Origin of the sequence: Gordonia sp. SGD-V-85, assembly GCF_001456905.1 — a bacterium.
Taxonomy (GTDB): domain Bacteria; phylum Actinomycetota; class Actinomycetes; order Mycobacteriales; family Mycobacteriaceae; genus Gordonia; species Gordonia hongkongensis.
This window is the reverse complement of record NZ_LNQO01000003.1, coordinates 57,672-115,342: the sequence shown is the minus strand read 5'-3', so window position 1 is coordinate 115,342 and position 57,671 is coordinate 57,672. Positions and strand designations below refer to the sequence as shown.

Annotated in this window: 52 protein-coding genes and 1 riboswitch (2 of these 53 cut by a window edge); of the genes, 17 read left to right on the top strand and 35 right to left on the bottom strand. The window is 68.5% G+C overall.

Annotated elements, in window-relative coordinates; genetic code table 11:
* From AS181_RS04430 to AS181_RS04390, 9 genes are all read right to left on the bottom strand, one after another.
* Positions 1-104, bottom strand: the 5' portion of a protein-coding gene (locus tag AS181_RS04430) for a hypothetical protein (protein ID WP_311277895.1). It extends 421 nt beyond the left edge of the window; the window shows 104 of its 525 coding nt (coding positions 1-104); the start codon lies at positions 102-104; its stop codon lies off the left edge, out of view.
* Between the two features lie 410 nt (positions 105-514).
* Positions 515-1,684, bottom strand: a complete 1,170-nt coding sequence (locus tag AS181_RS04425) for a ferrochelatase (RefSeq protein ID WP_082652860.1) — start codon at positions 1,682-1,684, stop codon at positions 515-517.
* Positions 1,681-2,520, bottom strand: coding sequence for an NADH-dependent enoyl-ACP reductase InhA (gene inhA, locus AS181_RS04420; protein WP_058250395.1), 840 nt, complete (start codon positions 2,518-2,520; stop codon positions 1,681-1,683). Before inhA ends, AS181_RS04425 begins: the two co-directional genes overlap by 4 nt.
* Before the next feature lie 88 nt (positions 2,521-2,608).
* Positions 2,609-3,343: a 3-oxoacyl-ACP reductase FabG1 gene (fabG1, locus tag AS181_RS04415; RefSeq protein WP_058250394.1), complete on the bottom strand. Its 735-nt coding sequence runs from the start codon at positions 3,341-3,343 to the stop codon at positions 2,609-2,611.
* Between the two features lie 87 nt (positions 3,344-3,430).
* Complete coding sequence (locus AS181_RS04410; RefSeq protein WP_058250393.1) at positions 3,431-4,399, bottom strand: VWA domain-containing protein; 969 nt, start codon at positions 4,397-4,399, stop codon at positions 3,431-3,433.
* 4 nt (positions 4,400-4,403) lie between these two features.
* Positions 4,404-5,342: a DUF58 domain-containing protein gene (locus AS181_RS04405; protein WP_058250392.1), complete on the bottom strand. Its 939-nt coding sequence runs from the start codon at positions 5,340-5,342 to the stop codon at positions 4,404-4,406.
* Positions 5,332-6,531: an AAA family ATPase gene (locus tag AS181_RS04400; RefSeq protein WP_058250391.1), complete on the bottom strand. Its 1,200-nt coding sequence runs from the start codon at positions 6,529-6,531 to the stop codon at positions 5,332-5,334. Before AS181_RS04400 ends, AS181_RS04405 begins: the two co-directional genes overlap by 11 nt.
* A 185-nt stretch (positions 6,532-6,716) precedes the next feature.
* Positions 6,717-8,231 carry an NlpC/P60 family protein gene (locus AS181_RS04395; protein WP_058250573.1) on the bottom strand — a complete coding sequence of 505 codons (1,515 nt, stop codon included), beginning with the start codon at positions 8,229-8,231 and terminating at the stop codon, positions 6,717-6,719.
* 372 nt (positions 8,232-8,603) lie between these two features.
* Positions 8,604-9,215 (bottom strand): Rv1476 family membrane protein, encoded by a 612-nt coding sequence (locus AS181_RS04390; protein WP_058250390.1) that lies wholly within the window; start codon positions 9,213-9,215, stop codon positions 8,604-8,606.
* A 382-nt stretch (positions 9,216-9,597) separates the two neighbouring features.
* Here AS181_RS04390 and AS181_RS04385 point away from each other — a divergent pair, with 382 nt between their 5' ends.
* Together AS181_RS04385 and AS181_RS04380 are read left to right on the top strand one after the other, a co-directional pair.
* Positions 9,598-12,399 (top strand): aconitate hydratase, encoded by a 2,802-nt coding sequence (locus AS181_RS04385; protein ID WP_058250389.1) that lies wholly within the window; start codon positions 9,598-9,600, stop codon positions 12,397-12,399.
* Positions 12,400-12,414: 15 nt separating this feature from the next.
* Entirely contained in the window at positions 12,415-12,981 is a 567-nt protein-coding gene (locus AS181_RS04380; RefSeq protein WP_058250388.1) for a TetR/AcrR family transcriptional regulator, read from the top strand.
* 2 nt (positions 12,982-12,983) lie between these two features.
* On the opposite strand, the gene AS181_RS04375 is transcribed toward AS181_RS04380, so the two are convergent.
* Complete coding sequence (locus AS181_RS04375; RefSeq protein ID WP_231742263.1) at positions 12,984-13,772, bottom strand: hypothetical protein; 789 nt, start codon at positions 13,770-13,772, stop codon at positions 12,984-12,986.
* 66 nt (positions 13,773-13,838) lie between these two features.
* Here AS181_RS04375 and AS181_RS04370 point away from each other — a divergent pair, with 66 nt between their 5' ends.
* The 3 genes from AS181_RS04370 (at position 13,839) to AS181_RS04360 (ending at position 17,962) form a co-directional block, all read left to right on the top strand.
* Positions 13,839-15,287 (top strand): GMC oxidoreductase, encoded by a 1,449-nt coding sequence (locus AS181_RS04370; RefSeq protein ID WP_442902774.1) that lies wholly within the window; start codon positions 13,839-13,841, stop codon positions 15,285-15,287.
* Positions 15,288-15,400: 113 nt separating this feature from the next.
* Positions 15,401-16,963 carry an AMP-binding protein gene (locus AS181_RS04365; protein ID WP_058250386.1) on the top strand — a complete coding sequence of 521 codons (1,563 nt, stop codon included), beginning with the start codon at positions 15,401-15,403 and terminating at the stop codon, positions 16,961-16,963.
* Positions 16,964-16,975: 12 nt separating this feature from the next.
* Entirely contained in the window at positions 16,976-17,962 is a 987-nt protein-coding gene (locus tag AS181_RS04360) for a pyridoxal phosphate-dependent aminotransferase (protein WP_082652859.1), read from the top strand.
* On the opposite strand, the gene AS181_RS04355 is transcribed toward AS181_RS04360, so the two are convergent.
* A complete protein-coding gene (locus AS181_RS04355; RefSeq protein WP_058250385.1) occupies positions 17,946-19,574 on the bottom strand; it encodes an ABC-F family ATP-binding cassette domain-containing protein in 1,629 nt (542 codons plus the stop codon). The two genes, AS181_RS04360 and AS181_RS04355, sit on opposite strands and share 17 nt — an antisense overlap.
* Before the next feature lie 100 nt (positions 19,575-19,674).
* Between AS181_RS04355 and AS181_RS04350 the strand changes: the two genes are divergently transcribed.
* Both AS181_RS04350 and AS181_RS04345 read left to right on the top strand, forming a co-directional pair.
* The gene (locus AS181_RS04350; RefSeq protein WP_058250384.1) at positions 19,675-20,487 is read left to right on the top strand and encodes an SDR family oxidoreductase; all 813 of its coding nucleotides are present in this window, start codon (positions 19,675-19,677) and stop codon (positions 20,485-20,487) included.
* A 58-nt stretch (positions 20,488-20,545) separates the two neighbouring features.
* Positions 20,546-21,673 (top strand): lycopene cyclase family protein, encoded by a 1,128-nt coding sequence (locus tag AS181_RS04345; RefSeq protein ID WP_058250572.1) that lies wholly within the window; start codon positions 20,546-20,548, stop codon positions 21,671-21,673.
* Here the strand turns inward: AS181_RS04345 and AS181_RS04340 are convergent, their stop codons facing one another.
* The 8 genes from AS181_RS04340 to AS181_RS04305 form a co-directional block, all read right to left on the bottom strand.
* The gene (locus AS181_RS04340) at positions 21,674-22,066 is read right to left on the bottom strand and encodes a J-domain-containing protein (RefSeq protein WP_058250383.1); all 393 of its coding nucleotides are present in this window, start codon (positions 22,064-22,066) and stop codon (positions 21,674-21,676) included.
* A 101-nt stretch (positions 22,067-22,167) separates the two neighbouring features.
* Entirely contained in the window at positions 22,168-22,572 is a 405-nt protein-coding gene (locus tag AS181_RS04335) for a metal-sulfur cluster assembly factor (protein ID WP_082652858.1), read from the bottom strand.
* The gene (sufU, locus tag AS181_RS04330) at positions 22,569-23,036 is read right to left on the bottom strand and encodes a Fe-S cluster assembly sulfur transfer protein SufU (RefSeq protein ID WP_058250382.1); all 468 of its coding nucleotides are present in this window, start codon (positions 23,034-23,036) and stop codon (positions 22,569-22,571) included. The genes AS181_RS04335 and sufU overlap by 4 nt, the downstream gene beginning before the upstream one ends.
* Before the next feature lie 3 nt (positions 23,037-23,039).
* The gene (locus AS181_RS04325; RefSeq protein WP_058250570.1) at positions 23,040-24,317 is read right to left on the bottom strand and encodes a cysteine desulfurase; all 1,278 of its coding nucleotides are present in this window, start codon (positions 24,315-24,317) and stop codon (positions 23,040-23,042) included.
* Positions 24,318-24,362: 45 nt separating this feature from the next.
* Complete coding sequence (sufC, locus tag AS181_RS04320) at positions 24,363-25,136, bottom strand: Fe-S cluster assembly ATPase SufC (protein WP_058250381.1); 774 nt, start codon at positions 25,134-25,136, stop codon at positions 24,363-24,365.
* 57 nt (positions 25,137-25,193) lie between these two features.
* A complete protein-coding gene (gene sufD, locus AS181_RS04315) occupies positions 25,194-26,381 on the bottom strand; it encodes a Fe-S cluster assembly protein SufD (RefSeq protein WP_058250380.1) in 1,188 nt (395 codons plus the stop codon).
* Positions 26,381-27,829 carry a Fe-S cluster assembly protein SufB gene (gene sufB / locus AS181_RS04310; protein WP_058250379.1) on the bottom strand — a complete coding sequence of 483 codons (1,449 nt, stop codon included), beginning with the start codon at positions 27,827-27,829 and terminating at the stop codon, positions 26,381-26,383. Before sufB ends, sufD begins: the two co-directional genes overlap by 1 nt.
* A complete protein-coding gene (locus AS181_RS04305; protein ID WP_058250378.1) occupies positions 27,826-28,668 on the bottom strand; it encodes a helix-turn-helix transcriptional regulator in 843 nt (280 codons plus the stop codon). Before AS181_RS04305 ends, sufB begins: the two co-directional genes overlap by 4 nt.
* A gap of 133 nt (positions 28,669-28,801) precedes the next feature.
* On the opposite strand from AS181_RS04305, the gene mptB reads away from it, so the two are divergent.
* The 4 genes from mptB to AS181_RS04285 all read left to right on the top strand — a co-directional run bounded on the left by mptB (position 28,802) and on the right by AS181_RS04285 (position 33,584).
* Complete coding sequence (gene mptB, locus AS181_RS04300) at positions 28,802-30,622, top strand: polyprenol phosphomannose-dependent alpha 1,6 mannosyltransferase MptB (protein ID WP_058250377.1); 1,821 nt, start codon at positions 28,802-28,804, stop codon at positions 30,620-30,622.
* Between the two features lie 108 nt (positions 30,623-30,730).
* Complete coding sequence (locus AS181_RS04295) at positions 30,731-31,711, top strand: ABC transporter ATP-binding protein (protein ID WP_442902773.1); 981 nt, start codon at positions 30,731-30,733, stop codon at positions 31,709-31,711.
* Positions 31,708-32,538 (top strand): ABC transporter permease, encoded by an 831-nt coding sequence (locus AS181_RS04290; RefSeq protein WP_058250375.1) that lies wholly within the window; start codon positions 31,708-31,710, stop codon positions 32,536-32,538. The genes AS181_RS04295 and AS181_RS04290 overlap by 4 nt, the downstream gene beginning before the upstream one ends.
* A complete protein-coding gene (locus tag AS181_RS04285) occupies positions 32,535-33,584 on the top strand; it encodes a COX15/CtaA family protein (RefSeq protein ID WP_058250569.1) in 1,050 nt (349 codons plus the stop codon). The genes AS181_RS04290 and AS181_RS04285 overlap by 4 nt, the downstream gene beginning before the upstream one ends.
* 13 nt (positions 33,585-33,597) lie before the next feature.
* On the opposite strand, the gene AS181_RS04280 is transcribed toward AS181_RS04285, so the two are convergent.
* Complete coding sequence (locus tag AS181_RS04280) at positions 33,598-33,984, bottom strand: hypothetical protein (protein ID WP_058250374.1); 387 nt, start codon at positions 33,982-33,984, stop codon at positions 33,598-33,600.
* Between the two features lie 32 nt (positions 33,985-34,016).
* On the opposite strand from AS181_RS04280, the gene AS181_RS04275 reads away from it, so the two are divergent.
* Positions 34,017-34,991, top strand: a complete 975-nt coding sequence (locus tag AS181_RS04275) for a quinone oxidoreductase family protein (protein ID WP_058250373.1) — start codon at positions 34,017-34,019, stop codon at positions 34,989-34,991.
* A gap of 7 nt (positions 34,992-34,998) precedes the next feature.
* Here the strand turns inward: AS181_RS04275 and AS181_RS04270 are convergent, their stop codons facing one another.
* On the bottom strand, positions 34,999-35,994 hold the full coding sequence (locus AS181_RS04270; RefSeq protein ID WP_058250372.1) for a heme o synthase: 996 nt from the start codon (positions 35,992-35,994) through the stop codon (positions 34,999-35,001).
* Between the two features lie 340 nt (positions 35,995-36,334).
* Here AS181_RS04270 and tkt point away from each other — a divergent pair, with 340 nt between their 5' ends.
* From tkt to pgl, 5 genes are read left to right on the top strand one after another with little or no spacing between them, the layout of a single operon-like run.
* Positions 36,335-38,413, top strand: coding sequence for a transketolase (tkt, locus tag AS181_RS04265; RefSeq protein WP_058250568.1), 2,079 nt, complete (start codon positions 36,335-36,337; stop codon positions 38,411-38,413).
* A 29-nt stretch (positions 38,414-38,442) separates the two neighbouring features.
* On the top strand, positions 38,443-39,564 hold the full coding sequence (tal, locus tag AS181_RS04260; RefSeq protein ID WP_058250567.1) for a transaldolase: 1,122 nt from the start codon (positions 38,443-38,445) through the stop codon (positions 39,562-39,564).
* A gap of 6 nt (positions 39,565-39,570) precedes the next feature.
* Positions 39,571-41,124: a glucose-6-phosphate dehydrogenase gene (gene zwf / locus AS181_RS04255; RefSeq protein ID WP_058250371.1), complete on the top strand. Its 1,554-nt coding sequence runs from the start codon at positions 39,571-39,573 to the stop codon at positions 41,122-41,124.
* A 49-nt stretch (positions 41,125-41,173) separates the two neighbouring features.
* The gene (locus AS181_RS04250; RefSeq protein WP_058250370.1) at positions 41,174-42,106 is read left to right on the top strand and encodes a glucose-6-phosphate dehydrogenase assembly protein OpcA; all 933 of its coding nucleotides are present in this window, start codon (positions 41,174-41,176) and stop codon (positions 42,104-42,106) included.
* Positions 42,103-42,840, top strand: coding sequence for a 6-phosphogluconolactonase (pgl, locus tag AS181_RS04245; protein WP_058250369.1), 738 nt, complete (start codon positions 42,103-42,105; stop codon positions 42,838-42,840). The genes AS181_RS04250 and pgl overlap by 4 nt, the downstream gene beginning before the upstream one ends.
* 7 nt (positions 42,841-42,847) lie before the next feature.
* On the opposite strand, the gene ppc is transcribed toward pgl, so the two are convergent.
* The 14 genes from ppc to ribD form a co-directional block, all read right to left on the bottom strand.
* Entirely contained in the window at positions 42,848-45,679 is a 2,832-nt protein-coding gene (gene ppc, locus AS181_RS04240; protein ID WP_058250368.1) for a phosphoenolpyruvate carboxylase, read from the bottom strand.
* A 55-nt stretch (positions 45,680-45,734) separates the two neighbouring features.
* Positions 45,735-45,971, bottom strand: a complete 237-nt coding sequence (gene secG / locus AS181_RS04235; protein WP_010841002.1) for a preprotein translocase subunit SecG — start codon at positions 45,969-45,971, stop codon at positions 45,735-45,737.
* Positions 45,972-46,077: 106 nt separating this feature from the next.
* A complete protein-coding gene (tpiA, locus tag AS181_RS04230; RefSeq protein WP_058250367.1) occupies positions 46,078-46,866 on the bottom strand; it encodes a triose-phosphate isomerase in 789 nt (262 codons plus the stop codon).
* Positions 46,867-46,869: 3 nt separating this feature from the next.
* Positions 46,870-48,081 (bottom strand): phosphoglycerate kinase, encoded by a 1,212-nt coding sequence (locus tag AS181_RS04225; protein WP_058250366.1) that lies wholly within the window; start codon positions 48,079-48,081, stop codon positions 46,870-46,872.
* A 33-nt stretch (positions 48,082-48,114) separates the two neighbouring features.
* Positions 48,115-49,134, bottom strand: a complete 1,020-nt coding sequence (gene gap, locus AS181_RS04220) for a type I glyceraldehyde-3-phosphate dehydrogenase (protein ID WP_058250365.1) — start codon at positions 49,132-49,134, stop codon at positions 48,115-48,117.
* Positions 49,135-49,293: 159 nt separating this feature from the next.
* Complete coding sequence (whiA, locus tag AS181_RS04215) at positions 49,294-50,271, bottom strand: DNA-binding protein WhiA (RefSeq protein ID WP_174316851.1); 978 nt, start codon at positions 50,269-50,271, stop codon at positions 49,294-49,296.
* Positions 50,272-50,344: 73 nt separating this feature from the next.
* Positions 50,345-51,373, bottom strand: a complete 1,029-nt coding sequence (locus AS181_RS04210) for a gluconeogenesis factor YvcK family protein (protein ID WP_058250364.1) — start codon at positions 51,371-51,373, stop codon at positions 50,345-50,347.
* On the bottom strand, positions 51,370-52,302 hold the full coding sequence (gene rapZ / locus AS181_RS04205) for an RNase adapter RapZ (protein WP_058250566.1): 933 nt from the start codon (positions 52,300-52,302) through the stop codon (positions 51,370-51,372). The genes AS181_RS04210 and rapZ overlap by 4 nt, the downstream gene beginning before the upstream one ends.
* Entirely contained in the window at positions 52,295-54,352 is a 2,058-nt protein-coding gene (gene uvrC, locus AS181_RS04200) for an excinuclease ABC subunit UvrC (protein ID WP_058250363.1), read from the bottom strand. The genes rapZ and uvrC overlap by 8 nt, the downstream gene beginning before the upstream one ends.
* Positions 54,353-54,362: 10 nt before the next feature.
* Positions 54,363-54,851: a PH domain-containing protein gene (locus tag AS181_RS04195; RefSeq protein WP_058250362.1), complete on the bottom strand. Its 489-nt coding sequence runs from the start codon at positions 54,849-54,851 to the stop codon at positions 54,363-54,365.
* Entirely contained in the window at positions 54,848-55,360 is a 513-nt protein-coding gene (gene ribH, locus AS181_RS04190) for a 6,7-dimethyl-8-ribityllumazine synthase (protein WP_058250361.1), read from the bottom strand. The genes AS181_RS04195 and ribH overlap by 4 nt, the downstream gene beginning before the upstream one ends.
* Positions 55,357-56,685 carry a bifunctional 3,4-dihydroxy-2-butanone-4-phosphate synthase/GTP cyclohydrolase II gene (locus tag AS181_RS04185; protein WP_058250565.1) on the bottom strand — a complete coding sequence of 443 codons (1,329 nt, stop codon included), beginning with the start codon at positions 56,683-56,685 and terminating at the stop codon, positions 55,357-55,359. The genes ribH and AS181_RS04185 overlap by 4 nt, the downstream gene beginning before the upstream one ends.
* Positions 56,686-56,705: 20 nt before the next feature.
* Complete coding sequence (locus AS181_RS04180; protein ID WP_058250564.1) at positions 56,706-57,344, bottom strand: riboflavin synthase; 639 nt, start codon at positions 57,342-57,344, stop codon at positions 56,706-56,708.
* Positions 57,345-57,388: 44 nt separating this feature from the next.
* Positions 57,389-57,545, bottom strand: a riboswitch (FMN riboswitch).
* 82 nt (positions 57,546-57,627) lie between these two features.
* On the bottom strand, positions 57,628-57,671 hold the final stretch of the coding sequence (gene ribD / locus AS181_RS04175) for a bifunctional diaminohydroxyphosphoribosylaminopyrimidine deaminase/5-amino-6-(5-phosphoribosylamino)uracil reductase RibD (protein ID WP_058250360.1). The gene runs 982 nt beyond the window's last position; the window shows 44 of its 1,026 coding nt (coding positions 983-1,026); its start codon lies beyond the right edge, outside the window; the stop codon is at positions 57,628-57,630.

Sequence of the window (57,671 nt, the reverse complement as noted above, 5' to 3'; positions counted from 1 at the left end):
TTCTGGAAGGAACCCAATACGCAGCCGGCTTTGAGATAAGGCCGCACCAAGATCTCGGCCAACCATTCCCGCAGCGTGAGATCCGGGAGGTGGTCACCCAACACCCATCGATACAACGGAATGTCCTCGACCGCTCGTGCGAGTAGCTGCGTAGCAGGTCGGAGATCAACTGGGATGAGTAGTCGTTCCGCGGTCAACACTGTTGATACACGCGCACAAAGGAGAGATCACGCCGCTGTGGGCTACGTCGTCAACGCAGCCCACAGCGGAAACGGATCTCAGTTGACGGGCTCGCTGCTACCGTCCGCGGAGCCGGTGGAAAGTGTCTCCAGAATCGGTCCGAGGAAATCGATCTCGAGCCTCAGTGGTCCTTCTGCCATGGAAATTCCTCTCTCACGTTCGCACCCCGATTCAGATGCGCGTACCACGAGAGTTTCATTTCGATTGAGGCGCAGATCACATTATGGACCGTTCCTATATCAAATCGTTATGAAGGCAAACAAAGCCAGTGAATCTACGCGCGGTCAGATGGCCTCGCCGCAGATCTAGGCCGCGCCGCGGGCACACAGCACCGGTCTCGACAGGTGCTGCCGTTGTCTCCGCATCCCATCGCCGACAGGTCGCCCAAGCCCCCGGCGTAGGCCTCCACGAATTCGCCGATCATCGAGATGAACCGCGGATCGGGACCCACGGTGTCGGCGCGGACGTAGTCCAGGCCGAGGCGCTCGGCGACCTCCGCGGCCTCGTTGTCGAGATCCCAGATCACCTCGAGATGGTCGGAGATGAACCCGACCGGGTAGACGACCACCCGTCGAACACCCTCCGCGGCAAGGCTCTCCAGATGGTCACAGATGTCCGGCTCCAGCCACGGGATCTGCGGTGGACCCGACCGTGACTGCCAGACCTGATCGAAGTCGGCGACGCCGAGCTCGTCGGCGACCGCCTGCGACGCCGCCAGCACCTGGCGCGAGTACAGCTTCCCGCCGTCGGCCGCCGGACCCGACGCCTCATCGGCCGAGGTCGGGACCGAATGGGCGGTGAACACCAGCCGTGGCGGCTCCTCGCCGGGCCCGAGTGCGTCCAGAGCGCGGCGCACCGCGTCGGCCCCGGCAGCGACGAACGCCGGATGCGACCAGTACTGCGGGAGCTTGCGGAGCACCACCGCACCGTCGGGTTCGCGGCTCGTCGGTTCACGGTCGGCAAGCGCCGTCACCGCCCGGTCGATGTCCTCGTGATACTGCCGGCACCCCGAGTAGCCGCCCCACGCCGAGGTCGGGAACACGAGGATCCGGCGATGACCGGCGCGGTACATCTCGGCCAGGGTGTCCTCGACCATCGGGTGCCAGTTGCGGTTGCCGAAATACACCGGGAGGTCGACACCACGTCGGTCGAGCTCGGCGCGCAGGGCATCGATCATCTCGAGGTTGAGCCGGTTGATCGGTGAGACGCCGCCGAAGTGCAGGTAGTGCTCGGCCACCGACTCGAGCCGTTCGCGCGGGATTCCCCGGCCGCGAGTGACGTTCTCCAGGAATGGCATCACGTCCTCGGGCCCGTCCGGTCCGCCGAACGACAGGAACAGGACGGCATCGAACGGAGCGGGATCGAACGGAGCGGGATCGAACGGAGCGGGATCGAACGGAGCGGGATCGACGGGCGCGGTGTCCCCCGGTGCTGGCGAACTCATGAGCCGGTGGTCATGCCCTCCGGGAACCAGGTGTTGTGGCTGGCGCCACCGTCGACGTAGACGATGGAACCGGTGGTCGCCGGCAGCCAGTCGCTGAGGAGCGCACACACCGACTTCGCGACGACGGTGGGGTCGTCGACGTCCCAGCCGATCGGGGACGCGCCGTCCCAGTACTCGTTGAGCATGTTGAGCTGCTTGGCGTCATCGGTCGCGGTACCCGCGATCGCCTTCGCGGCCAGGGTCTTGATCGGGCCGGCGGCCACCAGGTTCGACCGGATGTTCTTCGCGTTGCCCACTTCGCGCGCCACGTACCGGTTCACCGACTCGAGCGCGGCCTTCGCCACACCCATCCAGTTGTAGTACGGCATCGCGGTGCGGGGATCGAAGTCCATGCCCACGATGGAGCCGCCCTCGTTCATGGCGGGGAGCACGGCGCGGGCGAGCGAGGCGTAGCTCCACGCCGAGATCTCGAAGGCCTTGGCGGCGTCGGGGCCCGGCCCCTCCAGGAACGGCTTGGCCTCGGGACCCATCAAGGTGCGCGGCGCGAAGGCGATCGAGTGCATGACGCCGTCGATGCCCTGCGGCGCCAGCTCGGCGAGCTTCCCGGCGAGCGCGCCGAGATCGTCCTCGTTGGTGACGTCGAGCCCGACGGCCGGCGGCACCTCCTTCGGCAACCGCTTGGCGATCCGGTCGATCAACCGGAGCCGTTCCGGGATGCCGGTGATGAGGACCGTGGCGCCCTGCTCCTGCGCCATGGCGGCGGCGTGGAAGGCGATCGACGCATCGGTGATGATGCCCGTGATGAGGACGGTCTTCCCGTCCAGGATTCCGCTCACGAAGATGTGCTCCTGAGTTCGACGTTGATTGACGTGCCTTACGACCGCGCTGTGCGGGTCAGTAGCCGTGCGACCGCGCTCGGCGGTTTCAGTGCCCCATGCCCATTCCGCCGTCGACGGGCAGGACCGCACCGGAGATGTAACCGCCCTCGTCGGAGGCGAGGAAGCTGATGGCCGCCGCGACGTCCTCGGGCTTGCCGGTTCGGCCGAGCGGGATCGCCTGCTTGGCCATGTCGATGTAGCGGTCCTCCATCGACGCGGTCATGTCCGTCTCGATGAACCCGGGCGCCACGACGTTCGCGGTGATGTTGCGCGAGCCGATCTCACGCGCGATTGAGCGCGCCATCCCGATCAGGCCCGCCTTCGAGGCCGCGTAGTTCACCTGGCCCGGGATGCCGGACATCGCGACCACCGAGCCGAGGAAGATCATCCGGCCCCACTTGGCGCGCTGCATCCCCTTGGTGGCGCGCTTGGCGCACCGGAACGCGCCGGTGAGGTTCGCGTCGAGGACCTTCTCGAAGGATTCCTCGGACAGTCGCATGAGGAGCATGTTCTCGGTGATCCCCGCGTTGGCGACGAGGATCTCCACGGGACCCTGATGCGCCTCGACCTCGGCGAAGGCGCGGTCGACCGACTCCGAGTCGGTGACATCGCACTTGACGCCGAACAGTCCGTCCGGGGCTCCGGAACCGCGGTGCGTCACCGCCACCCGGTGACCGTCGGCTGCCAGTCGCTGGGCCACGGCCAGGCCGATTCCGCGGTTGCCGCCGGTCACCAGGACCGAGCGGGAGGGATTCTGCGCTTCGTTGCTAGCTGCCGTCATGGGTGTTCAACTTATCCGTTCTCGTTGCGGGGGTGACACGCGGTCGGCGGGCGGGGCGCACGGCGGCACACCCCGGACACGTCCGCATCAGGGCAGCCGGCGGTTGATGGCCAGCGCGGCGAACGCCGACACCAGCGCGAACAACGTACCGGCGACCAGCCACGGCTTCGAATTGTCCCCTCGACGGGTTTCGTAACCGATCTCGTCCTGGAGCTGCTCGTAGACCTTGTTCAACTCGTCGAGGCTGGCCGCGGTGAAGAAGTCGCCACCGGACAGGTTGGCGATCTTGCGCAGCGAGTCGTCGTCGACCGGCACCGGCACCCGGTCGCCCTCGAGTTCGACGGTGCCGGTCCGGGTACCGAAGGAGATCGTGGAGACCGGGATCTTCTCCTCCTTGGCCTTCCGGGCCGCGGTGAAGGCACCACGCGGGTCGTCGGGGTCGTCCGGGACGGTCTCCTTACCGTCGGAGAGCAGCACGATCCGCGCGGGTGGTGCGCCCTCGGTCCCGCCGAGCACCGCGTTCAACGTGCTGATCTGCTGCAGGGCCGCGAAGATGCCCTCCCCGGTTGCCGTCTTGTCGTCGAGCCGCAGTTTGTCCACCGCGACCTTGGTGGCGTTGTGGTCCGGCGTCGGCGACACGAGGCTGGCGGCGGTACCGGCGAAGGAGATCAGTCCGAGGTTGATCCCCTCGGTCAGCTCGTCGGCGAACTTCTTCGCCGACTCCTGCGCCGCGCGGATCCGCGACGGCGACACGTCGGTGGCGTTCATCGACCGCGACACGTCCATCACCAGGACGACGGTCGCCTTGTTGCGCGGCACCTTGCGATCGGCCTGCGGCCCGGACAGCGCGACCGTCAACAGGATCAGCGAGACGATCAGCAGTGCGATCGGCAGGTGCCGCAGACGACCCCGGTCCGCGGGCGCGACCGACTTCAGCAGGTCCAGGTTCGCGAAGGTCAGCGCACGCTGCCGCCGCCGGCGCAGCATGTAGACGTACGCGGCGCCGAGCAGCGCCACGACCAGGAGCAGGAGCAACCACCAGGGACTGGACAGCATCGACCTACCCCACCCCCGCCGCGAGGCCGCGGCGGCGTTGTGCGACGAACTTGACGGTGTCGGCGATCCACTCCCGATCCGTGCGCAACGTCAGGATCGCGCCGCCACAGCTGCGCAGGGTGCGGTGGACCCGCTGCTGGTGTGCGCGCGCCGCGGCCGCGAAGTCGCGCCGGAGGTCGTCGGTGATCGTCACGTCGTGGATCTCCCCGGACTCCGCGTCGGCCAGGGTGACCTCGCCGATCGCCGGGAGGTCGAGATCACGGGGGTCGAGGACCTCGACCGCCAGGAGTTCGTGGTGCGCCCCGATGGCGCGGAGCGAACGCTCCCAGTCGATGGGGCCGAGGAAGTCGCTGATGACGACGGCGAGGCCGCGCCGGCGCTGGGGCCGTCGGAGCGCCTCGATCCCCGCCTTCAGGTCACCCCGGACGCCGGGCGAGCTGCGTCGCGTGGTGGCGATGGTCTTGAGGAGGTTCTGCGCGTGCGCGCGCCCGGCACGGGCCGGTACCCGCACCACGTCGTCACCGGTCACCACCAGCGCGCCGTGCCGGTTGCCACCGCCGGTCGTGAGGTGGACCAGAGCCGCGGCCGCGGCGACGGCCAGGTCGCGCTTGGTGCAGTCGACAGTGCCGAAGTCGAGGCTGGCCGAGGCGTCGACGACGAGCCAGGTCTCGAGTTCGCGGTCGGCGATCATCTGCCGGACATGCGGCTGGGTCGTGCGTGCGGTGACCGACCACTCCATCCGCCGGACGTCGTCGCCCGGCTGATAGGCCCGCGCCTCCCCCGGCTCCGAACCCGGTCCGGGGATCAGACCCAGGTGCTCGCCCTGGAGCACGCCGTCGAGTTTGCGCCGCACGGTGAGCTCGAGCATCTTCAGCGCCGCCGTCAGCTGCGCCTCGTCGAGCAGCCCGGCGCCGAGACGCGGTAGGTCCCGATTAGCCGCCATACTGAGGTGAATTCCGGTTCGCCGGGGCCGAATTCGGGTCCATCGGACCGGCGGGCTGCGGGACCTGCTGTCCCGCATACCCATTCGGCCCGTGTCCGGGATTGGGCGCCTTCTGCTGTCCGGCCGGGTACTGCCCCTGCGGCACCGGCTGCGCGCCGACCTGCGGCAGTCCGACGGTCTGCAGGACGCGGGCGATGACCTGGTCGGCATCGATCTCGTCGGCCAGTGCGTCGTAGGACAGCACGAGGCGGTGCCGCAGCACGTCGGGCATGATCTCGACGACGTCCTGCGGGATCACGTAGTCGCGTCCGCGGACCAGCGCCAGGGCGCGGGCCGCGGCCACGATGCCCAGCGTCGCACGAGGCGACGCGCCGTAGGACAGCCACGACGCGACGTCGTTCAGGCCCAGCTCGGCCGGCCGGCGGGTGGCGTTGATGACCCGGACGACGTAGTCGACGAGCGCGTGGTGGACGAAGACGTTCGCCGCGGTCCGCTGCAGGCGCAGCATCGCGGCGGGGTCGAGGACCTGGGAGGCGGTCGGCGGGACGTTGCCCATCCGGTAGACGATCTCGCGCTCCTCCTCCACCGACGGGTAGTCGACGAGGACCTTGAACAGGAAGCGGTCCCGCTGCGCCTCGGGCAGCGGGTAGACACCCTCGTTCTCGATCGGGTTCTGCGTCGCCATGACCAGGAACGGATCCGGCATCGAGTACGTCTTGCCGCCGATCGAGACGTGCCGCTCTGCCATCACCTCGAGCAGCGCCGACTGCACCTTCGCGGGTGCGCGGTTGATCTCGTCGGCGAGCAGGAAGTTCGCGACCACCGGGCCGAGCTCGGTGTCGAACTCCTCGCGGCCCTGACGGTAGATACGCGTACCGATCAGGTCGGTGGGCACGAGGTCAGGGGTGAACTGCACTCGCGAGAACGACCCGCCGACGACGCGGGCGAACGTCTCGACAGCGAGCGTCTTCGCGACACCCGGCACGCCTTCGAGCAAGATGTGTCCGCGCGCGAGGAGACCGACGAGAATGCGCTCGACGAGCTGATCCTGGCCGACGATGACGCGCTTGACCTCGTAGATGGCCCGCTCGAGCAGGGCGACGTCGGCGTCGCTCAGCACCGAGCCGTCCGCTCCTGCCGCCGCGGGATCCCCCGTGGCCGCCTTGCCGAGGGAGTGCGATTCGGTCAACCCGTGCTCCTGTTCCTCTGAACTGCTGTTCCGTCGAACCGCGAGGGCCCACGGGCGGCGCGAACGCGCAGCGCGCAGGCGTCGACCCCGCGTGTCTGTGCCAGCCTAGCCGTGCCGGCTGAAAAGGTGCCAAGAAGACTCGGCGGGTGTCGGTCGTTCACAGCTGCCGCCGGAACCACCACGCCTCAGAGCAGACGGACCACGTTCGGCATCGCACCGTTGGTGCGCAGCGGGGACACCTTGACCACGTCACCCGACTGCGGTGCCTCGACCATCTTGTTGTCGCCGAGGTACAGCGCGACGTGCGCACTCGCGTTGGGGCCGTAGAAGATCATGTCGCCGCGTCGCATCTGTGACAGCGGGAACTGCGGCCCCGAGGTGTACTGGTAACCGGTGTAGTGCGGCAGTTCGATCCCGACGCCGGCGAACGCGTAGATCATCAGGCCGGAGCAGTCGAAACCGATCTTGTTGTAGTCGCCGTAGCTGTCGGCCACACCGCCGTCGCGGATTCCCTGCGTCGGGCCGTTCGCGTCGCCACCGCCCCAGGCGTAGGGCACGTTCAGCTGCGAGAGCGCACGGTTGACGGCGATCTCGACGGCTTGCGGACCGCGCAGCCCGGGTCGGACGACGCCGCCCCCGCCCCCGCCGCCGCCGGAGGAACTGCCGAACAGAGAGCCGAGGCTTCCCGAACCGAGTCGCGCACTGAGGGTGTCGCCACCGCTGCTGCCGGTGATGTCCGCACCGCCGATGCCGAGCTCGTTCAGCAACTCGGACTGGGGCAACTGCTGCTGCCCGACCAGACCGGCGAGGATCGACGAACCGACGTCGATGGCGAGGCGCGCCGCGGCCTCCGCCGCGACGGCCAGTGCCTGGTTGTCGGTGGCGGGCGTGGCGGGCAGCGCCTTGAGCGCCCCCTCGGCCGACGGATCCGTCGGGAACAAGTTCGAGAGCAGATCGCTCGTCGACGGCCCCTCGACCGTCTTCTTCGGCACGTATCCGCGAATCGTGTTGAGGCGCTTCTGGACCCGGTCGCGTTCCCCGATCAGGGTGGCCTTGCGCTTCTGCTGCGAAGCGATGGCGGCCTTCGCCTCGGTGACCGCCGCCATGGCGTCGGTCTTGCGCTGTTCGGCGCTCTTGGCCGCGAACGACGCCTGCCGGCGGGTGGCCTCGACGGCGGCGAGTCGGTTGGCCTTCTGGTTGCGGGCCACCTGCAACCGCCGGATCATCTCCTGCTGCTTCTTGCCGACCTGATCGATCAGCTTCATGCGGTCGAGGACGCCCTGCGGGTCTTCGGAGGCAACGTAGTTCGACATCGAACCCTGCTCGGGCCCCTGCTGGTACGCCAAGCGGGCGAACCGGTCGAACTCCTTCTGCGCGTCGACGACGGCCTTGCTCGATCGGTCGAGTTCGGTGCGTGCTCCACGCGCGGCCACCGTGGCGAGGCGCTGCTGCGCGAGCGAGTTCTGGAAGTCGACGATCGATCGGTTCACGTTCTCCTGGCGGGACGCGAGCGCCTGGTCGAGGTCGGCGATGTCCTGGTTGACCGTCGCGATCCGGTTGATCAGACCGGAGATGGGCGACTCGGGCGTCTTCTTGGGCGCCGCGTCGGCATGACCCGCGCCGACCGCGCAGACGAGTGCGACAGCAAGGGCCGCCGAGACGCGCGCCGGCCATGACGCACCAGTTCTTCCTCGCCTCACCTGGAACTCCTCGCGATTCGCGGGGATCTTCCGATCCCCGGTCCGGCGACCGTCCGGGGTGTCTGCACCCGCGGCGATCACGCACTGCACTTCCGCCACATCGGACCCTGTAGAGAACACAGGCATCACACGCGACATCAGAACCGTACGTCACATCAACCACACGAGAAAACCGTGTTCGTGAATTACAAAGGCGTGATTACCTGCGAATATGCCGTGAACTGGCGAAAGATCGAACGGTCGTCAAGGTCTCGAATTGGCAACAGACCGGAAGACACGCCGAGAAGGGTCCCCGCCGCGCGAGAACAAGGTGTCAGCAGCCGGGCCCACCCGCCGCATCGCCGGCCGGCCGAGGCGGCCCGGGCCTGCGTACTACCGGCCGGAAGCGGTCGGCTCGCGACGTGATGCCGACGAGTCATCCGACTCCGCGGCGGTGGCCTGCACGGGTCCCAGCGGGCCGGCGGCCAGGTTCTTGCGGGTGCGGACCTGCCGCAGCCGGGCGAGCACGGCTCCGCCCGCGACGACCAGGATCAGCAGGAGGCCCACGATCGTCCAGTCCACGTTGGGACCGGTCATCGTGTCGATCATCTGTCGCGCCGCACCCGCGGGGTCGGTGAGGGTCAGGCCGTCGGTGGCCTGTTCCTGCACCACCCGGCTGAATTCGGGCGACGAGCTGCCGACCGAGTTGGGGCCGAGCACGATGACGGTGCCGCCGACCTGTTCCTGCAACTGGTTCGCGACGTCGCGGTAGAGAGTGAACCGGGGCTGGACCTGGTCGATGACCACGAAGCTGACGTCATGGCCCTTCGACTGGGCGTATTCGACGACCTCGAGCATGCCGGGCAACTGTTCGGGCGTCGCCCCCGCGACGCCGTCGTCGGCGATGTCCCGCGACAGCTCACCCATGTCGACCCCGACGAGTCCGGTGAGTTCGTTGTTCTCCGCGGGAGCTGCCAGCACCAGCGTCGTCGCCTGCGGACCCATCCGCCACCCCTGCCTCTCGAGATCACCCGGGGTTGCGTGCACGTTGACGGGCGGTATCGCGCCGGCGTCGAGTGTCTCCTCGCCGAACCCCGACCTGCACCGTACGACACAATGGACTCGTCTGGGTATTCCGGTGTCGGCAGGTCCGATCCGGGGTGTCCCGGCCCGAGCTTGGTAACAGTACGCTCGTACTGTTAGACTGGACGACGTTGTCGCGGGTGGCCCTCGCGGACATCCGATGGTGCCGGCGCAGCCCGCCGGTGCAGAACGTCAGCCGGTGCGGCACGACTGCGCCGGATCGACCAGCCCCGCCCGACCGCAAGTGGATCATCGAGTAATCGCCGGCGCAGCCCGCCGGCACACGAGGAGAGTGGATTTAGACGTGAGTATCAATTCCTTCGGCGCCCGCGGCACGCTGGACGTCGGTGACAACAGCTACGAGATCTACCGTCTGAACGCCGTCGAGGGCACCGCCAAGCTCCCCTACGCTCTGAAGGTCCTCGCCGAGAACCTCCTGCGCACCGAGGACGGCGCGAACATCACCAAGGAGCACATCGAGGCCCTGGCGAACTGGGACCCGAACGCCGAACCGAGCGTCGAGATCCAGTTCACGCCTGCCCGCGTGATCATGCAGGACTTCACCGGCGTGCCCTGCATCGTCGACCTCACGACCATGCGCGACGCCGTCAAGGAACTCGGCGGCGACCCGGACAAGGTCAACCCGCTCGCACCGGCCGAGATGGTCATCGACCACTCCGTCATCATCGAGGCCTTCGGCAATGCCCAGGCGTTCGAGCGCAACGTCGAGATCGAGTACCAGCGCAACGAGGAGCGCTACAAGTTCCTCCGCTGGGGTCAGGGCGCCTTCGACGACTTCCGCGTCGTGCCGCCGGGCACCGGCATCGTGCACCAGGTCAACATCGAGCACCTCGCGCGCTCGGTGATGGTCCGTGACGGCGTCGCCTACCCCGACACCTGCATCGGCACCGACTCGCACACCACGATGGAGAACGGCCTCGGCGTCCTGGGCTGGGGCGTCGGCGGCATCGAGGCCGAGGCCGCGATGCTCGGTCAGCCGGTCTCCATGCTCATCCCCCGCGTCGTCGGCTTCAAGCTCACCGGCGCGACCAAGCCGGGCGTCACCGCGACCGACGTGGTCCTCACCATCACCGAGATGCTGCGCAAGCACGGCGTGGTCGGCAAGTTCGTCGAGTTCTACGGCAACGGTGTCGGCGAGGTCCCGCTCGCCAACCGCGCCACCATCGGCAACATGAGCCCCGAGTTCGGCTCGACCTGCGCGATGTTCCCGATCGACGGCGAGACCGTCAACTACCTCCGACTCACCGGGCGCAGCGAGGAGACGCTCGCGCTCGTCGAGGCCTATGCCAAGGAACAGGGCATGTGGCTGGAGAAGGACGCCGAGGAGGCCGTGTACTCGGAGTACCTCGAGCTCGACCTGGCCGACGTCGTCCCGTCGATCGCCGGCCCGAAGCGTCCGCAGGACCGCATCGAGCTGTGGGACGCGAAGAACGCGTTCCGTAAGGACATCCACAACTACGTCGAGAACGGCAACTCCGCTCCGCAGACCAAGCTGGACGAGGCGGTCGAGGAAACCTTCCCGGCGTCCGACCCCGCGACCCTGTCCTTCGCCGACGACGACGCCGAGCCGCTGCACTCGGCCGCCAACGGCGCCGAGGGCCGGCCGACCAATCCGGTCCGGGTGGATTCCGAGGAACGAGGATCGATGATCCTCGACCACGGGATCGTGACCATCGCTTCGATCACCAGCTGCACCAACACCTCCAACCCGTCGGTCATGCTCGGCGCGGCGCTCCTGGCCAAGAAGGCCGTGGAGAAGGGCCTGTCGTCCAAGCCGTGGGTCAAGACGTCGATGGCACCGGGCTCGCAGGTCGTCACCGGTTACTACGACAAGTCCGGTCTCTGGCCGTACCTGGAGAAGCTCGGCTTCTACCTCGTCGGCTACGGCTGCACCACGTGCATCGGCAATTCCGGCCCGCTGCCGGAGGAGATCTCGAAGGCGATCAACGACAACGACCTCACCGCCACCGCGGTGCTGTCGGGCAACCGCAACTTCGAGGGTCGCATCAACCCCGACGTGAAGATGAACTACCTCGCGTCGCCGCCGCTGGTCATCGCCTATGCCCTGGCCGGCACGATGGACTTCGACTTCGAGACCGACGCGCTGGGCAAGGACACCGACGGCAACGACGTGTTCCTCAAGGACATCTGGCCGACCAACGAGGAGATCGAGGCGACCATCGCCTCGTCGATCTCGCCGGAGCAGTACGCCTCGGACTACGCCGACGTCTTCAAGGGTGACGAGCGCTGGCAGAACCTGCCGACCCCGTCGGGCAAGACCTTCGAGTGGGACGACGAGTCCACCTACGTCCGCAAGCCTCCGTACTTCGAGGGCATGCAGCGTGAGCCGTCGCCCGTCTCCGACATCAAGGGCGCACGCGTGCTCGCGAAGCTCGGCGACTCGGTGACCACCGACCACATCTCCCCCGCGTCGACGATCAAGCCCGGCACCCCCGCCGCGCAGTATCTCGATGCCAACGGGGTGGCCCGCAAGGACTACAACTCGCTTGGCGCCCGCCGCGGCAACCATGAGGTGATGATCCGGTCGACCTTCGGCAACATCCGCCTGCAGAACCAGCTGCTGGACGGTGTGACCGGCGGTTACACCCGCGACTTCACCCAGGAGGGTGCACCGCAGTCGTTCATCTACGACGCCGCGCAGAACTACGCCGAGCAGAACATCCCGCTCGTCGTGCTCGGCGGCAAGGAGTACGGCACCGGATCGTCGCGTGACTGGGCGGCCAAGGGCACCAGCCTCCTCGGCGTGAAGGCCGTCATCACCGAGAGCTTCGAGCGCATCCACCGCTCGAACCTCATCGGCATGGGCGTCATCCCGCTGCAGTTCCCGGAGGGCGAGTCGCACAAGTCGCTGGGCCTCGACGGCACCGAGACCTACGACATTGCGGGTATCGAAGAGCTTAACAACGGGACGACGCCGTCGACCGTGCACGTCACCGCCACCAAGGAAGACGGCTCGACGGTGGAGTTCGATGCCAAGGTCCGCATCGACACCCCGGGTGAGGCCGACTACTACCGCAACGGAGGCATCCTGCAGTACGTGCTGCGCAACATGATCAAGAGCTGACAGGAGGCACTCGACGTGCCCAAGGTCAGCGATGACCGGCTTGCCGCGCGTCGTCGGGAGATTCTCGACGGCGCGCGGCATTGCTTCGCGGAGTACGGATACGACGGCGCGACCGTCAAACGGATCGAAGAGTCCACCGGCTTGTCCCGGGGTGCGATCTTCCACCATTACCGGGACAAGGAGGCGCTGTTCCTCGCGCTCGCGCGGGAGGACGCCGAGCGAATGGCCGATGTCGCGGCCGAGCAGGGCCTGGTGCAGGTCATGCGCGACATGCTCACGCGCCCCCAGGATTTCGACTGGCTCGGCACGCGCCTGGAGATCGCGCGGAAACTACGGACGGACAACGGATTCCGTGCGGAGTGGGTGTCCTACGCGGCCGAGGTCGAGCAGGCGACACTCAGCCGGCTGGAGCGGGGTCGGCAGGCGGGGCGCCTGCGCGACGACGTCCCGACCGACGTTCTGCTCAACTACCTCGACCTCGTGCTCGACGGCCTGATCACGCGGTTGGCCACCGGCCAGCCCACCGACGATCTGCACGCGGTGCTCGACCTCGTCGAGGAGTCCGTGCGCGCACACGACTGACCTCAGTCCGGGGCCAGCAGGGACACGACCTCGTCGATCGAACGGTTCGCCGACAACCGGTAGGCCCGCACCGCCTCATCGCCGGTCAGCTGGACAACGGGATCGGCTCTCGTACCTCTCGTCGTCCAGCGTGGCGATCCGGCCACCCCTGACCCCATCGGCCGCAGCTCCGGCACCGGCAAACGGGGGTCGTTCGGGACCGGCGTGAGTCCCTGCACCTGTCGCATACGCATTCCGACGGCCGCGACCAGCCAGCACTCGGCGACGCCGACGGGTCGGATCGACGACAGGACCTGATTCGCCCCGTCGAAGGTCATGGTCATGGTGTCGGCGCGCTGTACCCGCCACATCGAGCCGACCACGTCGAACCGTGCCGTCCGGTCGTTGTGCAGATCGAACTCCGCACCGAAGCCGCGCAGCGCCGCGGTGCACTCGACGGTCAGATACCTTGTCGCCGAATCGCGTTCGCGGCGACGCTCGTCCTCCTCGCGTCGCCGATCACCGATCGGGCGGTACTCGCGTTCGAGGGCGCCCCGGTCCGCCGCGGCCCCCTCGGCGAGGCGCCGATACAGCCACGCCGGGTCGATCTGCAGGAAGTACCGGTAATGAATCCGGCATGGCACGTCGTCCGCGGTCACCGGTCCGTCCCCGACGAGCATCTGCACACCGTGGTCGGCCGACCAGACGGCGGCGACCCGGCCGTCGACGTCGGCCACCCAGGACCAGCCCCGAGCACGGATCCCGGGCGCCGCCGCGGCGAGGACGACACTCAGCGCCGTACCCGGCTCCACAAGGAGTGAATGTGCGTGGGAAGCGACGTCATCCCCCATCGCCACGCTGTCGCGGTCCACCTCGATCTGCAGCGCAGCCGTCACACCCCGGAGCCTAACGTCCCGCGGCCCCGGCCGACTCGCCGATCGCGCACCGCGCCGGACGGCAACACCTTCGCCACGACGACCACCCCGGACAAACGCGCCGCGTGGTTCGGCAGCCCCGCCGGTGCGAGCGCGGCGAGCGGCATCCCGGTGGAGCCGTATCCCGGCGTGCTCGACCATGTGATGGGCAACGGCGTCGAGGCCGTGTACGGCGCAGGCGTCGGCGGCGGGTCGCTCGTGTTCGGCTCCTTCACGCCCGTCCCCCGCCGACAGGACTTCGAGCACATCTTCCCGGCGGCCGCCGACTACGCGCAGCTCGCCCAGACCTACTTCCCGCGCGCGAAGGCCGGGCTCGGCGTCTCGCCGCTGCCCGCGGACATCCTCGCGCACCCCAAGTACGTCGGGGCCCGGTCCTGGCTGAAGGTGATCGAGCGCTACGGCGCGTCACCGCACTTCTTCGACTTCGCCATCGACTGGGACATCGCCCGCGACGAACTGGCCGGCCGGGCCACCCCGTCGGTGACCGCGGGCGAACTGAGCTACGGCGTCAACAGCGGCGCCAAGAAGTCTCTCGACCGCAGCTACCTCCTCGCCGCCGAACGGACCGGCAACGTCACCGTCAAGCCGATGCACGAGGTCTTCGACATCCGGCCTCGCTCGCGCCGCGCCGGATTCGTCGTCACCGCACGGGTTCTCGACGAGCAGGGCCGCACGGTACGCACCGTGACCACCGAGGCCGATCACCTCTTCATGGCCGCGGGCTCCTTCCACACCACCCGGCTGCTCGTCGAAGCGCGCGCGCAGGGGCGCCTGCCGCGACTGTCACCGCGCATCGGCGACGGCTTCGGCGTGAACGGCGACTTCCTCACCATCCGGGCGAACCCCCGCGAGGATTTCGGCGCCGTCCAGGCCGGACCGGGCTACGCACGGATCTACGAGGACAACCTGCCCGGCGGACCGGTCTCGATGGTCTATCAGGCCACCCCGCTGCCGGCACCGCTCGGCAAGGCCGCGACCACCCACCTCGTGCAGGCCCACACCGACGAACGCGGCACGATCGATTACGACCATCGCATCCGGCGGGCGCAACTGAACTATCCCCACCCCGCCGACCGCAACGACCTCGACCGCCGCAGCAACGCCTTCATCAAGCGTTTCCACGAACGCACCGAGGGCCGTTTCGGCTTCGCCGCCAACGGAACCCACGTGTCGTCTCGCGCGCTCGGATTCGGTTCCGCGAGTACCTATCACGGGCTCGGCGGCGTCGTCATGGGTGCCGCGGCCGACGCTGACGGCGGAGTCCGGGGCTACGACAACCTGTGGGTCGTCGACGGTTCCTTCGTCCCCGGCGCAGTCGGCCTGGTGAATCCCGCGCTGACGATCACCGCGCTCGCGGAGCGAACCATGGACAGGTTTCTCGCGACGCACTGAGGAACTGCGAAATCGGACACGACGCTAGGGTACTGTGACTCGCAACACCCCGAACGAGCGTTAGATACGGTCGTTCGGGGTGGCCATCCCCTTCGTCACGAGGAGCGTCACTCTTGTTTCCTGGAGTCTTCGCGAAATCCACCCCCGACAAGCCGGCCGTCATCCGGGCCGCTACCGGCGAGGTACTGACCTACCGACAACTGGACGAGAACTCGACCCGGCTCGCCAACTACCTCGACTCCCTCGGACTCCGACGCGGCGACAACATCGCCGTGGTCTCCGCCAACGACTTCCACGTCTTCGAGGTGTACTGGGCGGCCCTGCGCAGCGGTCTGTACGTGACCGCGGTCAACCACCACCTCACCGCGGCGGAGACCAACTACATCCTCTCCGACTGCAACGCGCAGGTCCTGTTCGCCGGCGCCTCGGTCGTCGAGGCCGTGTCGGCCGCCGGCGAGATCGAGGCCCTTGCCGGCCCGGGTCGCCGCATCGTGTGGGGTGGCGATCTCGACGGCTTCGAGAGTTACGACAAGGTCCTGGCCAATGCGTCGGCAGAGCCCCGCACCGACCAGCCGCGCGGCACCGACATGCTCTACTCCTCCGGGACCACCGGCCGTCCGAAGGGCATCAAGACACCGATGCCCGAAGGGCAGGTCGACCAGGTGCCCGACGCCTACACCGCGATCTTCGCGCCCATGTACGGCTACGACGACTCCGCGGTCTACCTGTCCCCCGCACCGCTGTATCACGCAGCGCCGCTGCGCTATTGCGGGATGACCAACTCGGTCGGCGGGACCGTGGTCATGATGGACCGGTTCGATCCCGAAGCGGCCCTCGCCGCCATCGAGAAGTATCGCGTGACCCACAGCCAGTGGGTGCCCACCATGTTCATCCGGATGCTGAAGCTGCCCGCCGACGTCCGCTCGAAGTACGACGTCAGCAGCATGAAGATCGCCGTCCACGCGGCCGCGCCCTGCCCGGTCGAGGTGAAGCGGGCGATGATCGAGTGGTGGGGCCCGGTCATCCACGAGTATTACGCATCGACCGAGGCCGCCGGCGCAACGTTCATCGGCCCGCAGGAGGCGCTCGATCACCCCGGCTCGGTGGGCAAGCCGCTGCTCGGCGTGGTCCACATCTGCGACGAGGACGGCAAGGAACTCCCGACCGGTGAGGTCGGCCAGGTCTTCTTCGAACGCGAGGACGTGGCGTTCCAGTACCACAACGACCCCGACAAGACCCGCAAGGCCCAGCACCCCGAACACGAGAACTGGTCCACCACAGGGGATGTCGGATACGTCGACGACGAGGGCTATCTGTATCTGACCGACCGCAAGGCGTTCATGATCATCTCCGGCGGCGTCAACATCTACCCGCAGGAGGCCGAGAACGTCCTCATCAATCACCCGGCGGTGTTCGACGTCGCGGTGATCGGTGTCCCCGACCCCGACCTCGGCGAGGTCGCGAAGGCCTGCGTGCAGCTCGCTGACGGCCACGAACCCACCGATCGGCTCGCCGAGCAGCTGATCGCGTTCACCACCGAGAACATCGCGGCCTACAAGGCGCCCCGGTCGGTCGACTTCGTCGACGACCTGCCGCGCACGCCCACCGGGAAGCTCGTGAAAGGCGATCTGCGCAAGCGGTATTGGCCGGAGGCATCAAGCCCGTCAGCTGGTTGAGCCGCCCCACCGCTGGCCGAGCCGCCCGAACGCTGGTCGAGCCGGCACCGAGCGGAGCCGCCGGGCCGAGCAAGCGACGAAGGAGCGCGTCGAGGTCGAGGAGCCGAGTCGAAGCCACCTGGTGACCCGACCGCTCGTCCAGACCACAGCCCTCCGACGCCGGACTTTAGCCTACCCGCCGGGGCGACGGCCGTACTCTCCGCGATCCTGCAGGACTCGGCTGCACGGGCCCGGGCCAGGGGTCGTACCGGACCGCGGATCGTCACCCCCGCACCGACATTCGAGGGTTTCGCGCTGCTCGCCGAGATGATCGGGCTCGGAATCGGCATCACCCCGCTGCTCGCCGACGGGCGTCCCGATATCGGTGCGCTCGCCGCGGCCGCGCGTCCGGACACCGCGGCCGTCATCGTCTGCAGCCCGCACAACCCGACCGGATCGGTCGTCTCCGACACGGAGATCCGTGATCTGCTCATGGCTGTCGACCCGGCGATCCCGGTGATCCCCGACCAGGCGTACGTCGAGTACTGCCGGAACGCACCCGATGTCCGGACGCTGGTCGACGAGTACCCCAACCTGATCGTGGTGCGAAGCCTCTCCAAAGCCCACGGTCTCGCGGGACTGCGGGTCGGTTATGCGATCGGGTCGGCGACGTCCATCGGCGGTGCCCGCCGTCACGAAGTCCCCTTCTCGATCACCGCGGCCGCCGAACACGCGGCGTCGCTGGCACTTGCCGCGTCCGACGAGCTGGCCGGACGGGTCACGGCGATGCGCCGCGAACGCGATCGAATCGCCGACGCGCTGCGCGACTCGGGCCACCCGGCGCTGCCGAGCGAGGCGAATTTCGTGTTCGTGCCGGGCACCGACGGCATCGAGTTCGGGCGGCGGCTGCGGGCCGCGGGGGTCGTCGGCCGGCAGTTCGCCGAACACGGTCACCGGCTGACGGTGCCCGACCGCGCCGGGACCGATCGGGTCATCGAGGCGATCAGGCGAGCTCGATGAGCTCCTGATACTCCTCGCTCCAGTGGTCCTCGGTGCCGTCGGGCAACAGGATCACACGCTGCGGATCGAGCGCGGCGGCGGCGCCCGGATCGTGCGTGACCAGGACGACGGCCCCGGTGTAGCTGCGCAGGGCGTCGAGGACCTGTTCGCGCGAGATCGGGTCGAGGTTGTTGGTCGGCTCGTCGAGGAGCAAGACGTTCGCCGCCGAGGACACCAGCCCGGCCAGCGTGAGCCGGGTCTTCTCACCGCCGGACAGCGTGCCGGCCGGCTGATCGAGCTGGGCGCCGCTGAACATGAACGCGCCCAACAGGCCTCGGAGGTCCTGCTCGCCCGCGTCGGGTGCCGCGTGCCGGATGTTCTCCCACACCGACGCCCGGTCGTCGAGGGTGTCGTGTTCCTGCGCGAAGTAGCCGATCTTCAGACCGAATCCCGGCGCGATCGACCCTGTGTCCGGCTTCTCCACTCCGGCAAGCATTCTCAGCAGCGTCGTCTTGCCCGCGCCGTTGAGGCCGAGGACGACTACGCGACTGCCCTTGTCGATCGCGAGGTCCACCCCGGTGAAGATCTCCAGCGAGCCGTAGCTCTTCGAGAGTCCGGACGTCATCAACGGTGTCTTGCCGCATGCGGCCGGTTCGGGGAACCGGATCCGCGCGGTGCGGTCGGCCACCCGCTCCTCGTCGAGGGCGTCGATCATCCGCTCCGCGCGCTTGAGCATGTTCTGCGCGGCGGTCGCCTTGGTCGCCTTGGCACCGAGCTTCGCGGCCTGCGCGCGCAGGGCGGACGCCTTCTTCTCGGCGTTGGCCCGTTCGCGACGACGGCGCTGCTCGTCGGTCGCCCGGGCATCGAGGTACCGCTTCCAGCTCATGTTGTAGATGTCGGCCTCACCGCGCACCGCGTCGAGGAACCACACCCGGTTCACCACGTCGGCCAGCAGGTCGACGTCGTGACTGATCACGACGAGACCCCCCTCGTGGTTCTGCAGGAAGCTGCGGAGCCAGGCGATCGAGTCGGCGTCGAGGTGGTTGGTCGGTTCGTCGAGCAGGAGGGTGGTGTCGGATTTCCCCGAACCGTCGGACGCCGCGAACAGGATGCGTGCGAGCTCGATCCGTCGGCGCTGACCGCCGGAGAGTGTCCGTAGCGGCTGCTCGAGAACCCGGTCGGGCAGACCCAGGCTGTTGCAGATCCGCGCGGCCTCGGATTCGGCGACGTATCCGCCGAGGGCGGCGAAGCGCTCTTCGAGCCGGCCGTACCGCGCCACGGCCTTGTCCCGCAGCTTGTCGTCGGCGGCCTCGGCCATCTGCGCCTGCTGCTTCTCCATGTCGCGCAAGATCTCGTCGAGACCGCGCGCGGAGAGCACCCGGTCCTTGGCCAGGACGTCGAGGTCGCCCTCTTTGGGGTCCTGCGGGAGGTAACCGAGTTCACCGGACCGGCGGATCGATCCCGCGTAGGGTTCGGTCTCGCCGGCCAGGATGCGCAGCGTGGTGGTCTTGCCGGCACCGTTGCGGCCCACGAGGCCGATCCGGTCGCCGGGCTGGATGCGTAAGGCGTCGCCGGGCGCCGCCAACAGGGTCCGAGCGCCCGCTCGTACCTCCAGGTCGGTCGCGGTGATCACGACGGTCGATTCTACCGGTGCCGCGCCACTGCTTTTCCCACGTGCGGACCCCGGCGCCGTGCGGCCGAGTCGACCACCCCCGTCACGGTGGACCGATACGGTGTGGGACGTGACGCACTCCACAACGATTCCGCAGAACTTCCCGCAGTCCTCCGACTTGACCGGCCGGTCCGCGCTCGTCACCGGTGCCAGTCGCGGCATCGGTGAGGCGATCGCGACGGAACTGGCCCGACGCGGTGCCTCGGTCGTCATCACGAGCCGGAAGGCCGAGCCACTCGAGGAGGCGGCCGGCCGGATCCGGACGGCGGTGCCCGGAGCAACGGTCTCGGCGTGTGCGGGCAACACCGGCGACGCCGACGACCGGACGGCCGCCGTGGCCGCGGCCGTCGCACAGGGCGGCGGAATCCACATCCTGGTCAACAACACCGGGATCGCGCCGCTGGCCGGCCCGCTGATGGGGGCCGACCTCGCCGCGTACCGCAAGACGTTCGACACCAATGTCGTCGCCGCGCTCGGGTTCGTCCAGGAGGCCTACCGGGCGGGCATGAAGGACACCGGCGGGTCGGTCGTCAACATCTCGTCGGTCGCGGGTCTGCGGTCGACGGGCGTGATCGCGGCGTACGGCACGTCGAAGGCGGCGCTGATCCGCCTGACCGCCGAGCTCGCCTGGGAACTCGGTCCGGCCATCCGGGTCAACGCGATCGCCCCGTCCATCGTGCGCACGAAGTTCGCCTCCGGGCTGATCGAGGGCGAGAACGAGGCCCGCGCGGCGAACTCGTACCCGATGAAGCGGATCGGGGAACCCGAGGACGTCGCCCGGGCGGTCGCCTTCCTCGCGAGCGACGAGTCGGCGTGGATCACCGGCGAGACCCTGGCCGTCGACGGTGGCATGCTCGCCACCGGCGGTTCGTGACGTCCCAACCCGACGACGCGTCACCGTCCGGATCGTCGCCCGCGCCGAAGGACAGGATGTGAGTTCCGGAGTCATCGTCGCGGGGGCCGGGCCGGCCGGCCGCGCCCTCGTCCACCGCCTGGCCCGTGCCGGCGTACCGGTCACCCTGGTCGATCCGTCCCCCGACCGGGTCTGGCGGTCCACGTTCGCCTGCTGGTCCGACGAGTTGCCCGAGTGGGTCGAGCAGTCCGCCGTCGCCGCCCGGACCGAGCGCATCGGGATCGCGGGCCGCGAACTCGAGGAGGTGGCCCGCGGGTACACCGTCTTCGACACCCCCGGCCTGCAACGGTCACTGACCCTCGACGGGGTTCCGACCCGTTCCGCCCGGGTGGTCGAGATCGACGGCGCGCGTGTGCATCTCGATGACGGTTCGGTCCTGACCGGCGATGTCGTGGTCGACTGTCGCGGTGCGCTCCCCCACGACGCACCTCGACAGACCGCGTACGGGATCATCGTCGACGCGGAGGTGGCCGCACCCGTGCTGGACGGACACGAGGCACTGCTCATGGACTGGCGGGGTGGCGCGACAGACCGCTGGGCGCTGCCGTCCTTTCTGTATGTCGTGCCGCTCGGCGGGGGCGAGTACCTCCTCGAGGAGACCTGCCTCGCCGGGCATCCCGCCCTCGGTCTCGACGAACTCGAGCGCCGCCTGGCCGCGCGGCTCGGTGGGATGCCGTCGGGGATCCGGCGGGTCGAGCACGTCGACTTCCCGCTGACCGGCTCATCACCACACCCCTGGCGCGATCCCGTTTTCCGGTTCGGCGCCGCGGGCGGTTTCAAGAACCCGACGACCGGCTACAGCGTGGCGACGTCGCTGATGTGCACGGACGCGGTCGTGGCGGCGCTCGCAGCAGGCCGCGACCCCGCCGCGGATCTGTGGCCGCCGTCCACCCGTGCGGTGCACAACCTGCGTCTTCGTGGGCTCAGCGCGCTGCTGGGGCTCAGTCCGTCGCAGACGGTCGCCTTCTTCGAGGCGTTCTTCACGATGCCCGTTGCCGCACAACGCACTTACCTGAGCAAGCGGGGCGATCTGACCGGCACGATGAGCGCGATGACCAGGGTCATCGCCGCAGTCGACATGCGTACTCGCGTCGTGGTGGCACGGGGCGCGATGTCCACCCCGGCGTGGGCCGGCGACGCCGGCTGATCAGCGCCGCAGCACTCGCCACCGCCGGATCATGTCGTCGACATCGACGGTGTGCGCGACGACACTGTGCGGCAACGCCATCTGGCGGGCGGCGAGATGTGCCTCGCGCACACGGCGATTGAAGTCGACGAGGATGTCACGGACCGCGTCCTCGTCGGCGATGTGGCGCAGCGACTCCGGGAAATCCTGTGCCTCCCGGCGCAACAGCAGGGGCGCGGGGAGCAACGCCGACGAGTCGAGGTTCTCCTCGCGGATCTTGCGCTTGACCCACCAGTCGGGATCATCGCTGTCGGTCAGATCCAACGGCTTCCCCGCGCCCGGCAGGTTGTCGAACTCGCCGCGTTCGGTGGCCTCGCGGATCATCCGCTCGACTCGCGACTCGAAACGCCTCATGCGATCAACTCCTCGCACGGAAGTGCCCTGTCGACGACCAAGCGCCGGACCCGGTCGTCGATCATGACCGGGGCCGGCGCAGCGGTGTGTCCGATCGTCGGTCAGACGGTGAAGCCGAGGGCGCGGAGCTGTTCGCGACCGTCGTCGGTGATCTTGTCCGGACCCCACGGCGGCAGCCAGACCCAGTTGATCTCCATGTCGGTGCACAGACCGCTGGAGACCAGCGCACCGCGCGACTGATCCTCGATCACGTCGGTCAGCGGACAGGCCGCCGAGGTGAGGGTCATGTCGATCTTCGCGACCGCGTCGTCGGTCACCTCGATGCCGTAGACCAAGCCGAGGTCGACGACGTTGATCCCGAGTTCGGGGTCGACCACGTCGCGCATCGCCTCCTCGACGTCCTCGATGGCCGGCAGCGACGTCGCGGGCGCGGCGGGTGTCCCCGTCACGCCGGTGTCGGTGGCCGCGGTCGTCGGTGTGTCTGTGGTGGCTGTGTCGTCACTCATGCTGTCTCCGCTCGTGTCTCGTGGCTGTCCATCGTCTGCGCGAGTGCGTCCTTGAAGGCCATCCAGCCCAGGAGCGCGCATTTGACGCGTGCCGGGTATTTGCTCACCCCGGCGAAGGCGATCCCGTCGCCGATGACGTCCTCGTCGCCGGCGTCCTTGCCGCGGGAGGTCATCATCGCGTTGAACGACTCGACGGTGGCCAAGGCTTCCCCGACCGGCCGGCCGACGATGAGGTCGTGCAACACCGACGTCGACGCCTGCGAGATCGAGCATCCCTGCCCGTCGTAGGACACGTCGTCGATGCTCGAACCGTCGTCGGAGACCGCCACGCGCAGGGTGACCTCATCACCACAGGTCGGGTTGACGTGATGGACCTCGGCACCGAACGGTTCACGGAGTCCGCGCCCGTGTGGGTGTTTGTAGTGGTCCAGGATCACTTCCTGGTACATCTGTTCCATCCGCATGGCTCAGACCGTCCCGAAGAACTTCTGCGCCGTGACGATCGCGGCGGCGAGCGCATCGACCTCGGCGAACGTGTTGTACGCGGCGAACGACGCACGCGCGGTGGCGGCGACGCCGAAGCGCCGGTGCAGCGGCCACGTGCAGTGGTGACCCACCCGGATGGCCACGCCCTCGTCGTCGAGGATCTGACCGAGATCGTGGGCGTGGATGCCGTCGACGAGGAAGGCCACGGCGCCGCCGCGGTTCTCCGGGGTCGACGGCCCGATGATCCGCAGGCCCTCGATGTCGCCGAGATGCTCCAGCGCCCGCGCGGTCAGCGCATGCTCATGCGCGGCGACGGCGTCCATGCCGAGGTCGGTCAGGTAGCGCACCGCGGCACCGAGTCCGACGACCTGCGAGGTCATCGGCACGCCCGCCTCGAACCGTTGCGGCGGCGGGGCGTAGGTCGACCCCTCCATGGTCACTGTCTCGATCATCGAGCCGCCGGTGATGAACGGCGGCAACGCATTCAGCAGATCGGACTTGCCGTACAGCGCTCCGACGCCACTGGGCCCGAACATCTTGTGCCCGGAGAAGGCGGCGAAGTCGACGTCGAGTGCACGGAAGTCGACCGGCATGTGCGGCACCGACTGGCAGGCGTCGAGCACGACGAGTGCGCCGACCGCGCGTGCGCGCGAGACCAGCTCGGCCACATCGGCGACCGCACCGGTCACATTCGATTGATGGGTGAACGAGACGACCTTCACCGACTGGTCGAGGGTCAGCGAATCCAGGTCGATCCGGCCCTCGTCGGTGACCCCGAACCAGCGGAGCGTCGCGCCCGTGCGGCCGCAGAGCTCCTGCCACGGAACGAGATTGGCGTGATGCTCCAGCTCGGTGATGACGACGGTGTCGCCGGGCCCGAGCGCCGAACCCCCGAGGACGTCCGCGGACCGCGGGTCGCCGAGGGTGTAGGTCACGAGGTTGAGTGCCTCGGTCGCGTTCTTGGTGAACACGAGCTCGTCGGCGGACGCCCCCACGAACGCCGCGATGACCTCCCGGGCGTCCTCATACGCATCGGTCGCCTCTTCGGCGAGCTGATGCGCGCCGCGATGCACCGCCGCGTTGTGGTGCGTGAGGAAGTACCGTTCGGCGTCGAGCACCTGGACCGGACGCTGCGAGGTCGCCCCGGAATCCAGGTACACCAGCGGCTTTCCGTCGCGCACGGAGCGCGAGAGGATCGGGAAGTCGGCGCGCAGCGAATCGACGTCCAGGGCGGTGGAAACCTCTGTCGAGAGTGTCACCTGGTACACCTCCTGTGCTGGTCGGCTCGGATCGGTCGGGCGGTCTCAGCCGGCCTTGGCAGCCGAGGTGAAACGCTCGTAACCCTTCTCCTCGAGCTCGTCGGCGAGTTCGGGACCGGCGGATTCGACGACGCGGCCGTTGACGAACACGTGCACGAACTCCGGCTTGATGTAGCGGAGGATGCGCGTGTAGTGCGTGATCAGCAGGATCCCGCCGTTGTCGCGCTCCTTATAGCGGTTCACGCCCTCGCTGACCACCCGCAGGGCGTCGACGTCGAGGCCGGAGTCGGTCTCGTCGAGGATCGCGATCCGCGGCTTGAGCAGATCGAGCTGGAGGATCTCGTGACGCTTCTTCTCACCGCCGGAGAAACCCTCGTTGACACTGCGCTCGGAGAACGACGGATCGATGTCGAGCGAGGTCATCGCCTCCTTGGTCTCCTTGACCCAGTGGCGCAGCTTCGGCGCCTCACCACGCACGGCGGTGGCGGCGGTCCGCAGGAAGTTCGACATCGAGACGCCGGGCACCTCGACGGGGTACTGCATGGCGAGGAACAGTCCGGCGCGGGCCCGCTCGTCGACGCTCATCTCCAGGACGTCCTCACCGTCGAGGGTGATCGACCCCGAGGTCACCTCGTACTTGGGGTGACCGGCGATGGCGTAGGACAGCGTCGACTTGCCGGAACCGTTGGGGCCCATGATCGCGTGCGTCTCCCCCGACTTCACGGTCAGGTCGACACCCTTGAGGATGTGGATGGGCTCGGCGTCGGCGTCGGTCTGCGCGACATCGACGTGCAGGTCACGGATTTCCAGTGTGGTCATAGTCTCAGGATTTCTTTCTCCGGGCTGGGAAGTTCGGATGGCGAGGGTGATCGGCGGTCAGGCGCCGGCGAGTTCGAGTTCCTGCTCGACCGCGGCCGAGAGACGCTCGCGCAGCTCGGGCACACCGATCTTGGCGATCACCTCGCCGAAGAAGCCGCGGATGACGAGGCGTCGGGCCTGGTCCTCGGGGATGCCGCGGGCCTGCAGGTAGAACAGTTGCTCGTCGTCGAAACGACCGGTGGCGCTGGCATGTCCGGCACCGACGATCTCGCCGGTCTCGATCTCGAGGTTCGGCACCGAGTCGGCACGCGCGTTGTCGGTGAGCACCAGGTTGCGGTTGAGCTCGAAGGTGTCGGTGCCCTCGGCCTCGGCTCGGATCAGCACGTCGCCGACCCACACGGTGTGGGCCTCACGGCTGCGATCGCCGGAGACGTCGCCCTGCAGCGCGCCCTTGTAGACGACGTTCGAGCGGCAGTGCGGCTGGCTGTGGTCGACGAGGAGTCGCTGCTCGAGATGCTGGCCGGCGTCGGCGAAGTACAGACCCCACATCTCGACGTCGCCACCGGGCGCGTCGTAGTGGACGATCGGCGACAGCCGAACCAGGTTGCCGCCGAAGCTGATCGCGAAGTGGCGGACCACGGAGTCACGGCCGGCACGCACGTGATGCGTCGCGACGTGGACGGCGTCGTCCTCCCAGTCGTGGATGTTCACGACGGTCAGTGCGGCACTGTCGCCGACGACGAATTCGACGTTCTCCGCGAACGTGCCGCTGCCCTTCTGATCGAGGACGACGACGGCGCGCGCGAACGCCTCGAGCCGGATCTGGGTGTGGCCGAAGGCGGTCTCGCCCTCGCCGGGACCGGTGACCGTGACAGTGACCGGCTCGGCGAGCTCTACCTCGCGGCCGACGGTCACCACGGTCGCCTGCGTGAACGACGAATACGCCTGCGCGGCAACACGGTCGAACGGCACGCCGCCCTCACCGAGCCGCTTGTCGTCGCGACCGACGGTCTCGACGGTCACACCCTCGACGGCCCCGGCAACCTCTACGCCGGCCTCGCCGGTCCGCTGCGCGGACCCGTCGTGCAACCCGCGGAGGCGACGGAACGGGGTGAACCGCCACGCCTCCTCGCGGGGACTCGGCACCTCGAAGGCGTCGACGTCGAACGAGGTGAACATCTCGCCCTTGTTGACGACGGGCGTCGCCGAGCCGGGAGTGGTCACGGGCAATGTGGGATCGGCCATCAGCCGACAGCTCCTTCCATCTGGAGCTCGATCAGGCGGTTGAGCTCGAGCGCGTATTCCATCGGGAGTTCCTTGGCGATCGGCTCGACGAAGCCGCGGACCACCATGGCCATCGCCTCGTCCTCGGTCAGACCGCGGCTCATCAGGTAGAAGAGCTGATCGTCGCTGACCTTCGAGACGGTCGCCTCGTGGCCCATCGTCACGTCGTCCTCGCGGATGTCGACGTACGGGTAGGTGTCGCTGCGCGAGATGGTGTCCACCAGCAGCGCATCGCATTTCACCGTCGACCGGCTGCCGTGCGCACCGTTGTTGATCTTGATCAGACCGCGGTACGACGCCCGGCCACCGCCACGGGCCACCGACTTGGAGACGATGTTGCTCGAGGTGTTCGGCGCGAGGTGGACCATCTTGGAACCGGTGTCCTGGTGCTGGCCCTCACCCGCGAACGCGACCGAGAGGACCTCGCCCTTGGCGTGCTCGCCGGTCAGCCAGACCGCCGGGTACTTCATGGTGACCTTGGAACCGATGTTGCCGTCGATCCACTCCATGGTCGCACCGGCCTCGGCCTTCGCGCGCTTGGTCACCAGGTTGTAGACGTTGTTCGACCAGTTCTGGATGGTCGTGTAGCGGCAGCGGCCGCCCTTCTTCACGATGATCTCGACGACCGCGGAGTGCAGCGAGTCCGTCTTGTAGATCGGCGCGGTACAGCCCTCGACGTAGTGCACATAGGCACCCTCGTCGACGATGATCAGCGTGCGCTCGAACTGGCCCATGTTCTCGGTGTTGATCCGGAAGTAGGCCTGCAGCGGGATGTCGACGTGGACACCCGGCGGCACGTAGATGAAGGACCCACCCGACCACACCGCGGTGTTGAGCGCGGAGAACTTGTTGTCGCCCGCCGGGATGACGGTCCCGAAGTACTGCTGGAAGATCTCCGGGTGCTCCTTGAGCGCGGTGTCGGTGTCGAGGAAGATCACGCCCTGCTTCTCGAGGTCCTCACGGATCGAGTGGTAGACGACCTCGGACTCGTACTGCGCCGCGACACCGGAGACGAGACGCTGCTTCTCCGCCTCGGGGATGCCGAGCTTGTCGTAGGTGTTCTTGATGTCCTCGGGCAGGTCGTCCCACGTGGCGGCCTGCTTCTCGCTGGAGCGCACGAAGTACTTGATGTTGTCGAAGTCGATGCCCTCGAGCCCCGCACCCCAGCCGGGCATGGGCTTCTTGTCGAAGATCTTGAGGGCCTTGAGGCGCTGCTCGAGCATCCACTCGGGCTCGCTTTTCTTCGCCGAGATGTCGGCGACGACCGCCGGGGACAGTCCGCGCTTGGCGCTCGCGCCCGCGACGTCGGAATCGGCCCAGCCGTAGCCGTACTTGCCGAGGGCGGCGATCGTCTCCTCCTGGGTGAGGGGCGCCGCTGGGGTCGGGGTGGCCGGATCGGTGACAGTCATCGCGTGGCCTTTCGGGTTGTCGTGGCGGTCGGTGTCTGGTTCGGGGTGGCGCGGGGCGATACGGGCTGCGTATCGGGGTCCGCGACGGCCCCGGGTCGGTCTTCGGTGGTCCCACCCGGCGGTGGGTGGATCGGCACATGGGTGGTGCAGGCGCAGTCACCGTTGGCGATGGTCGCCAGACGCTGCACGTGCGTGCCGAGCAGTTCGGTGAAGACCGCGGTCTCCGCCTCACACAGCTCCGGGAACTCGGTGGCGACGTGCGCCACCGGGCAATGGTGCTGGCAGATCTGCATGCCGGTCCCGACCTGACGCGTGTTGGTCGAGTACCCCGCGCTGGTGAGCGCGTCGGCGATCTCGTCGACCGTGTCGGCAACGGTCACCGGGCCGGTGCTGGGACGGACGCCGGCCACGATGCGTTCGACGCGCTCGCGCGCGAACTCGGCGACCGCGTCGGTGCCGCCGAGATCACGCAGCTTACGCATCGCCGCACCGGCCAGGTCGTCGTAGGCGTGGCGCATCTTGCCGCGTCCGGAAGCGGTGAGCTGGAAGTACTTGGCGGGCCGGCCCCGGCCTCGCTGACCGAACCCCGGCGAGGCGACCTCGATGTCCCCGGCGCCGGTCAGGGCGTCGAGATGGCGACGCACGCCGGCCGCCGAGATGCCGAGGCGCTCGCCGATGTCGCCGGCAGTGAGCGGGCCGTCTTCGACGAGCAGGGTGACCACGGCCTCCCGGGTCTGACCGTCATGGTGCGCGTCGACACCGCCGGTCACTCCGGCACCCGTACCAGCGGAGGGCACGGCGCCGGCACTGCCAGAAGGCAGCACAACATCGTTCCGCATGGTTTTCACAACACGAGTGTGACGTAATTACTTCCCTACTGCCAGCAAGGGTGCCCTTATCGCAGGGGGTCGAGAGGCCACCACGCCCGGCGATTACAGTCGTCGTGTGCCCGAAACCACAGCTCCGCGCCGCGTGCCGGACTACTTCGGACTCGTGTGGACCCGGTTGGTCGCCCTGCTCGACTATCTCGGACTGCGCAAACAGCGCCCTGCCGCTGCCGGCGCCGAACCCGGCGACTACGGCAAGACCGTGGCCCGCCTACACGACGACGAGCGCGAGGTCGGCCCGCTCAACGCCGAGGAGACCCGCCGGCTCCGCCGGATCAAGCTCTTCGGCGCCACCGGCTCGGTACTGATCCTCATCGGCGCCCTCGGGACCGGTGCGGTACCCGTACTGCAGAACCCCGTTGCCGGGATGCGCGTCCTGTCGTTGCCGTCACGCATGTTCGGCACCGCCCTCGCGCTGTCCATCGGCGGCGCGATCACCCTGGTCGTCGCGTGGTTGTTGCTCGGCCGGTTCGCAGTCGGCAGGTTCAGCGTCGAGGTCCGCCACGGCCGGAGCCCGGAGCGCCGCATGAGCCGCCGCCAGGCCGACCGGACCCTCATGCTGTGGATCGCCCCGATCATCGTGGCGCCGCCGCTGCTGAGCAAGGACATCTACTCGTATCTCGCGCAGAGCGCCATCGCCTTCCGGGGCATGGATCCGTACTCGGTCAGTCCGGTCCGCGGACTCGGCGTGGACCACATCCTGACCAGGTCGGTGCCCAACCTCTGGCGTGACACCCCCGCGCCCTACGGCCCCTTCTTCCTGTGGATCGGCGAGGGCATCACCAAGGTCACCGGCGACAACATCACCGCCGCGATCTTCCTGCACCGTGTCGTCGCACTGATCGGCGTCGCGCTCATCGTCTGGGCACTCCCCCGCCTGGCCCGCCGCTGCGGGGTCTCGTCGGTGGCCGCACTCTGGCTGGGCGCGATGAACCCGCTGGTCATCCTGCATCTCGTCGGGGGCATCCACAACGAGGCCCTCATGCTCGGCCTGATGCTCGTAGGTCTCGAATTGAGTTTCCGCGCCATCTACGGCGCCGAACGACTCCGCCGACCCGGGACCCTCGTCCCCACCCGAGCGGGCTGGTTGCTCATCGGCGGCGGTGCGGTACTCGCGGCGTCGGCGATGATCAAGGTCACCTCGATGCTCGCCCTGGGCTTCGTCGGCATCGCGCTGGCCATGCGGTGGGGCGCCACCCTGCCCGTGCTCCGCCACACGCCGATCCGGGAATGGTGGGGTCGCTCCCGGTGGACGGTGTACGTGCTGAGCGCGTCGGCGGCCTTCTACGTGGTGGTCCTGGGCATCGTGATGATGGGGATCTCCCTCGGCACCGGGCTCGGCTTCGGCTGGACGGGCACGTTGTCGACGGGCGAGATCGTCCGCTCGTGGATGTCGATGCCCACCCTGTTGTCGGTGACCACCGGCCGGATCGGTGTCACCCTCGGCCTCGGTGAGCACACGCAGGCGATCCTCGAGGTGGCCCGGCCCATCGGCCAGCTCGTCGCCGCCCTGTTCATCGTCCGGTGGATGCTCGCCACGCTCGGCGGCCGGCTCCACCCACTCGGCGCACTCGGTGTGTCGATGGCCACAGTCGTGCTGTTCTTCCCGTTCGTGCAGGCCTGGTACCTCCTGTGGGCCGTGATCCCGCTGGCCGCGTGGGCCACCGGCGCCTGGTTCCGGATCTCCACCATCGCGGCGTCGGCGATCATCGCCATCGTGGTGATGCCCACGAGTTCCAACACGAGCGGAGTGGTTCTGGCACAAGGACTTCTGGCCGGCGTGATCATGGTCGCGGTTCTCACCGCCCTGTTCTTCGAGGACCGCGCGCCCCGTCGGCGACGCCGCCGCGGGCCCGTGTCGGACGACGACGAGGCGACGGCCGGGTCGGCGTCGGCACGACGATGAGCGCATGCGCCGTGTGCCCGGTCACCGCTTTTCGTCCCTGGGCTCCGAGCGCCTAGTCTGACCAGTGTGCGCAGCACGACCTCTCGGCAGATCAACGACGACGATCGGGTGAACGATCGTCGGCTCCGCGATCCCGGGTCAGCCGCCTCCGCCGGCACCCCGGCCGCCACTGCGGCGGCCGTCGAGGTCCGCGGTCTGGTCAAGCGCTTCGGTGATCGCACCGCGGTCGATCGGCTCGATCTCACCCTCGAACGCGGCGAGATCCTCGCCCTGCTCGGTCCCAACGGCGCGGGCAAGACCACGACCGTCGAGATCTGCGAGGGCTTCACCGCACCCGACGCCGGCAGCGTCCGCGTCCTGGGTCTCGATCCCATCGCCGACAACGACGCGCTCCGGCGCCGCATCGGCGTCATGCTGCAAGGCGGTGGCGCCTACCCGGGAGCCCGGGCCGAGGAGATGCTGCGCCTGGTGGCCGCGTATTCGGCCGATCCCATCGATCCCGATTTCCTGCTCGACGCACTCGGGCTGACCGAGGTGGGTCGTACGTCCTACCGACGTCTGTCCGGTGGCCAGCAGCAGCGCCTGGCCCTCGCCTGCGCGGTCGTCAGCCGCCCCGAACTGGTCTTCCTCGACGAACCGACCGCCGGACTCGATGCCCACGCCCGCCTCGTCGTGTGGGAACTCATCGACCGGCTCCGGGCCGACGGAGCATCCGTCCTGCTCACGACTCATCTGATGGACGAGGCCGAGGAACTCGCCGACCACGTCGCGATCATCGATCACGGCCGCGTCGTCGCCGACGGGACACCCGCCGACCTCACCAGCACCGGCGCCGAGAACGAACTGCGCTTCACCGCACCACGTGGACTCGACCTGTCGATGCTGGTGCTGGCCCTGCCCGAGGACTACCACTGCACGGAGGCCACCCCCGGCTCGTATCTGGTCATCGGTCCGATGACGCCGCAGGTGCTGGCCACGGTGACCGCCTGGTGCGCCAAGATCAACGTCCTCGCGACCGATCTGCGCGTGGAGACCCGCAGCCTCGAAGACGTCTTCCTCGATCTCACCGGACGGACCCTTCGACCGTGACCTCATCCGCACCCACCGGGCTCCCCCGCCCCGCCGACCGTGCTGCCGGAACATTCCCCGACGGTCTGTTCCGCCCCGCTCCCCGGGCGGCGTCGCTGCCGGCGATGATCGCCGCGCAGAGCGGCCTCGAACTCAAGCTCCTGCTCCGCAACGGCGAGCAGTTGCTCCTCACGATGTTCATCCCGATCACGCTGCTCGTCGGTCTGTGCCTGCTGCCGATCGACACCGGGTTCGGCGACGGCCCCGCCGAGCGGGCGGCGCTGTTCGTCCCGGCGATCCTGACCGTCGCGGTGATGTCGACGGCGTTCACCGGACAGGCGATCGCCGTCGGGTTCGACCGTCGCTACGGCGCGCTGAAACGCCTCGGCGCGACGCCGATACCGCGCTGGGGCATCATCGCCGGCAAGTCGATCGCGGTCCTCGTGGTGGTCGCGCTGCAGTCGGTGATCCTCGGTGGGATCGGCGCCGCGTTCGGCTGGCGACCGAGCCCCGTCGGTCTGCTCATCGGTGCGGTGGTCCTCGCGGTCGGCACCGCGTGCTTCGCGGCTCTCGGGCTGCTGCTCGGCGGCACCTTGAAGGCCGAGGTCGTGCTGGCACTGGCGAACCTGCTGTGGTTCGCGTTCATCGGCCTCGGCAGTCTCGTCGTCGTCGACTCCAACATCCCCGACGCCGTGCACTGGATCGCGCGGTGCATCCCGTCGGGGGCACTGAGCGAGGCGCTCGAGATGGCCTCGGAGGGTTCGTTCGACGCCTTCGGGGTGGGTGTCTTGCTGGTGTGGGCCGCGGTGGCCGGCACCTTGGCGGTGAGGTGGTTCCGATTCCGATGACATCCGATACTTCGAACGCCCCGGCCACGGCCCGGTCGGGCGATCATGCCGCGGCCGCCGGCGACGCGCGCCGGCCGCTGACCGGTCCGTGGCGGTTCGTCCCCGGCTTCGGCCGGCCGACGGCACGATTCGTGCATCGCTGGGCCATCGCCCTGCTCGTCTCGAACGTGGGCATCGTGGTCACCGGCGGCGCCGTGCGCGTGACCGCCTCGGGCCTCGGTTGCCCGACCTGGCCGCGGTGCACCGACGAGTCGTTCGTGCCGCACGGCGAACTGGGCATGCACGGCGCGATCGAGTTCGGCAACCGTCTGCTCACCTTCGTGCTGATCGTCATCGCGATCGCGACCTGGGTCGCCGTCCTGCGGTCGGCCGGAGCGGCGCGCCGGGACAAGTGGCTGGTCACCCTCATCGCGCTCGGTATCCCGTTCCAGGGGGTGATCGGCGGGATCACGGTCCTGACCCAGCTCAACCCGTGGGTCGTCGCGCTGCATTTCCTGCTGTCCATGGCGTTGGTCTCCGCATCCACCGTGCTCGTCTACCGGATGCGTCCGTATCCGACGCCCACCGCGCCCGATGCCGACGCCCCCTCGACCGCCACGCGCCGGCTCGGCATCTACCTCGCCTGGCTGGTCTATCTCGTCACCTGGGGCACGATCTACCTCGGCACGGTCGTGACCGGTTCCGGCCCGCACGCCGGCGATGTGGACGCCCCGCGGAACGGTCTCGACCCCGGCAACGCGACACAGCTGCACGCCGACGCCGTCTTCACCCTCGTCGGGCTCGCGATCGCGGCCCTCGTCTACGCACGGGTCTTCGCACGGCCGCAACAGCGCTCGGCAGTGGTGTTCATGCTGCTCCTGCTGCTCCAGGGCCTGATCGGGTTCGTGCAGTTCGCCACCGATCTGCCCATCGCCCTCGTCATCGCGCACATGTTCGGCAGTGCGGTCCTGCTCATCGGCGCCACCTGGCAGCTCCTGATCGCGCGGAACCCGATCGTCAAGGATCCGGCGACGAAAAAGGCAGACCCGCTGCGCGAGCCTGCCTGATCGAACTCCGGCCTCAGAGGATGGCGCGGTTGCGCGCACGCGGGAAGCGCTTCTGCCGCGCGACCCAACCCGCCATCTTGCGGTAGTGCGACGTCGACACCGTGGTCTCCGAGGTGAGGTCACGGTCCCATTCGGCGATCTCGAGACCGTCGACGGCGTCGACCACGGCCTGCGCGGTCGCGAGGTCGGGCACGACCCGGTCCCCGAGGATGCCGTTGGCGTCGCCGACGAGCGTGATCCGCACACCGGCGTCCCCGATCGCCTGGAGGACGACCTTCGCGCTGCCACCTTCGCGCTCGACGAACTTGCGTACCGAGGCGACGACCTCGGTGGGCGCCTCGACCTTCTGCTGTGTGCCCGACTTCTCGTCGTCGGTGGTGTTCGTCATGGGGGTCAGCATACCGGGGCGATCCCGGCGTGTAGAACGGTGTCGTGCGAGCTATCCAGGTGACCCGCCACGGAGGACCCGACGTCCTGACCTTCGGCAGTGTCGACGATCCCATCCCGGCCGCCGACGAGGTGATCGTCCGGACCGCAGCGGTGGGCGTGAACTTCATCGACACCTATCTGCGCCGGGGCCTGTACCCCTCCACACCGCCCTACATCCCCGGTACCGAGGGCGCGGGCGTCGTCGTCGCGACCGGCTCGGATGTGACGTCGCTGCAGGAAGGTCAGCGGGTCGCCTGGTGTGCGGCCCCGGGTTCGTACGCCGAGCTTGTCGCGGTCCCGGCCTCGAAGGCGGTCCCGGTACCCGACGCGGTCGACGACGCGGTGGCCGGTTCGTCGTTGCTCCGCGGTCTCACCGCGCACTATCTCCTCGACGGGAGTGCTCATCCCCAGGCCGGCGATCCGATCCTCGTGCACGCCGGTGGCGGCGGTGTCGGACTGATCCTCACCCAGCTCGCCAAGCGCCGCGGACTGACGGTCATCACGACGGTCTCGTCCGATGAGAAGGCGGAACTCTCGCGCGCCGCCGGGGCGGATCACGTTCTGCGCTACGGAGAGGACCTGAGTTCCCGCGTCCGCGACCTCACCGACGGGCGCGGCGTGCCGGTGGTCTACGACGGCGTCGGCGCCGACACCTTCGAGCAGTCGCTGGCGTCGACCGCGGTCCGGGGGATCATCGTGCTCTTCGGGGCGGCGAGCGGGCCGGTTCCGCCATTCGATCTGCAGCGTCTCAACCCGGCGGGATCGCTGTCGGTGACCCGGCCGACGCTGGCCCATTTCACCGACACGGCCGACGAACTCGACTGGCGTGCGGGCGAGTACTTCGAGGCGATCGTCGACGGCAGCGTCGAGGTGCGCGTCGGACAGCGCTATCGGCTGGCCGACGCGGCGGCAGCCCACTCGGATCTGGAGGCACGCGTCACGACCGGCACGACGGTGCTGTTGCCCGCCGGAGCGTGACCCGGGCTCAGAAGTAGGACGAGATCGTCTGCAGTCCGACGACCGCATCGATCGCGAGACCGCAGAACACGATCGCGAGGTATTCGTTGGACTGCAGGAAGACCTTGAGCGGAGCGACTTCGGCGCCGCGCTTGGTGTCGCGGTAGAGCTTGTGGACGCGCTCGAGGAACCAGCCGCCGGCAGCCAGCGCGATCACGGTGTAGATCCAGCTCGTCGCCGGGATCAGCAGGAGCGAACTCACCACGGTCAGCCAGGTGTAGATCAGCATCTGCCGAGTGACGCGCTCTTCGGTCGCGATGACGGGGAGCATCGGCACGCCCGCCGCCTTGTAGTCGTCCTTGTAACGCATCGCGAGGGCCCAGGTGTGCGGCGGCGTCCAGAAGAAGATGACGGCGAACAGCACGATCGGCTGCCAGCTCAGCGACCCGGTGACCGCGGCCCAGCCGACCAGCGTGGGCATGCACCCGGCGGCACCGCCCCAGACCACGTTCTGCCAGGTACGACGCTTGAGGATCAGCGTGTAGACACCGACGTAGAAGAGGATGGTCGCCGAGACGAGCAGTGCCGACAGGAGATTGGCGGCGAAGTACAACACCGCGAAGGACGCCGCCCACAGCACGAGCCCGAAGATCAGGGCACTACGGGGGGCGACGGCACGGCGGGCCAGCGGACGCCGGGCGGTGCGCTTCATCTTCTTGTCGATGTCGGCGTCGGCGACCATGTTGAGGGTGTTGGCACTGCCGGCACCGAGCCAGCCGCCGATCAGCGTGAACGCGATGACCGCGATGTCGACGTGACCGCGATCGGCTTGCAGCATGACCGGGATCGTCGCGACGAGAAGCAACTCGATGACACGCGGCTTGGTCAGTGCGATGTAGGCGAGCACCGTCGCACGCACGCGCCCGGCCCACGACTGATCTCCCGGTGCGACCGGATCGGTCGATACCTGCGGATTCGATGCGGTGTCGGTCGAGTGAGATGCGGCGGAACTGTCCCCGCTCACACGCTCCCCTATCCTCACGAACACTCCTCGTCCGCCCGCACAGACGCCCGCGGGCTACTACAGAGCATGGTAGACGTTTGCCTTTGCGAACCGTGAATCGAGGCATGGCGACGCCGGCTGCGGCACCGCGACCGGCGACGACACCTGAACTCGCCGGTAACCATCGGTCGGCGCGCAGCTCGGGCCCGGCGCCGATTACTCTGGACTCATACACGCCGACGATCGTCGGTTGCCCGAAGACGGATGGCCCCGGTACCGATCGCCCCGGGTACCGATCGCCATGTGTCCGAGACGGACCGAGTACACAAGCACCGAGCAGGCACAGGAGACAATCAGCATCGTGGCCGACACCGACGAGATCCGCGCATTGACCACCCCCCGCCACCCGGACGACTGGACCGAACTCGACACCCGCGCCGTCGACACGGCCCGGCTGCTGGCGGCTGACGCAGTGCAGAAGTGCGGAAGCGGGCACCCCGGCACCGCGATGAGCCTCGCTCCCCTCGCCTACACCCTGTTCCAGCGGGTGATGCGCCACGACCCCACCGACACCGACTGGGCCGGCCGCGACCGCTTCGTGCTGTCGTGCGGTCATTCGAGCCTCACGCTGTACATCCAGCTCTACCTCGGCGGGTTCGGTCTCGAGCTGTCCGACATCGAGGCGCTGCGTACCTGGGATTCCCTCACGCCCGGCCACCCGGAGTTCCGCCACACGCGCGGTGTGGAGATCACCACCGGTCCCCTGGGTCAGGGTTTGGCCTCGTCGGTCGGCATGGCGATGGCAGCCCGACGCGAGCGCGGCCTGTTCGACCCCGATGCGGCCCCGGGAAAGAGTCCGTTCGACCACTACATCTATGTCATCGCGTCCGACGGTGACATCGAAGAAGGTGTGACCTCCGAGGCCAGCTCGCTGGCCGGAACGCAGCAGCTCGGCAACCTGATCGTGTTCTACGACCAGAACCAGATCTCGATCGAGGACGACACCGACATCGCGTTGTCGGAGGATGTCGCGAAGCGCTACGAGGCCTACGGATGGCACGTGCAGACCGTGGAGGGCGGCGAGGACATCGTCGCCATCGAGGCGGCGATCGAGGCGGCCCAGCAGGTCATCGACCGGCCGTCGATCATCTGTCTGCGCACCATCATCGGCTACCCCGCCCCCAACATGATGAACACCGGTATGGCCCACGGCGCGGCGCTCGGTGAGGACGAGGTCGCGGCGACGAAGAAGGTCCTCGGTTTCGACCCGGAGAAGAACTTCGAGGTCACCGACGAGGTGATCGGCCACACCCGCAAGCTCATCGACCGCGGCGCTGAGGAGCGCACGGCGTGGACGTCGTCGTTCGATGCCTGGGCGGAGAAGAACCCCGACGCCAAGAAGCTGTTCGACCGGCTCACCGCCCACGAACTGCCCGAGGGCTGGACCGACGTGCTGCCCAGCTGGAACGTCGGCGACAAGGATGTCGCGACCCGCAGCGCCTCGGGCAAGGTGCTCGGCGCGCTCGCGCCCGTGCTGCCCGAGCTGTGGGGCGGTTCGGCCGACCTGGCCGGCTCCAACAACACCACCATGGACGGCGAGCCGTCGTTCGGACCGACCTCGATCAGCACCAAGAAGTGGTCGGCCAACCCCTACGGCCGCACCCTGCACTTCGGTGTCCGTGAGCACGCGATGGGATCGATCCTCTCGGGCATCGCCCTGCACGGGCCGACCCGCGCCTACGGAGGTACCTTCCTGCAGTTCGCCGACTACATGCGTCCCGCCGTGCGCCTCGCGGCACTGATGGAGATCGATCCGATCTACGTCTGGACCCACGACTCGATCGGCCTCGGCGAGGACGGCCCGACCCATCAGCCGATCGAGCACCTCGCCGCACTGCGGGCGATCCCGAACCTCGACGTCGTGCGTCCTGCCGACGCCAACGAGACCGCGTACGCCTGGCAGCACCTGCTGACCCGCCGCAACCACCCGGTCGGCCTGGCGCTCACCCGCCAGAACATCCCGATCCTCGAGGGCACCTCGGCGCAGGGCGTCGCCAACGGCGGATACGTCCTGAGCGATTCCGAAGGCGACCCGCAGGTCGTACTCATCGGCACCGGTTCCGAGGTGTACCTGGCCGTGGACGCGCAGAAGGCGTTGGCGGAGAAGGGAATCAAGGCCCGCGTCGTCTCGATGCCCTGTGTCGAGTGGTTCGACGAGCAGCCGCAGGGCTACCGCGACCACGTGCTGCCGCCGTCGGTTCCGCGCGTCGCCGTCGAAGCCGGCATCGCCATGCCCTGGTACCGCATCGTCGGCGCCGGCGGCGAGATCGTCTCGATCGAGCACTTCGGCGCCTCCGCCGACTACAAGGTGCTGTTCACGAAGTTCGGCATCACCGCCGAGGCCGTGACCGCAGCCGCCGAGCGCGCTGTCGCCGGCTGAGCGCACCACAACCCGAAGAGGAGAGAATGGTGACCCAGAACGAGAAGCTCGCCGAATTGTCCGCCGCCGGAGTGTCGGTGTGGCTGGACGACCTGTCCCGGGACCTGATCAGCTCAGGTGACCTCGCCGAACTCATCAGCACCAAGTCGGTCGTCGGGGTGACCACCAACCCGTCGATCTTCCAGGCCGCGCTGTCGTCGGGCAATGCCTACGACGACCAGGTCAACGAACTGGCCGCACGGGGCGCCGACGTCGACGCCACCATCCGGACGGTCACCACCGACGACGTGCGCAACGCCTGTGACGTGCTCGCCGCGACCTACGAGTCGACCGACGGCGTCGACGGACGCGTGTCGATCGAGGTCGATCCGCGCCTCGCCCACGACACCGACGCCACGGTGGCACAGGCCGTCGAGCTGTGGAAGATCGTCGACCGGCCGAACCTGCTCATCAAGATCCCGGCCACCGAGGCCGGGCTCCCCGCGATCAGCAAGGTCATCGCCGAGGGCATCAGCGTGAACGTGACGCTGATCTTCTCGGTCGAGCGCTACGAGAAGGTCATCGCCGCCTACCTCGACGGCCTCGACGCCGCCGCCCAGGCCGGCCACGACCTCTCCCGCATCCACTCCGTCGCCTCGTTCTTCGTGTCGCGGGTGGACACCGAGATCGACAAGCGACTCGACGCCATCGGCACCCCGGAGGCCACCGAGCTCAAGGGCAAGGCAGCACTGGCCAATGCCCGTCTCGCCTACTCGGCCTACCAGCAGGTCTTCGAGGTCGAGTCCCGGTTCCCCGAGCTGCTGGCCAAGGGCGCCCGCCCGCAGCGCGCACTCTGGGCGTCGACGGGCGTCAAGAACCCCGACTACCCCGACACCCTGTATGTGAGCGAACTGGTCGCGCCCAACACGGTCAACACGATGCCGGGCAAGACGATGGACGCCTTCGCCGACCACGGCTGGGTGAACACCGAGTCCATCATCGGTCTCGCCGCCGAGTCGCAGGAGATCTTCGACAAGCTCGTCGCCGTGGGCGTCGACCTGACCGACGTCTTCCTGGTCCTGGAGAACGAGGGCGTCAGCAAGTTCGAGGACGCGTGGAACGACCTGCTCAGCGCGACCGCCGAGCAACTGTCCGCGGCGAACAAGGGCTGACCCCAGGTGGCGGGAGGCGAGGAGTCAACCGGGACCGGTTCGTGGACCAATCCGCTCCGTGACCCGCAGGACAAACGGCTGCCGCGCATCGCGGGACCATGCAGCCTGGTCATCTTCGGGGTCACCGGCGACCTCGCCCGCAAGAAGTTGATGCCGGCGGTCTACGACCTCGCCAACCGCGGCCTCCTGCCACCGTCGTTCGCCCTCGTCGGCTTCGCTCGGCGCGACTGGACCGACGAGGACTTCGGCGCCATCGTCCACGACGCCGTCCGTGAACACGCACGGACCGGATTCCGCGAAGAGGTGTGGGAACGCCTCGCCGAGGGATTCCGGTTCGTGCAGGGCGCATTCGATGACGACGCCGCCTTCGACAGGCTGCGCGACACGCTCAAGTCGCTCGATGTCGAACGCGGGACCGACGGCAATCACGCGTTCTACCTGTCGATTCCGCCGGGGGCCTTCCCGACGGTCTGCGAGCAGCTCGAGCGCAGCGGTCTCGCCACGCCGACGGGCGACAGCTGGCGACGGGTGGTGATCGAGAAGCCGTTCGGTCACGATCTCGAGTCCGCACGCGAACTCAACGCGATCGTCAACAACGTCTTCCCCGAGTCGTCGGTGTTCCGGATCGACCACTATCTGGGCAAGGAGACCGTCCAGAACATCCTGGCCCTGCGGTTCGCCAATCAGTTGTTCGATCCGCTGTGGAGTTCGCATTACGTCGACCACGTCCAGATCACCATGGCCGAGGACATCGGACTCGGCGGCCGGGCGGGCTACTACGACGGGATCGGCGCGGCGCGCGACGTCATCCAGAACCACCTGCTGCAGCTCATGGCCCTGGTCGCGATGGAAGAGCCGATCTCCTTCGAGCCCAAGCAATTACAGGCCGAGAAGATCAAGGTCCTCGCCGCGACGCGCAACGTCCTGCCGATCGACGAGAACACCGCCCGCGGTCAGTACGGACCGGGTTGGCAGGGCAGCGAGAAGGTGCCGGGCCTCAAGGAGGAGGAGGGTTTCGCGAAGGACTCGAAAACCGAGACCTTCGCCGCCATCGCCCTCGAGGTCGACTCCCGCCGCTGGGCAGGGGTCCCGTTCTATCTGCGCACCGGAAAGCGCCTGGGCCGTCGCGTCACCGAGATCGCACTGGTCTTCAAGCGCGCTCCGCACCTGCCGTTCGACCAGACCATGACCGAGGAACTGAGTCAGAACGCCTTGGTGATCCGGGTCCAGCCGGACGAGGGCATCACCTTGCGGTTCGGTTCCAAGGTCCCCGGGTCGAGCATGGAGGTCCGGGACGTCAACATGGACTTCAGCTACGGCACCGCCTTCACCGAGGCCTCGCCAGAAGCGTACGAGCGTCTCATCCTCGACGTCCTGCTGGGTGAACCCTCGCTGTTCCCCGTCAACGAGGAAGTCGAACTGTCGTGGCGCATCCTCGATCCGGTGCTCGACCACTGGGCCGGGTCGGGGTCGCCCGACACCTACGAGTCCGGGACGTGGGGGCCGCGTTCGGCCGAGGAGATGATGGCCCGCACGGGTCGCGCGTGGCGTCGGCCGTGACGAGACGTCCGTACGCCCGCACCGTCCGATCCGTTCAGGAGGCCTCCCGATGATCGTCGAACTGCCCGACACGTCGACCGGAAAGGTCGCCAAGAAGATCATCGAGGTGCGCGCCGCGGGCGGCGCGCTGAGTCTGGGTCGCGTGCTCACCCTGGTCGTGTGCGTCGAACTCGGTGAGCCGATGGAGGGGGCCATCGAGGCGGCGGTCGGCGCGAGCCGCGAGCACCCGAGCCGCGTCATCGTCGTGTATCGCGGTGTGCGCGAAGGCGACTCACGGCTCGATGCCCAGATCCGCGTGGGCGGCGATGCCGGCGCCTCCGAGGTGGTCGTGCTGTCGCTGCAGGGCGAACTCGCCGACCATCCGGACAGCGTGGTGACCCCCTTCCTCCTCCCCGACACCCCGGTCGTCACCTGGTGGCCGGGCAAGGGGCCACGACGCCCCGCAGACGATCCGCTCGGCAAACTCGGGCACCGGCGCATCGTCGACGCGAGCAAGGCGGGCGACTCGCTCGCGGTGCTGGCGCAGCGCCTCGAGACCTACTCCCCCGGCGACACCGACCTCGCCTGGACCCACATCACCCACTGGCGCGCGATCCTCGCGTCCGCGGTCGACCGGCCGCCGCACACCCCGATCACCGAGGTCGTGGTCACCGGGTCGCAGAACTCGCCCTCGGTGGACCTGATCGCCGGTTGGCTGCGGTCCACCCTGAACGTCCCGACGCGACGCCGCCGCGGCAGTTTCGAGATCCGACTCCACCGCGACGAGGGTCCGACCATCCTCGCCGTCGACGAGGAGAACAACGCCGTGCTGACGATGCCCGGCAAACCCGATGGACGCGTCGCCATGGGCCGACGTGAACTTCCCGCGTGTATCGCGGAGGAACTACGACGACTCGACACCGACGAGGTGTACATCGAAGCACTCAAGGGTGTGCCCGAGGTCGAGTTCACAGATGACACCGAAGGAGTTGCCGCCCGATGACCACCGAGACCCTCGTCTTCGACTCCAAGCAGGAACTCGTCGAGACCGCCGCGACCCGGTTCGTGGACCTCGTGACCCGGGCCCAAGCCGAACGCGGCGTCGCGAGTGTGGTGCTGACCGGCGGCAGCAACGGGATCGGCCTCCTGTCGGCGCTCGCCGCCGACAGCGGCACCATCGACTGGTCCAAGGTCGACATCTACTGGGGCGACGACCGTTTCGTCCCCGCCGACGATCCGGAACGCAATTCGGGTCAGGCGCGCGAGGCGCTGCTCGACACCGTGCCCGTCGACCCGTCGCGGGTGTTCCCGATGGCGCCGTCGGACGGACCGCTCGGCGACGACATCGAGGCCGCCGCCGCGGATTACGCCGCGATTCTCGCCGGCCGGTCGAGCGACGGCGTGGCGCCGGAGTTCGATCTCCATCTGCTCGGCATGGGCGGTGAGGGACACATCAACTCGTTGTTCCCGCACACTGCGGCCACCGCGGAGACCACGAAGTCGGTGGTCGCCGTCGAGGATTCGCCGAAGCCGCCGCCGCGCCGGATCACCCTGACCCTGCCCGTCGTCAACCGTTCCCGGCAGGTGTGGTTCCTGGTCGCCGGCGCCGACAAGGCCGAGGCGGTCGGTGCCGCACACGGTGGCGCGGACCCGGCCGACTGGCCCGCCGCCGGGGCGCGCGGCACCGAGGAGACCATCTGGTTCCTCGACGACGCGGCCGCCGCCGACATCCGGTGACCGTCCGCTAGCCCGAGTTCCGCAGCGCGGTGGCGAGGCCGTTCATCGTGAGCTGGATCCCGCGCCGCACGATCGGGGTGTCCTCCCCCGCACGGAAGCGCCGCAGCAACTCGACCTGCAGCAGGTTGAGCGGCTCGAGATACGGGAAGCGGTTGTAGACCGACCGCTTCAGCGCGGCGTTGTCGTGGAGCAGGTCGTCGGTGCCGGTGATCTTCGCGCACATCGCGATCGTCCGCTCGTGTTCGTCGACGATCATCCCGAACACCCGCTCGCGCAGCTCCTCGTCGGGCACCAGCTGTGCGTACCGGTGGGCCAGGCCCATGTCCGACTTCGCCAGTACCTGAGCCATGTTCGACATCACGGTGCGGAAGAACGGCCACTTGGCGTAGTACCGCCGCAACGTCTCCAACCGCTCCGGATCGTCCCCGACCCATTCCTCGAACGCCGAGCCCGTGCCGTACCAGCCGGGCAGCATCACGCGCGACTGCGTCCACGAGAGCACCCACGGGATGGCCCGCAGATCGGAGATCTTCTCGGTCTGCTTGCGCGACGCCGGCCGGCTGCCGATGTTGAGGGCACCGATCTCCGACAGGGGCGTCGAGGTGGTGAAGTACTCGACGAATCCCGGGGTCTCGTGGACCAGCCGGCTGTACGCGGCTCGCGCCTTCGCCGCGATGTCGTCCATGATTTCGTAGGCCGAATCGGATTCGTCGCCGAGGCCTTCGGTGTCCAGGAGCGAGGACTCGATGGTTGCGGCGAGCAGCGTCTCCAGGTTGCGCCGCGCCGTGACCGGTTCGGCGTACTTCGCGGCGATGATCTCGCCCTGCTCGGTGATGCGCAGCGAGCCCTGAACCGCACCGGGCGGCTGGGCCAGGATGGCGTCGTAACTGGGACCGCCGCCGCGCCCGACGGTCCCGCCGCGCCCATGGAACAGACGCAACCTGATGCCCGACCGCGACGCCACGTCGACCAGATCGAGCTCGGCGCGGCAGAGCGCCCAGTTCGCGGCCATGTAGCCGCCGTCCTTGTTCGAGTCCGAGTAGCCGAGCATGATCTCCTGAATCCCGTTCTGGGACTCGACCATCGCCCGATAGAACGGGACGTCGAGAACGGCGAGGAGGGTCGCTGCGCCCTGCTGGAGATCCTCGATCGTCTCGAACAGCGGAACCACGCGGACACTACACCGCGGAGAACCGTCATTCGCGTCGTAGAGGCCTGCCTCCTTGAGCAGGATCAGCGCCTCGAGCATGTCACTGACCGACGTGCACATGCTGATCACATAGTTGGGCACGGCCGCGGGACCGAAGGTCGCGACCGCCCTGGCGGCGGCCCGGACGATTCCGAGTTCCTTGGTGGCCAGCTCGCTCAGCTCGGCGTCGGGACTGGTCAACGGTCGACGCGCACGCAGTTCCGCGGAGAGGATCTCGACGCGCTCGGTCTCGTCGAGCGACGCATAGTCCGGATGCACACCCGCCCACGCGAGCAGCTCGGCGACCACTTCCTCGTGCATGTCGGAGTTCTGCCGCATGTCCAGTCCGGACAGGTGGAACCCGAAGGTGCGCACGGCTTCTCGCAGGGCGAGCAACCGGTCGTCGGCGATCGTGTCGTCGTTGTTCGCGCGCAGCGCGCCGTCGATCACATCGAGGTCGGCGAGGAGTTCGGCGGCGTCGCCGTACGGCTGTTTCCCGTCGATGAGGAAGAGGTCGCTCGAGGTGAGGAAGTCGTCGTCGAACATCTCCCGGGCGGTCGCCACCAGACGGGACCGGATGGAGCGCAGGGCGAGCCGGAAGGGCTCGTCGGCCCCCGGGTCGTCGGCGTCGGCCCCGGCGAGGTCGAACAGGGTGTCGCTGGCGTCGATGAGCCGGGCCGACATGCTGAGTTCCTGTGCGAGACTCTCGAGTTCGGCCAGGTGATGTCCGACTGCGGTCTGCGCGGCGAGCGTGGTGGCCAGGGTCACCACCTCGGAGTTCACGAACGGATTGCCGTCGCGGTCGCCGCCGATCCAGGACCCCATCCGGATCATCGGTTCGTCGGCGAGTCCGGCGTCGGGGTATGTCGAGCGCAGCGCGGTGCGTACCGCGGTGTTGATGGCGGGCACGACCTCGAAGAACGAGGCGTCGTAATAGCGGAGCCCGGAACGGATCTCGTCCTGGATGGTGAGACGTTCGAGGCGGATGAGGGCGGTCTGCCAGAGTGTCAGGATCTGACGCCGGATGGACTCGGTGACCTCCGCGTCCTCGTCCGGCATCAGCTCGGTGCGGCCGCGGAATCGCATCAGCTCGGTGATGCGGTTCTGGGCCTCGAAGACGGTGCGGCGGCGGGTCTCGGTGGGGTGTGCGGTGATGACCGGGATCACCGCGGCGTCGGTCAGGGCTCGACCGACCTCGTCGTCGCCGAGACCGGCATCGGCGAGTTTGCGGTAGGTGGCGGCGAGGCTGCTGTCCTGGGGCGGGTCACCGGCCCGGACGTGGATGGCGCGGCGCCGCTCGCGGTGGATGTCCTCGGCCAGGTTCGCCAGCAGCGCGAAGTGGCTGAACGCGCGGATGACCGGGACCGCGGTGGAGATGTCCAGATCGACGAACATGTCGGCGAGTTCGGTGCGGTCGATCTCGTTCCGGCGCACCCGGAATGCGGCCACGCGGGCGGCTTCGACGAGGTCGAAGACGTCGCTGCCGGAGTGTTCGCGGACGACGTCACCCAGGATCCCGCCGAGAAGGCGGATGTCCTCCCGTAGGGGTTCGGTGAGTGCTCGGCCCTCGTCGTCGACGACGATGTGGTCGACGATGGAGATCGATGGGCGCCAGTCCGGGACTCCCCGCGCGGGAACGGTTTCACTCATGCCGTCAAGTATCCCGGCAACCTACGGGCGCGGCATCCCGAGGCGCGAAGGGTGACTAGCCGGACAGTTTGATGTCGACGCCCACGCCGACGATGAAGATCACCCAGATGAGCCCGACGAAGATCGTCAACCGGTCCAGGTTGCGTTCGACGACGCTCGAGCCCGAGAGGCTGGACTGGACACCGCCGCCGAACAGCGACGACAGACCGCCACCCTTGCCGCGGTGCAGCAGGATGAGCACGATCAGCAACACGCTGGTCACGATCAATCCGATGTCGAGTGCACCTTGCACAGTCACGAGTCGCAACGCCCTTCCGTAAAGCCCCTACATACAGCTGTGGCAGGTCAACCCCCGAAAAGAGGCCAACCTGCCACAGTGTACGCGTGGGTGCGACCCGTCAGGGCAAGGGGCCACCCGCGGCGATCGCCGACAGCGTCGCGAACTCGTCGGACTTCAGCGATGCACCGCCGACCAACGCGCCGTCGACGTCGGGACGTCCGACGATGTCGCCGACGTTCTTGGCGTTGACCGATCCGCCGTAGAGGATCCGCACCGATGCCGCGGTCTCGGCGTCGGCGATCTCCGCCAGCGCCTCACGGATCGCCTTGCACACCTCCTGGGCGTCGTCCGCACTCGCCACCCGGCCGGTGCCGATCGCCCAGACCGGCTCGTACGCGATGACGGTCTGAGCGATCTCGGCCGCGGACAGACCGGCGAGCGATCCCTTGAGCTGCGCCACGTTGTAGGCCACGTGGTCGCCGGCCTCGCGGACGTCGAGCCCCTCACCGATGCACACGATCGGGGTGAGTTCGTGCTTGAGCGCCGCCTTCGTCTTGGCCAGCACGACCTCATCGGTCTCGTTGTGCAGGGTGCGACGCTCGGAGTGCCCGACCACCACGAAGGTGCAGCCGAGTTTCGCGAGGAACGCACCGCTGATCTCGCCGGTGTAGGCGCCCGAGTCGTGCGCCGACAGGTCTTGCGCACCGTAGGTGAGCAGGAGCTTGTCGCCGTCGACGACCGTCTGCACGCTGCGGATGTCGGTGAACGGCGGGATGACCGTCACATCGACCTTGTCGAAGTACTTCGCCGGGAGGGCGAAGGCGATCTTCTGAACCAGCGCGATGGCCTCGAGGTGGTTCAGGTTCATCTTCCAGTTGCCCGCGATGAGCGGTTTACGAGTTGCCATGGATCAGCTCTCCAGAACCTTCAGTCCGGGGAGTTCCTTGCCCTCGAGGTACTCCAGCGATGCGCCACCTCCGGTGGAGATGTGCGAGAAATCGGAGTCGGGCAGACCCAGAGTGCGGACCGCGGCCGCCGAGTCGCCGCCGCCGACCACGGTGAACGCGCCGTTGCCCGTCGCACCGGCGATGGCCTCGGCGACACCGCGGGTGCCCGCCGAGAACTTCTCGAACTCGAACACGCCCGACGGGCCGTTCCAGAAGATGGTCTTGGCACCCGAGAGGACCGCGGCGAATCGCTTCACCGATTCCGGTCCGATGTCGAGCCCCATCCAGCCGTCGGGAATGGCGTCCGAGGCCACCGTGTCCGATTCGGCGTCGGCGGCGAACTTGTCGGCCACCACGACGTCGACCGGCAGGTGGATGACGTCACCGAACCGCTCGAGCAGGCTCTTGCAGACGTCGATCTGATCTTCCTGCAGCAGCGAGGAGCCCACCGAATGCCCTTGTGCGGCAAGGAAGGTGAACGCCATACCGCCGCCGATGACCAGCGTGTCGACCTTGGGTGCCAACGCCTCGATGACGCCGAGTTTGTCCGACACCTTCGATCCGCCGAGGACGACGGCGTAGGGTCGCGTCACCTCTTCGGTGAGCTTGGACAGCACGTCGACCTCGGCCGCCACCAGCTCGCCCGCGTAGTGCGGGAGCAGCTTGGCGACGTCGTAGACCGAGGCCTGCTTGCGGTGCACCACTCCGAAGCCGTCGGAGACGAACGCGCCGTCGTCGCCGACGAGCTCGACCAGCGCTTTGGCGAGCGCCTCGCGCTCGGCGTCGTCCTTGGCGGTCTCCCGCGGATCGAAGCGGATGTTCTCCAGCAGCAGGACGTCGCCGTCGGTGAGTCCTTCCGCGCGGGCCAGCGCGTCGGTGCCGACGACGTCCCCGGCGAGCTGCACGTTGCGGCCGAGTTCCTCACCGAGGCGGGCGGCCACCGGCGCCAGCGAGAACTTCGGATCCGGCTCGCCCTTCGGACGACCCAGGTGCGCGGTGATGATCACCTTGGCACCGGCGTCGATGAGCGCGTTGAGCGTCGGCAGGGACGCGAGGATGCGACCCGGATCGGTGATCGTCGACCCGTCGAGCGGGACGTTGAAATCCGACCGGACCAGTACACCCCTGCCCGAAACACCTTCGTCCAGAAGGTCTTTCAGAGTGGGAACACCCATGAGGCGTTGACTCCTAAGGTCGTTGGGGGTGGGTCAGAGCGACTTGCCGACGAGACCGATGAGGTCGACGAGGCGGTTGGAGTAGCCCCACTCGTTGTCGTACCAGGACACGACCTTGGCCTGGTCGTCGATCACCTTGGTCAGGCCGGCGTCGAACAGCGAGCTGTGCGGGTCGGTGACGATGTCGGACGAGACGATCGGCGCGTCGTAGTACTTGAGGATGCCCTTGAGCGGACCGTCGGCAGCGGCCTTGAGCGCGGCGTTGATCTGCTCGGCGGTGGCGGTCTTCGACAGCTGGGCGGTGAGGTCGGTGACCGAACCGGTGGGGATCGGGACACGCAGCGCGTAGCCGTCGAGCTTGCCCTTCAGCTCCGGGAGCACCAGGCCGATGGCCTTGGCGGCACCGGTCGAGGTCGGCACGATGTTGATGGCGGCGGCGCGCGCGCGACGCAGGTCCTTGTGCGGGCCGTCCTGCAGGTTCTGGTCCTGGGTGTAGGCGTGGATCGTGGTCATGAGGCCCTTGACGATGCCGAACTCGTCGTTGAGGACCTTGGCCAGCGGGCCGAGGCAGTTGGTGGTGCACGAGGCGTTCGAGATGATGTTCTGGCTGCCGTCGTACTTGTCGTCGTTGACGCCCATCACGATGGTGATGTCCTCGTCCGAGGCGGGGGCGGAGATGATGACCTTCTTGGCGCCGGCGTCGAGGTGTCCCTGAGCCTTGGCGCGGGCGGTGAAGATGCCGGTCGACTCGACGACCACGTCGACGCCCAGGTCGCCCCACGGGATGGCGGCCGGACCTTCCTTGACCTCGAGGGCCTTGATCTTCTGCTCACCGACGACGATGGTGTCGTCGCCCTCGAGGGTGACGTCGTCGGACAGGCGACCGAGGATGGAGTCGAACTTCAGCAGGTGCGCGAGGGTCGCGTTGTCGGTCAGGTCGTTGACCGCGACGATCTCGATGTCGGTGGTGCCCAAAGCTTTTTGCGCTTCGACGGCACGGAAGAAGTTGCGGCCGATCCGGCCGAATCCGTTGACGCCTACCCGAACAGTCACAGTTGTGCTCCTTAGCGGTATTCATGGTCGGGCCTGGTGGTCAAGCCCGGTCTGGCCGCGCGTGAGCGGTCAGCGAAGCACACCTGAGTGGTCACGCCTCCGCCCACGTCGCCACCAGCCTAGTAGGCGACCCTCTGCTCGGCACACCGCAGGTCCGTGTCAGGCCTCGTCGAGCAGCTCGGAGGTCACCGCGGATTCGGTGTCGGGGATGCCGTCCTGGCGGGCCTTCTTGTCGGCCATCGACAGCAGGCGGCGGATGCGCCCGGCGACGGCGTCCTTGGTCATCGGCGGGTCGGCGAGCTGACCGAGCTCCTCCAGCGACGCCTGCCGATGGGTGATCCGGAGCTGTCCGGCCGCGATCAGATGGTCGGGCACCTCGTCACCGAGGATGTCCAGCGCGCGTTCCACGCGGGCCGCGGCGGCGACCGCCGCACGCGCCGAGCGACGCAGATTGGCGTCGTCGAAGTTGGCCAGGCGGTTGGCGGTGGCGCGCACCTCGCGGCGCATCCGGCGTTCCTCCCACACGAGCCTCGTGTCGTGGGCCCCCATCCGGGTCAGCAACGCCCCGATGGCCTCGCCGTCGCGGATGACGACGCGGTCGGCTCCGCGGACCTCGCGGGCCTTGGCCGTGACACCGAGGCGTCGGGCCGCGCCGACGAGGGCGAGCGCCGCCTCCGGCCCGGGACAGCTGACCTCCAGGGCCGACGACCGGCCCGGCTCGGTGAGCGAGCCGTGCGCGAGAAATGCTCCGCGCCAGGCGGCCTCGGCGTCGGCGACACTACCGCCGACGACCTGGGCGGGCAGGCCGCGCACCGGGCGGCCGCGCAGGTCGAGCAGCCCGGTCTGGCGTGCCAGGCCTTCGCCGTCCTTGGTGATCCGCACGATGTAGCGCGCCGACTTCCGCAGCCCGCCACCGCGCAGGACGTGGACGTCCGAGGCGTAGCCGTAGAGGTCGTGGATCTCGCGGCGCAACCGCCGCGCCACGTTGCCCATGTCCACCTCGGCCTCGACCACCACGCGACCCGCGACGATGTGCAGACCGCCGGCGAAACGCAGCAGCGCGGACACCTCGGCTCTCCGGCAACTCACCTGAGTCACCGACAGGCGACTGAGTTCGTCCTTCACCGCCGCCGTCATCGCCACCGGTACCTGTCCTCCTGTCAACAGACCACACGTCCCTCGAGTGAAAATCGCGGAGACATCGCCCGAATCAGGCGTCCGCTCGGTCAGAGTAACGGGTCAGTTCACCTTCGCACAGTTCGTTCACCACGGCGGCGACTTTCGCCGGGTCATGGACCTGCCGGCCCGGCACCGCGACGTCTCCGACATTCAGCTCCGCGCCGAACAATCCGGCCGCACGCACGAGGTGATCGCGTTCCCGTCCCGCGGGCACCGAGGACGCGTCCACGAGGACGTGGTCGACGCGGAAGGTGTTCGCATGGGCGTGCAGGACGTGGAGGTGGCGCTCTACCGAGAACCCCGGGGTCTCCCCCGGCTCGGGGGCCAGATTGACCACGAGGACCTTGCGAGCGCTGCTGCGCTGCAAGGCCTTCAACTGTTCGGGGACGAGCACGTGCGGGATCACGCTCGAGAACCAGGAGCCAGGCCCCAGCATCAGCAGGTCGGCCGATTCTATTGCGGTCAGCGCCGATTCGCAGGCCGGTGGGTCGCCGGGCAACAGCCGGACGCGGCGCACCTTGCCGGGCGTGGTGGCCACCGCGACCTGTCCCCGGATCTCGCGACTGATGCGTGGATCGGCCTCGAGTCCCGAGACGTCGGCCTCGATGTCGAGGGGCACGGTCGACATCGGCAGCACGTGCCCCGTGATGCCGAAGATCTCCCGCAACTCGGCGAGGGCCCCCACGGTGTCGCCGAGCACCTCGGTGAGTCCGGCGAGGAGCAGATTGCCGATCGGATGCCCGGCGAGCGCCCCACGGCCGCCGAAGCGGTGCTGGAGCACCTCGGCCCACAGTTCGTGCCGGCGGCGGGCCGCCGGGCCGTCGGCGGCCTGTGCGTCCGGCAACCCGTCGGGCGTACTCATCAAGGCGGCGAGCGCCATTCGCAGGTCGCCGGGCGGGATGAGTCCGAGTTCGGCGCGCAACCGTCCCGACGACCCCCCGTCGTCGGCGACGGTGACCACCGCGGTGATGTCGGCGCTCAGATAGCGCATCGCGGTCAGCGTCGCGTACAGGCCGTGACCGCCGCCGAGGGCGACGATCCGGGGTTCCCGGGAACTCATTCGCGCCCCAGATCACGATGCATGACCCGGACGTCGTAGGACGCGTGCCCGGCGTCGTCGACGGCGCGGCGCAACCGAGCCGACAGTTCCTCGGCGATGGCGACACTGCGGTGCTTGCCGCCGGTGCAGCCGACGCTGATGGTCATGTAGCGCTTGCCTTCTCGCAGGTAACCGCGGCCGACGATCGAGACCAGGCCGGTGTAGAGGTCGAGGAATCCGTCGGCGTCCGGTTGGCCGAGGACGTAGTCGCGGACCGGTGCCTCCCGGCCGTTGTGATCGCGTAGTTCGTCGATCCAGTGCGGATTGGGCAGGAAGCGGACGTCGGCGACGAGATCGGAATCGATGGGCAGACCGTACTTGAAGCCGAACGACTGCACCGCGATCGACAGCCGCGGTTCGGTGTCGCCCGGCGCGACGCCCTCGACGATCGCGCGCAGTTTGGCCGCGGTCAGCGCCGACGTCTCCACCACCAGATCGGCCACGTTCTTGATCGGGGCGAGGATCGCCCGTTCGCGGGCGATCCCCTCGACAAGAGTTTCCTTGCCCTGCAACGGATGTCGGCGACGAACCTGCTCGAAACGGCGGACCAGCACCTGGTCGCTGGCGTCGAGGTAGAGCAGCCGGGTCCGGATTCCGGACTCTTCGAGACGGTCCCGCAGCTGTTCGAGCTGATGGGCGAGGTTGTCGTCGGACGCGCGCAAGACCATGGCGAGCCGGGTGATCGCCGGATCGTCTTCGCGGACCATCCCGACCATCGTCGAGATCAACGAGGGAGGCACGTTGTCGGCGACGTACCAGCCGTCGTCCTCGAGCACGTTCGCCGCGGTGGAGCGTCCCGCGCCGGACATCCCCGTCACGAAAAGGACGGTGAAGTCGGTGTCGTTCGCCTCGGCGATCGCCGCGCTCTGCACTTCGGTGTGGTCACTCATCGGCACCTCGTCCCGTGTCACCGGTCGCCACCGTCATCTCCTTCTCGGCCCGCTCCGGGATCGGGGCCGGGTTCGGGGTCTGGTCGGGCGCCGCCACCTCGCCGGAGAGCGCGGTCTGGACCGCACGCGCCGTGGTGAGGCCGATCCCGGGCACCTGGGATATCTCATCCAACGATGCCTCGCGCAGGCGCGCAACCGAACCGAAGTGGGTCACCAGCGCGGTGCGGCGGGTTCGGCCGAGGCCGGGGACCCCGTCGAGCACCGACTCGGTCATGCGCTTGCTGCGCTTGCTGCGGTGGAACGTGATGGCGAACCGATGGGCCTCGTCGCGCACCCGTTGCAGCAGGAACAGTGCCTGGCTGTTGCGCGGCAGGATCATCGGGTCGTCGTCACCGGGCACCCACACCTCCTCGAGGCGTTTGGCGAGCCCGATCACCGAGACGTCGGTGATGCCGAGTTCGTCAAGGACCGCCGCGGCGGCGTGCACCTGGGGCGCACCGCCGTCGACGACGAAGAGGTTCGGCGGGTAGGCGAACTTCCGCGGTTGCGCCGTGGTGTCGGCCGCCGCGCTGATCTCACCGGACACCGGGGGCGGCGCGTCCCGGTCGGTGCGGTGGCGCAGGAACCGGCGCCGGGTGACCTCGGCGATGGACGCGACGTCGTCGGATCGGCCCTCGCCGGCGGCGTGCCGGATCGAGTAGTGCCGATAGTCGGACTTGCGGGGCAGACCGTCTTCGAAGACCACGAGGGAGGCGACCACATCGGTGCCCTGCACGTGCGAGATGTCGACGCACTCGATGCGCAGCGGCGCCTGATCGAGCAGTAGCGACTCCTGCAGTTCGGTGAGCGCCGCCGATCGGGTCGTGAGATCGCCCGCGCGTCGGAGTTTGTGCTGCGCAAGGGCTTCGCCGGCGTTGCGGGCGACGGTCTCGAACAGCGCTTTCTTGTCGCCGCGCTGGGGCACCCGCAACCGCACCCGGCTGCCGCGGAGACCGGACAGCCACTCCTCGAGCTCCTCGGCGTCGGAGGGCAACTCCGGCACCAGCACCTCGCGGGGTATGGACTCCCCGTGTGCCCGATCGGTCCCGACGTCGACGGTGGCGTCGAAATCGACCTGGGCGCCGTAGAACTGGGTGATGAACTCCCCCACCACGTCGCCGTCGGTACCGTTGTCGCTGCGCTCGACCACCCATCCGCGTTGGCCCCGCACGCGTCCGTCGCGGACGTGGAACACCTGGACCGACACCTCGAGCTGATCGCCGGCGAGCGCGATCACGTCGGCGGTGGTGCCGTCGCCGAGCACGACCGCCTGCTTCTCCATGGCGCGTCGCATCGCACCGATGTCGTCACGCAACCGTGCGGCACGCTCGAAGTCGAGCTCCTCGGCCGCGACGTTCATGTCCCGTTCCATCTTGCGGATCATCAGGTCGGTGCGGCCGGCGAGGAAATCGCAGAAGTCCTCGACGATCTCCCGGTGTTCCTCGGCATCCACCCGCCCGACGCAGGGGGCGGAGCACTTGTCGATGTAGCCGAGCAGACACGGGCGGTCGATCTGCCGATGCCGTTTGAACACACCGGCCGAGCAGGTCCGGGCCGGGAAGACCCGGGTCAGTAGGTCGACCGTCTCGCGGATCGCCCACGCGTGCGCGTACGGACCGAAGTAGCGCACGCCGCGCCGGCGCGGACCCCGGTACACGAACAGGCGCGGGTACTCCTCGTTCAGGGTGACCGCGAGCATCGGGTAGCTCTTGTCGTCGCGGTAGCGGACGTTGAAGCGCGGGTCGAATTCCTTGATCCAGTTGTATTCGAGCTGCAGCGCCTCGACCTCGGTGCCGACCACCGTCCACTCGACGGAGGCGGCCGTCGTCACCATCTGACGGGTGCGGGGGTGCAGCGAGGCGATGTCGGCGAAGTACGACGTCAGCCTCGACCGGAGGTTCTTGGCCTTGCCCACGTAGATGACACGACGATGCTCGTCGCGGAACTTGTACACCCCGGGATCGGTCGGGATGGACCCCGGGGCGGGTCGGTAGGTAGTCGGGTCGGCCACGTGTTCCAGGCTAGTGTCCGGGCCGGACAGTCCCGCGGTAGCGCTCCTCGAGTTCGCGGAATCGACCCATCGCGTCGATGGCGCGCTGACCGTCACCGGCCTGAACGGCCAGGACGGTGATGTGTTCGTCGGCCGGGAAGAGCAGCCACGCCCCGAAACCCTGCTCCGGGTAGGTGAGACCGAGAACACGGTCCCATTCGAAGAGCCGCGCCGACACCAGGTTGCGCACCTCGACGCCGGCGGCTCCGACGCGCAGTCGCGGGCGGGTGAACAGCAGGATGGCTGCCGAGATGAGCACGCCGATGAGGATGATCGCGATCTGGTCGGAACCGCCGAGATTGCGGACTCCGACGTCGTCGATCGTGAGCAGTAGACCGAACGTGATGTGGATGGCCATCACCACGACGGCGGCGGCGATGGCCCACCGCGGTAGGTTGCGGGGCCGGTAGACCAGGTCCCAGCCGGTGGAGTCGGTCGGCGGGGTGTCCGCGGGACTCACGCCGATGCTCCTCCGACCGCCACCGGGAGGGTTTCGCCACGCGCGAGCGCGCGCAGGGTCAGCGCCGACGCCAGCGCGGCGACCGTCGCCTGTGCGCCCTTGTCCTCCGTCGAGCCCGGGAGTCCGGCCCGTGCGATCGCCTGGTCCTCGGTGAGCACGGTCAGGACTCCGTTGCCGACCGGGGTCGACTCGTCGAGCGACACCCGCGTCAGGCCGGCGGTCACCGCGTCACACACATACTCGAAATGCGGTGTCTCACCCTTGATCACGACGCCCAGCGCGACGACCGCGTCGTGCGTCCGCGCCAGTGCCTGCACGATGACGGGCAGCTCGATGGCGCCGGCCACCTGCACGATGGTCGGGTCGACGACGCCGTTGTCGCGCGCGGCCCGGATGGCGCCGTCGAGGAGCGCGCCGCAGACGACCTCGTGCCACTGCGACGAGACGATCGCCAGACGCAGCGAGCCGGCGTCGGCGAGTTCGAGGGTCGGCTCTCCGTGGCCGCTCATGCAGGTGCTCCTTCGGACGCGCCGTCGGTGGGCTGGACGTGATCGTCGAGCCCGATCAGATCGTGGCCCATCCGGTCACGCTTGGTACGCAGGTACCGCAGGTTCTCGGCGTTGGCGCGCACCGGCATCGGGACCCGGTCGACGATGTGCAGACCGTATCCGTCGAGCCCCACGCGCTTGGCGGGGTTGTTGGTCAGCAGACGCATCGACCGTACGCCGAGGTCGACGAGAATCTGGGCACCGAGTCCGTAGTCCCGCGAATCGGCGGGCAGGCCCAGTTCCAGGTTGGCGTCGACGGTGTCGGACCCCGCGTCCTGCAGCTGGTAGGCCTGCAGTTTGTGCAACAGCCCGATCCCGCGACCCTCGTGCCCGCGCATGTACAGGATGATCCCGCGGCCCTCGTCGGCCACCATCTCCATCGCGGCGTCCAACTGCGGGCCGCAGTCGCAGCGCAGCGACCCGAAGACGTCGCCCGTCAGGCACTCCGAGTGCACCCGGACCAGGACGTCGTGGCCCTCGCCGTCCTCGCCGGTGACGTCTCCCTTGACGAGCGCGACGTGTTCGACGTCGTCGTAGACGCTGGAGTAGCCGACGGCACGGAAGTCGCCGTGCCGGGTGGGGATCCGGGCGTCGGCGACGCGGACCACGTGCTTCTCGTGACGGCGTCGCCACGCGATGAGGTCGGCGATCGAGATCAGTGCGAGATCGTGCTCGTCGGCGAACACACGCAACTCGTCGGTCTGCGCCATCGAGCCGACGTCCTTCTGGCTGACGATCTCGCAGATCACGCCGGCCGGGGCGAGGTCGGCCAGGCGGGCGAGGTCGACCGCGGCCTCGGTGTGCCCGGGACGACGCAGCACGCCGCCCTCCTTGGCTCGCAGCGGGACGACGTGGCCGGGTCGGGTGAAGTCGGCGGCCGCGGCGTCGGGGTCGGCCAGCAGACGCATGGTGGTGGCGCGGTCGGCGGCGCTGATACCGGTACCGATGCCCTCCCGGGCATCGACGGTCACGGTGTAGGCGGTGCCGTGCTTGTCCTGGTTCATCGAGTACATCGGCGGCAGGCCGAGCCGGTCGCAGGCGTCGCCGTCGAGCGGGACACACAGGTAGCCGGAGGTGTAGCGCACCATGAACGCCACCAGTTCGGGGGTCGCCTTCTCCGCCGCGAAGATCAGGTCGCCCTCGTTCTCACGATCCTCGTCGTCGACCACGACGACCGCCTTGCCGGCGGCGATGTCGGCGATGGCGCGCTCGATCGTGTCGAAGGCGACGGCGCCGCCACCCTCGGTTGCCGTCGCGTCGTTCCCCTCGCGCGGTGACTCGCTCATCAGAACCTCACTCGTTGTGCTCATTTCGCCCCCGCTACATCAGGAGTACCAGTCGTGTCCGAACCCAGGTGAAGGCGCTCGACGTATTTGGCGATGACGTCGACTTCGAGGTTGACCACGGTGCCGGGTCGGGCGGCGCCGAGGTTGGTCTCGTTGAGGGTCGTCGGGATCAGGGAGATCTCGAACCAGGAGTCGTCGCCGGACCCGCCGACCGCGGACACGGTGAGGGACACCCCGTCCACGGTGATGGAACCCTTCTCGACGAGATACCGGGTGAGCGCCGCGGGCACGGCGATCCGTACGACCGTCCAGTTCTCCGACGGGTTGACCGCGGCGATCGTGCCGGTGCCGTCGACGTGTCCCTGCACGATGTGGCCGCCGAAGCGGCCGTTCGCGGGCATGGCGCGTTCGAGGTTGACGGTGCTTCCGGCGGCGAGGTCGGACAGCGAACTACGGCGCAGGGTCTCGCCCATCACGTCGACGGTGAACTCACCGGGACGGAGGTCGACGACCGTCAGACACACGCCGTTGACGGCGATGGAGTCGCCGTGACCGGCGTCGGCGGTGACCACGGGCCCGCGGACGGTGAATCGGGCGGCGTCGGAGAGATCCTCGCGGTCGGCGATGACGCCGAGTTCTTCCACGATTCCGGTGAACACGCACTCCTCCTGCTCGCTCGGAGCAGACAGGGCGGCCTCGTGTCGCCTGTTCTCTCGCATCCGGACTGTGACCGTCGGCTTCGGATTCGCACCGAATCTGCTGTCCCTGCCTGGTGGCAGGCGCTCGCGGGCTGGACGATGCGGATCCACCGCACCCTCATCACCGCCGGTGGGGATTTCCACCCCGCCCCGAGAACTGGTGACATCGACGCTAGCACGGTCGGCGATGTCAGTCGCATTGCGATTCCGGTGAGCGAAATGCGTCGCGGGCATGTCGTCTCGCTCAGCTGTCGCGCGGGGTGGTCGACGGCCGCGACAGTGTGACGA

Bases quoted from the DNA above. Each gene is read 5' to 3' on its own strand.
- AS181_RS04425 (WP_082652860.1), bottom strand. From the start codon at position 1,684: ATGAGTTCGCCAGCACCGGGGGACACCGCGCCCGTCGATCCCGCTCCG.
- fabG1 (WP_058250394.1), bottom strand. From the start codon at position 3,343: ATGACGGCAGCTAGCAACGAAGCGCAGAATCCCTCCCGCTCGGTCCTG.
- AS181_RS04410 (WP_058250393.1), bottom strand. From the start codon at position 4,399: ATGCTGTCCAGTCCCTGGTGGTTGCTCCTGCTCCTGGTCGTGGCGCTG.
- AS181_RS04405 (WP_058250392.1), bottom strand. From the start codon at position 5,342: ATGGCGGCTAATCGGGACCTACCGCGTCTCGGCGCCGGGCTGCTCGAC.
- AS181_RS04390 (WP_058250390.1), bottom strand. From the start codon at position 9,215: ATGGGTCCGCAGGCGACGACGCTGGTGCTGGCAGCTCCCGCGGAGAAC.
- AS181_RS04340 (WP_058250383.1), bottom strand. From the start codon at position 22,066: ATGAGGCGTTTCGAGTCGCGAGTCGAGCGGATGATCCGCGAGGCCACC.
- AS181_RS04335 (WP_082652858.1), bottom strand. From the start codon at position 22,572: ATGAGTGACGACACAGCCACCACAGACACACCGACGACCGCGGCCACC.
- sufU (WP_058250382.1), bottom strand. From the start codon at position 23,036: ATGCGGATGGAACAGATGTACCAGGAAGTGATCCTGGACCACTACAAA.
- sufC (WP_058250381.1), bottom strand. From the start codon at position 25,136: ATGACCACACTGGAAATCCGTGACCTGCACGTCGATGTCGCGCAGACC.
- sufD (WP_058250380.1), bottom strand. From the start codon at position 26,381: ATGGCCGATCCCACATTGCCCGTGACCACTCCCGGCTCGGCGACGCCC.
- sufB (WP_058250379.1), bottom strand. From the start codon at position 27,829: ATGACTGTCACCGATCCGGCCACCCCGACCCCAGCGGCGCCCCTCACC.
- AS181_RS04305 (WP_058250378.1), bottom strand. From the start codon at position 28,668: ATGCGGAACGATGTTGTGCTGCCTTCTGGCAGTGCCGGCGCCGTGCCC.
- AS181_RS04285 (WP_058250569.1), top strand. From the start codon at position 32,535: ATGACATCCGATACTTCGAACGCCCCGGCCACGGCCCGGTCGGGCGAT.
- AS181_RS04280 (WP_058250374.1), bottom strand. From the start codon at position 33,984: ATGCTGACCCCCATGACGAACACCACCGACGACGAGAAGTCGGGCACA.
- AS181_RS04250 (WP_058250370.1), top strand. From the start codon at position 41,174: ATGATCGTCGAACTGCCCGACACGTCGACCGGAAAGGTCGCCAAGAAG.
- pgl (WP_058250369.1), top strand. From the start codon at position 42,103: ATGACCACCGAGACCCTCGTCTTCGACTCCAAGCAGGAACTCGTCGAG.
- ppc (WP_058250368.1), bottom strand. From the start codon at position 45,679: ATGAGTGAAACCGTTCCCGCGCGGGGAGTCCCGGACTGGCGCCCATCG.
- tpiA (WP_058250367.1), bottom strand. From the start codon at position 46,866: ATGGCAACTCGTAAACCGCTCATCGCGGGCAACTGGAAGATGAACCTG.
- AS181_RS04225 (WP_058250366.1), bottom strand. From the start codon at position 48,081: ATGGGTGTTCCCACTCTGAAAGACCTTCTGGACGAAGGTGTTTCGGGC.
- whiA (WP_174316851.1), bottom strand. From the start codon at position 50,271: ATGACGGCGGCGGTGAAGGACGAACTCAGTCGCCTGTCGGTGACTCAG.
- AS181_RS04210 (WP_058250364.1), bottom strand. From the start codon at position 51,373: ATGAGTTCCCGGGAACCCCGGATCGTCGCCCTCGGCGGCGGTCACGGC.
- rapZ (WP_058250566.1), bottom strand. From the start codon at position 52,302: ATGAGTGACCACACCGAAGTGCAGAGCGCGGCGATCGCCGAGGCGAAC.
- ribH (WP_058250361.1), bottom strand. From the start codon at position 55,360: ATGAGCGGCCACGGAGAGCCGACCCTCGAACTCGCCGACGCCGGCTCG.
- AS181_RS04185 (WP_058250565.1), bottom strand. From the start codon at position 56,685: ATGAGCGAGTCACCGCGCGAGGGGAACGACGCGACGGCAACCGAGGGT.